The sequence below is a fragment of the Pyxidicoccus caerfyrddinensis genome (assembly GCF_010894405.1).
Lineage (GTDB): Bacteria > Myxococcota > Myxococcia > Myxococcales > Myxococcaceae > Myxococcus > Myxococcus caerfyrddinensis.
On sequence record NZ_JAAIYA010000025.1, the window covers coordinates 57672 to 115181 of the forward strand.

At 70.4% G+C, this 57510-nt stretch carries 45 protein-coding genes (2 of these 45 running past the window's edge); 20 read left to right on the forward strand and 25 right to left on the reverse strand.

The genetic code is table 11. From position 1 onward, the window contains the following. On the forward strand, positions 1-1439 hold the end of the coding sequence (locus tag G4D86_RS41130) for an Ig-like domain-containing protein (protein ID WP_163999826.1). The gene continues 1987 nt to the left of window position 1, outside the view; the window shows 1439 of its 3426 coding nt (coding positions 1988-3426); its start codon lies off the left edge, out of view; its stop codon occupies positions 1437-1439. Positions 1440-1584: 145 nt separating this feature from the next. Further along, positions 1585-3219: a CBM96 family carbohydrate-binding protein gene (locus tag G4D86_RS41135; RefSeq protein ID WP_163999828.1), complete on the forward strand. Its 1635-nt coding sequence runs from the start codon at positions 1585-1587 to the stop codon at positions 3217-3219. A 3-nt stretch (positions 3220-3222) separates the two neighbouring features. Here G4D86_RS41135 and G4D86_RS41140 read toward each other — a convergent pair whose 3' ends face one another. Then, positions 3223-4281, reverse strand: coding sequence for a family 43 glycosylhydrolase (locus G4D86_RS41140; protein WP_163999830.1), 1059 nt, complete (start codon positions 4279-4281; stop codon positions 3223-3225). A 198-nt stretch (positions 4282-4479) separates the two neighbouring features. Here G4D86_RS41140 and G4D86_RS41145 point away from each other — a divergent pair, with 198 nt between their 5' ends. Beyond that, positions 4480-6150, forward strand: a complete 1671-nt coding sequence (locus tag G4D86_RS41145) for a ChaN family lipoprotein (RefSeq protein WP_163999832.1) — start codon at positions 4480-4482, stop codon at positions 6148-6150. Between the two features lie 7 nt (positions 6151-6157). Here G4D86_RS41145 and argC read toward each other — a convergent pair whose 3' ends face one another. The 7 genes from argC to G4D86_RS41180 are packed head-to-tail and all read right to left on the reverse strand — an operon-like array spanning position 6158 to position 13892. Continuing rightward, positions 6158-7225, reverse strand: a complete 1068-nt coding sequence (argC, locus tag G4D86_RS41150; RefSeq protein ID WP_163999834.1) for an N-acetyl-gamma-glutamyl-phosphate reductase — start codon at positions 7223-7225, stop codon at positions 6158-6160. Further along, complete coding sequence (locus G4D86_RS41155) at positions 7222-8283, reverse strand: DUF1611 domain-containing protein (protein WP_163999835.1); 1062 nt, start codon at positions 8281-8283, stop codon at positions 7222-7224. Before G4D86_RS41155 ends, argC begins: the two co-directional genes overlap by 4 nt. A 1-nt stretch (position 8284) precedes the next feature. Continuing rightward, complete coding sequence (argG, locus tag G4D86_RS41160) at positions 8285-9478, reverse strand: argininosuccinate synthase (protein ID WP_163999837.1); 1194 nt, start codon at positions 9476-9478, stop codon at positions 8285-8287. A 26-nt stretch (positions 9479-9504) separates the two neighbouring features. Next, complete coding sequence (gene argH, locus G4D86_RS41165; RefSeq protein ID WP_163999839.1) at positions 9505-10854, reverse strand: argininosuccinate lyase; 1350 nt, start codon at positions 10852-10854, stop codon at positions 9505-9507. After that, complete coding sequence (locus G4D86_RS41170; RefSeq protein WP_163999841.1) at positions 10847-11908, reverse strand: M20/M25/M40 family metallo-hydrolase; 1062 nt, start codon at positions 11906-11908, stop codon at positions 10847-10849. The genes argH and G4D86_RS41170 overlap by 8 nt, the downstream gene beginning before the upstream one ends. Further along, on the reverse strand, positions 11905-12831 hold the full coding sequence (gene argB, locus G4D86_RS41175) for an acetylglutamate kinase (RefSeq protein WP_163999843.1): 927 nt from the start codon (positions 12829-12831) through the stop codon (positions 11905-11907). The genes G4D86_RS41170 and argB overlap by 4 nt, the downstream gene beginning before the upstream one ends. A 47-nt stretch (positions 12832-12878) precedes the next feature. Further along, positions 12879-13892, reverse strand: coding sequence for an N-acetylornithine carbamoyltransferase (locus G4D86_RS41180; protein WP_163999845.1), 1014 nt, complete (start codon positions 13890-13892; stop codon positions 12879-12881). 181 nt (positions 13893-14073) lie between these two features. Here G4D86_RS41180 and G4D86_RS41185 point away from each other — a divergent pair, with 181 nt between their 5' ends. From G4D86_RS41185 to G4D86_RS41210, 6 genes are all read left to right on the forward strand, one after another. Continuing rightward, a complete protein-coding gene (locus tag G4D86_RS41185) occupies positions 14074-14496 on the forward strand; it encodes an arginine repressor (RefSeq protein WP_163999847.1) in 423 nt (140 codons plus the stop codon). A 139-nt stretch (positions 14497-14635) separates the two neighbouring features. Then, entirely contained in the window at positions 14636-15190 is a 555-nt protein-coding gene (locus G4D86_RS41190; RefSeq protein WP_163999849.1) for a Uma2 family endonuclease, read from the forward strand. 101 nt (positions 15191-15291) lie between these two features. Further along, positions 15292-16536, forward strand: a complete 1245-nt coding sequence (locus tag G4D86_RS41195; RefSeq protein WP_163999851.1) for a vWA domain-containing protein — start codon at positions 15292-15294, stop codon at positions 16534-16536. Positions 16537-16545: 9 nt separating this feature from the next. Beyond that, positions 16546-17253 (forward strand): response regulator transcription factor, encoded by a 708-nt coding sequence (locus G4D86_RS41200; RefSeq protein ID WP_163999853.1) that lies wholly within the window; start codon positions 16546-16548, stop codon positions 17251-17253. After that, entirely contained in the window at positions 17250-18998 is a 1749-nt protein-coding gene (locus G4D86_RS41205) for a sensor histidine kinase (RefSeq protein ID WP_163999854.1), read from the forward strand. The genes G4D86_RS41200 and G4D86_RS41205 overlap by 4 nt, the downstream gene beginning before the upstream one ends. 243 nt (positions 18999-19241) lie before the next feature. Then, the gene (locus G4D86_RS41210; protein WP_163999856.1) at positions 19242-19778 is read left to right on the forward strand and encodes an ECF-type sigma factor; all 537 of its coding nucleotides are present in this window, start codon (positions 19242-19244) and stop codon (positions 19776-19778) included. Between the two features lie 37 nt (positions 19779-19815). Here G4D86_RS41210 and G4D86_RS41215 read toward each other — a convergent pair whose 3' ends face one another. From G4D86_RS41215 to G4D86_RS41235, 5 genes are all read right to left on the reverse strand, one after another. After that, positions 19816-21588: a DUF885 domain-containing protein gene (locus G4D86_RS41215; RefSeq protein ID WP_163999858.1), complete on the reverse strand. Its 1773-nt coding sequence runs from the start codon at positions 21586-21588 to the stop codon at positions 19816-19818. A 118-nt stretch (positions 21589-21706) separates the two neighbouring features. After that, positions 21707-23992: an Ig domain-containing protein gene (locus tag G4D86_RS41220; RefSeq protein ID WP_163999860.1), complete on the reverse strand. Its 2286-nt coding sequence runs from the start codon at positions 23990-23992 to the stop codon at positions 21707-21709. A gap of 100 nt (positions 23993-24092) precedes the next feature. Beyond that, entirely contained in the window at positions 24093-25052 is a 960-nt protein-coding gene (locus G4D86_RS41225; RefSeq protein ID WP_163999862.1) for an alpha/beta fold hydrolase, read from the reverse strand. Between the two features lie 17 nt (positions 25053-25069). Beyond that, entirely contained in the window at positions 25070-26221 is a 1152-nt protein-coding gene (locus tag G4D86_RS41230; protein WP_163999864.1) for an acyl-CoA dehydrogenase family protein, read from the reverse strand. A gap of 15 nt (positions 26222-26236) precedes the next feature. Further along, entirely contained in the window at positions 26237-27097 is an 861-nt protein-coding gene (locus tag G4D86_RS41235) for an IclR family transcriptional regulator (protein ID WP_240360774.1), read from the reverse strand. Positions 27098-27245: 148 nt separating this feature from the next. Between G4D86_RS41235 and G4D86_RS41240 the strand changes: the two genes are divergently transcribed. From G4D86_RS41240 to G4D86_RS41260, 5 genes are read left to right on the forward strand one after another with little or no spacing between them, the layout of a single operon-like run. Then, positions 27246-28769, forward strand: a complete 1524-nt coding sequence (locus tag G4D86_RS41240; RefSeq protein WP_163999866.1) for a 3-hydroxyacyl-CoA dehydrogenase — start codon at positions 27246-27248, stop codon at positions 28767-28769. Beyond that, positions 28766-29971 carry a 3-oxoadipyl-CoA thiolase gene (locus G4D86_RS41245; RefSeq protein WP_205520224.1) on the forward strand — a complete coding sequence of 402 codons (1206 nt, stop codon included), beginning with the start codon at positions 28766-28768 and terminating at the stop codon, positions 29969-29971. The genes G4D86_RS41240 and G4D86_RS41245 overlap by 4 nt, the downstream gene beginning before the upstream one ends. A 5-nt stretch (positions 29972-29976) precedes the next feature. After that, a complete protein-coding gene (locus G4D86_RS41250; protein WP_163999867.1) occupies positions 29977-31158 on the forward strand; it encodes an acyl-CoA dehydrogenase in 1182 nt (393 codons plus the stop codon). A 16-nt stretch (positions 31159-31174) separates the two neighbouring features. Then, positions 31175-32593 carry an aldehyde dehydrogenase family protein gene (locus tag G4D86_RS41255; protein ID WP_163999869.1) on the forward strand — a complete coding sequence of 473 codons (1419 nt, stop codon included), beginning with the start codon at positions 31175-31177 and terminating at the stop codon, positions 32591-32593. Positions 32594-32634: 41 nt separating this feature from the next. Further along, entirely contained in the window at positions 32635-33729 is a 1095-nt protein-coding gene (locus G4D86_RS41260) for a Zn-dependent alcohol dehydrogenase (protein WP_163999872.1), read from the forward strand. A 47-nt stretch (positions 33730-33776) separates the two neighbouring features. On the opposite strand, the gene G4D86_RS41265 is transcribed toward G4D86_RS41260, so the two are convergent. The 3 genes from G4D86_RS41265 to G4D86_RS41275 all read right to left on the reverse strand — a co-directional run bounded on the left by G4D86_RS41265 (position 33777) and on the right by G4D86_RS41275 (position 37987). Then, positions 33777-35096 carry an amidohydrolase gene (locus G4D86_RS41265; RefSeq protein ID WP_163999874.1) on the reverse strand — a complete coding sequence of 440 codons (1320 nt, stop codon included), beginning with the start codon at positions 35094-35096 and terminating at the stop codon, positions 33777-33779. A 326-nt stretch (positions 35097-35422) separates the two neighbouring features. Beyond that, complete coding sequence (locus tag G4D86_RS41270) at positions 35423-37162, reverse strand: FG-GAP-like repeat-containing protein (RefSeq protein ID WP_163999876.1); 1740 nt, start codon at positions 37160-37162, stop codon at positions 35423-35425. 51 nt (positions 37163-37213) lie between these two features. Beyond that, the gene (locus G4D86_RS41275) at positions 37214-37987 is read right to left on the reverse strand and encodes a hypothetical protein (RefSeq protein ID WP_163999878.1); all 774 of its coding nucleotides are present in this window, start codon (positions 37985-37987) and stop codon (positions 37214-37216) included. A gap of 271 nt (positions 37988-38258) precedes the next feature. Here G4D86_RS41275 and G4D86_RS54010 point away from each other — a divergent pair, with 271 nt between their 5' ends. After that, positions 38259-41528, forward strand: coding sequence for a serine/threonine-protein kinase (locus G4D86_RS54010; protein WP_163999880.1), 3270 nt, complete (start codon positions 38259-38261; stop codon positions 41526-41528). 17 nt (positions 41529-41545) lie between these two features. Here G4D86_RS54010 and G4D86_RS41285 read toward each other — a convergent pair whose 3' ends face one another. After that, positions 41546-42730 (reverse strand): ADYC domain-containing protein, encoded by a 1185-nt coding sequence (locus G4D86_RS41285; protein ID WP_163999882.1) that lies wholly within the window; start codon positions 42728-42730, stop codon positions 41546-41548. A gap of 126 nt (positions 42731-42856) precedes the next feature. Beyond that, complete coding sequence (locus tag G4D86_RS41290) at positions 42857-44671, reverse strand: sigma 54-interacting transcriptional regulator (RefSeq protein ID WP_163999884.1); 1815 nt, start codon at positions 44669-44671, stop codon at positions 42857-42859. Between the two features lie 267 nt (positions 44672-44938). Between G4D86_RS41290 and G4D86_RS41295 the strand changes: the two genes are divergently transcribed. Next, the gene (locus G4D86_RS41295) at positions 44939-46327 is read left to right on the forward strand and encodes an alpha-amylase family glycosyl hydrolase (protein ID WP_163999885.1); all 1389 of its coding nucleotides are present in this window, start codon (positions 44939-44941) and stop codon (positions 46325-46327) included. A 4-nt stretch (positions 46328-46331) separates the two neighbouring features. Here the strand turns inward: G4D86_RS41295 and G4D86_RS41300 are convergent, their stop codons facing one another. From G4D86_RS41300 to G4D86_RS41315, 4 genes are all read right to left on the reverse strand, one after another. Beyond that, positions 46332-46844 (reverse strand): YybH family protein, encoded by a 513-nt coding sequence (locus tag G4D86_RS41300; protein WP_163999887.1) that lies wholly within the window; start codon positions 46842-46844, stop codon positions 46332-46334. Positions 46845-46916: 72 nt separating this feature from the next. Continuing rightward, a complete protein-coding gene (locus G4D86_RS41305; RefSeq protein ID WP_163999889.1) occupies positions 46917-48074 on the reverse strand; it encodes a hypothetical protein in 1158 nt (385 codons plus the stop codon). A 93-nt stretch (positions 48075-48167) separates the two neighbouring features. Continuing rightward, complete coding sequence (locus G4D86_RS41310) at positions 48168-48551, reverse strand: VOC family protein (RefSeq protein ID WP_163999890.1); 384 nt, start codon at positions 48549-48551, stop codon at positions 48168-48170. Beyond that, positions 48548-50179: an alpha-amylase family protein gene (locus tag G4D86_RS41315; protein WP_163999892.1), complete on the reverse strand. Its 1632-nt coding sequence runs from the start codon at positions 50177-50179 to the stop codon at positions 48548-48550. Before G4D86_RS41315 ends, G4D86_RS41310 begins: the two co-directional genes overlap by 4 nt. 168 nt (positions 50180-50347) lie before the next feature. Here G4D86_RS41315 and G4D86_RS41320 point away from each other — a divergent pair, with 168 nt between their 5' ends. Together G4D86_RS41320 and G4D86_RS41325 are read left to right on the forward strand one after the other, a co-directional pair. Beyond that, the gene (locus tag G4D86_RS41320; RefSeq protein ID WP_163999894.1) at positions 50348-51316 is read left to right on the forward strand and encodes a TIGR03885 family FMN-dependent LLM class oxidoreductase; all 969 of its coding nucleotides are present in this window, start codon (positions 50348-50350) and stop codon (positions 51314-51316) included. 106 nt (positions 51317-51422) lie between these two features. Next, positions 51423-52748, forward strand: coding sequence for a DUF418 domain-containing protein (locus tag G4D86_RS41325; protein ID WP_163999896.1), 1326 nt, complete (start codon positions 51423-51425; stop codon positions 52746-52748). Positions 52749-52974: 226 nt separating this feature from the next. On the opposite strand, the gene G4D86_RS41330 is transcribed toward G4D86_RS41325, so the two are convergent. The 3 genes from G4D86_RS41330 to G4D86_RS41340 all read right to left on the reverse strand — a co-directional run bounded on the left by G4D86_RS41330 (position 52975) and on the right by G4D86_RS41340 (position 56250). After that, on the reverse strand, positions 52975-54366 hold the full coding sequence (locus G4D86_RS41330; protein WP_163999897.1) for a di-heme oxidoreductase family protein: 1392 nt from the start codon (positions 54364-54366) through the stop codon (positions 52975-52977). A 110-nt stretch (positions 54367-54476) separates the two neighbouring features. Beyond that, positions 54477-55310: a hypothetical protein gene (locus tag G4D86_RS41335; RefSeq protein WP_163999899.1), complete on the reverse strand. Its 834-nt coding sequence runs from the start codon at positions 55308-55310 to the stop codon at positions 54477-54479. A 265-nt stretch (positions 55311-55575) separates the two neighbouring features. Next, complete coding sequence (locus G4D86_RS41340) at positions 55576-56250, reverse strand: spermidine synthase (RefSeq protein WP_163999901.1); 675 nt, start codon at positions 56248-56250, stop codon at positions 55576-55578. A 198-nt stretch (positions 56251-56448) separates the two neighbouring features. Here G4D86_RS41340 and G4D86_RS41345 point away from each other — a divergent pair, with 198 nt between their 5' ends. Next, positions 56449-57414 carry a lipase family protein gene (locus tag G4D86_RS41345; RefSeq protein WP_163999902.1) on the forward strand — a complete coding sequence of 322 codons (966 nt, stop codon included), beginning with the start codon at positions 56449-56451 and terminating at the stop codon, positions 57412-57414. Positions 57415-57509: 95 nt separating this feature from the next. After that, a protein-coding gene (locus tag G4D86_RS41350; protein ID WP_163999904.1) for an alkaline phosphatase crosses the window boundary here: on the forward strand, position 57510 shows a 1-nt sliver of it. It continues 1139 nt past the right edge of the window; a 1-nt sliver of its 1140-nt coding sequence is all that appears in the window; only part of the start codon is in view: it crosses the right edge, with 1 base visible at position 57510; its stop codon lies off the right edge, out of view.

Consider the following 57510-nt stretch of genomic DNA (forward strand, 5'->3'; position numbering starts at 1 on the left):
TCGAGGACTGTGATGGCAACCCGGCCAATGGCTGCGAGGCCGCCCTGATGACCGACGAGGCGAACTGCGGCGCGTGCGGAACCACGTGCGGCGGGGCTCCGTCCGCCACCGCCGTGTGCGGCGCGGGCACCTGCGGCCTGGGCTGCGTGGTGGGCACCTTCGACTGCGATGGCCTGGAGGCCAATGGCTGCGAGTCCACCACCGCCTGCGGCCCGGCGGTCTGCCAGGTGGACCCGTTCGAGGAGTTGCTCATCACCGACCTGTCCGTGGTGGAGGACCCGGTGCGCACCACCGGCTCCGGCGCGTGGACGTTCGGCGCGCTGATGCGGGCGATGAACGGCGGAAGGGACCCGTCCGAGCTGGTGCGCAACTGGCTGAAGACCTGGCAGCAAGACCAGTTCATCGGCGCCACCTTCGTGCCGGCCCGTCCCGACATCGGGGCCGTGGTGCTGGACGCGTGGGACGCGCGCAGCGGCGGCGCCAGTGCTCCGCTGGACTTCAGCACCGCGCCGTTCCGGCTGCTCGCCATCGTCAACCGCATGGACCTGCGGCACGAGGGCTCGCACGCGGGCGAGGGCCGCTTCGTGTTCGGAGTGACGGACCCGGGCGGCAACCCGATGCCCTTCACCGTCATCCTCGAATACACGCTGCCCGGTGGCGGCCCCGAGGAGTTCCAGCGCTGGTCGCGCGACTGGCACGAACTGGGCCGGCTCGGGCTGACGCATCCGAACTACAACGCGAAGCTCCAGGCGCTGACGGACCGCTTCACGAAGTCCTTCGTGGCCTCGGGACGCTTCATGGGCAGCGCCATCAGCCAGGTGCGCACCAACGAGAACACGCTGGACCCGGAGTGGGAGCTGCGCGAGTTCCACTTCGGGCCCGCGGGGCTGGCCCCAGCGCACGTGGCGCTCACGCCTCTCTTCTTCATGAACGGCTCGTCGCTGGTGGCGGACTACATCAACCAGAACCAGGCTTCCATCCTCACGGAGACGCACGTAGTGCCCGAGTTCTTCCAGGGGCAGCCCTTCCTCTGGGGCTCGGCGCTCACCCCGTTCAACTTCTTCTGGAACGCTCCCGGGGTGGACCCGCAGGCGCGGCACAAGTTCTCGCTCAACACCTGCAATGGCTGCCACGCGGGAGAGACGCAGACCTTCTTCCTCCACGTCGGCTTCCGCTCCCAGGGCTCGCCCGCCTTCCTCTCGCCGTTCCTGGTCGCCAATGCGCCCACGCCGGACCCCGTCACCGGGCAACCTCGCGTGTTCAACGACCTGGGCCGGCGCGGGCAGGACCTGAACGCCCTGGTGTGTGGCGTGCCTGCGTCCCTGACGGCGTCGAAGGACCAGGTCGGCGAGTCGCTGCTCGCGCCCGCACGGTGGAACACCGCCGCCGTTCCGGGCTTCCCCGTCCGCTCCAACCTGCCGGCCGGGCGCGTCCACTGAGACAGCACTGAGCCCGGTGCGCTGCACGCCCGGAACATGGGGCGTGCAGCGTCCATCCTGGAAAGCTTCAGGTATGTCTCAATTTGCTTGAAAAGCGGCTTTGTCTTCTTGCGCCGTGAGAGCCGGTTTGTGTATGCCCCGGCGCATGAATGATTCGAATCGCTGTCTTGCTGCATCCCGTGTCGTCCTGCTGGGGCTCGCGCTCACCGTGTCGTCGGTGGCGGACGCGGCCTCGGTCATCTTCTCCCGGCCCGCGCGGGAGGGCGTGGAGCTGGACGCGTCGCTGGCCGCGCTCACCTTCACGCCGGTGAAGGACGCGATGGTCAAGGAGGCAGTGCCTGCCTCCAACTTCGGCACGCTGAACCAGCTGCAGGTCTCCAACCAGGCGGGCTACAGCAAGTGGGCCTACCTCCAGTTCGACGTCACCGGCCTTCCAGCGGGCGCGACGAACATCTCCGCGCAGCTCCAGGTGAGCTCGACGACCACCGGGACGGGCAGGGCGATTACCGCCCATGCGGTGGCGAGCACGAGCTGGAGCGAGACCGCCATCACCTGGAACACGCGGCTGCCCATGGGCACCGCGCTCTCCACCGTCTCCAGCCACACCTCCGGGCAGGTCTCGGTCTGGGACGTCAGCACGCACATCACCGGCAATGGCAGCTTCACCATCGGCCTCGACAGCGCGTACGCCGGCGACACGAACTTCGTGTCGAGCGAGGGCAGCACCCTGCCGACGCTCGTCGTGAGCTACGACACGGGCGTGACGACGTATCAGGCCTACCGGGGCAACACGCACTCGCACACCAGCTTCACCTCGTCGCACGGTGAGCAGGTCACCAGCGGAGACCCGACGCGCAATGGCCCGCCCTCGGAGCACCACGCCCTGGCGAAGGCGACGGGCTACGACTTCTACGTCACCACCGACCACTCGCAGGAGGTCGCCTTCGAGCCCACCAGCGCGACCAACGCCGCGTGGGTGGCGACGAAGCAGCAGGCCACCGACGCGACCACCTCCGGCTACGTGGGGCTCTGGGGCTACGAGCACTCGGAGAACAACGGTCCGGACGGCACGGGGCACATCAACGTCATCAACAGCCCCGCGTATCTGGACGCGCTGGAGTCGGGCGTGGGCATCCAGCAGCTCTACACGTGGCTGAAGACCCAGTCGGGCGCCCTGGCCACGTTCAACCACCCGAGCACGGGCAGCTACAACAGCTTCGCCTACCGGGACGACGCCATCACCGACGTCATCACCATGCTGGAGGTCATCAACTCCAACGACTCCATCCACTACGACGCGTGGCTCGCGGCGCTGCAGAGGGGCTGGAAGGTGTCGCCCGTGTGCGGCAATGACAACCACGGCTTCTGGGGCATCACCCGCCACACGTCGCGCACCTTCGTCGTCGCCACCGCCCGCACGAAGGCGGCCATCCTGGACGCGATGCGCAACCGCCGGACCTATGCCGCGCTGGATGACAACATCCAGATTCAATACAAGGTCAACGGCGCCATCATGGGCTCCACGCTGAGCAGCCCCTCCACGTTCAACTTCGCCATCACCGCCAGCGACTCCGACGCGGGGCAGCGCATCTCGAAGCTTGAAATCCGCAAGGACAATGGCGACCTCGTGGTGGCCCACACCCCCGCGACGCCGCAGGCGTCCGTCACCTGGAACCCGACGGTCAACGACAGCACGAGCAGGTACTTCTTCCTGCTCGTGTATCGCGAGGGCAGCACCGGGCCTGTGGCCTGGGTGGCCCCCACCTGGACGGGCCGGTAGGGCTCAGGGGCTCCACGTGGCCGTGTCGAGGTCCAGCGTCCATTGGGCCTCGCCATGGATGCGGGGCACGCCGTCCGCGTCGAAGGTCAGCGGGAACCATGCCTTCTCACCCCCGCTGGCCGTGTAGACACCGGGGTCCGCGTAGTCAGGCCAGCGGTCCCCGATGTACATGAACATGGAGCCGCTCGCCGTCCCTTGAATCCGCAGCGCCATGTCGTGCTGCGTCTGGAAGGAATTGGCAGAGGCCGGCGACGTCTCCACCACGCTCCACCCATCATTGAAGCCGGAGTTCCCGCCCGTGGTGGGGAAGTTGTAGAGGTAGCGGGAGACCTTGTACATCGTCGCGCTCGGATTCCATCCCGCCGTCTTGGATGAGAAGAGATAGAACATGTTGTTCGCGGGGTTCTTGATGACGTGGAAGGCCTCGCGCTTGTTGCCATGGATGTGATTGGCGACGTGCAGCTCCGGGACGGAGAAGCTCGTGTACGTGCTCTTCGTCAGCCGGGAGATGACCACCGTCGAGTTGTTCTCGGTGCGGTCGGAGTTGTAGACGACGTAGGCCTCGCCATCGTCGTTCTTGAAGCCGCCCAGGTCGCCCATGGTGGAGCCCGTCGGCTCGGGAATGCGGTTCACCTCGGTGAATGGCCCCTTGGGCCCCGTGGCTGTGGAGAACACCAGCTGCGGGCGCGTGCCCGCGGCCAGTCCCACGATGAGCACGTACTTCCCGCTGGTCTCGTTGAAGAACACCACGGGACGGCAGGCCGCGCCGCCGCCGAAGTCCGCGACGACGCCCTCGTTCTTCCAGTCCACCAGGTTCGTGGAAGAGTAGGCGCGGACCTTCGAACCCAACCCCTGCCGCCCGTACCACCAGTAGAGGCCGCCGAACTTCGTCACGTAGCCGGACTCGGCGGTGACTTCGACGCCGCTGGTGTCCTTCCATCTTCCGATGTCGTTCTTGATGACCACGCTCGCGGCGCGCGCGGGCAGGGCGTGCAGCGCCAGCGTCGCGACGGTGAGCAGGGTGAGCAGGCTGAACCTCGGGGCTCCTGGAATCCCGACCATGCGGCCATCCTCCATGGGGTGTGTGCGAGGAACAGGTTTTGCCAGGATGACATGTTAGTCCAGGAGTATCCGTCGCGCGGTGGACCCAGCTGTCGTCCCTTCGGGCCGCCGACGTAGGAGGACCGGCCGGGTCCGATATCTTCCGGGGGGCTGGACGTTCCAGTCGCACCCACCGAACGGAAGAGAGAGGCACCGCGGATGCGCCGAGCCCTGGTAGGTCTCGTTTTGCTCCTGGCTGGCTGTGCGAGGAGTGCCCGTCCCGCCGAGGGCGTGGCGGCGGCCGCGTCCGTCGAAGAGCCCGAGCTGGAGACGCCCCGCTACGAGCACGTCTTCATGATGCCCGTGGAGCGGGCCCTGGCCGAGGCCACGAAGCTGCTGGCCGAGAATGGCTGGGTGCTGAAGCCCATGGATGACCCGAAGTACCTCCTGACCGAGTGGAAGTCCGCGCAGCTTGGAGGGAAGTCGTGGGGCTACCAGAGCGACGGCGACCACACCCGGTACCTGGTGGTCGGCGAGCCGCTCGCCGCGCGGCAGTCCGTCGTGCGCATCTTCCGGATGAAGCGGGTGGCCTTCGCCAACGACGCGGAGATTCGCTACGACGGCAAGACGGGTGAAATCGTCCAGAAACACCTGGTGATGGAGCAGTTCGAACAGAGCTTCCGGGCCCGGGGAGCCCCCGTGGACCTCGCCCAGCGGGAGCGAGATACCGCGCCGTGGGTGGAGCTGGACGGCGCCGTGAAGGGCACCCGCGACTTGAAGCTGGAGCGGGACCTCACCCTGCGGCTGGAGTCGCGTCCCTCGCTGGAGACGCTCACGGGCACGCTGCGCCTCACGCGTGATGATTCGTTCGCGAGAGACCCGTCCTTCTATCTCAAGCGCTGGCGGCAGGAGGTGCAGGAGCCCTGTGCGCGGAAGGTCGGCGGGGTCCAGCCGATGCTGCGCCCGGGGCAGATGGTGCTCATCGGCGAGCAGCTCGGCACGCGTGAGGTGCCCGCCACCGTGGGAGACCTCGCGTGCGAGGCCGCGCAGGCGGGGCTCGGCGTCACGGTGGGGCTCGCCATTCCGACGAAGGAGCAGGAGCGCATCGACACGTACCTGAAGAGCAAGGGAGGCCCCGCGGACCAGGACGCGCTGCTGAGCGGAAACTTCTGGCGCAAGCTCCAGCAGGACGGCCGTGGCAGTCGCGCGGTGATGGACCTCATCGACCGGGCCCGGGCCCTGCGCGCCGCCGGGCGTTCCGTCTCCGTGGTGGCCTTCGACACGGACACGGACCACGGGAGCGCGCGCGATGCCCGCATGGCGCGGGCGGTGCTCAACTCACATAGCGCGCGTCCCAAGGACGTCTTCCTGGTGCTCGCAGGCAATGCGCACACGCGACTGGTGGCGGACGCGGACTGGAACGAGGACTTCGTTCCCATGTCGAAGCACCTGGTCGAGGTCGTCCGCGACTTGAAGATTCTCGAGGTGGGCTACGCCCAGGGTCGGCGGTGGGGCTGCGACCTGATGCCGGATGGCGAGATGGAGTGCAACGTCATGGGCATCACCCCGGGACCTCGCGTGGAGATTCGCCCGGAGACGCCCGTGGGCATCCGGATGCTGCCGGAAATGGACGACGAGGGGTTCCACGGCTTCCTGGACGTGGGGGCGCTGTCCGCCTCGCTGCCCTCGATTGCGCTGCGCGGGCACGAGCCACCTTCGCCCGCCACGGAGCCCGCGGCCCCGGCGCAGCCCGCCGCTTCCACGCAGCCCGCGGCACCCGGGACTTCCGTGCAGCCTCCGTCGCCGGCCGCGCCCGAGCAGCCTGCGGCGCCCGCTCAGCCCGCGGGGCCCGGGGCGCAGCCGGCTGCTCCGGCCGCGCCCCGAGAGTGAGGCGTCCCTACGGGTAGCAGGCCGCCTGGCGCAGGGCCGTGTCCTCGGGCAGACCGAGGGCCACGTTGAAGTTCTGCACGGCCTGGCCGGCCATGCCCTTCACCAGGTTGTCCAGCGCGGCCATGACTGCCACCGAGCGGCCCTTGGTGGCCACGGAGATGTCGCAGAAGTTGCTGCCCGTCACCGCGGCCACGCGCGGCGTGCCCTCGACGATGCGGACGAACTTCGAGCCTTCGTAGTAGCGGCGGAACTTGTCCGTCAGCGACTGCGTCACCACCGCGCCGCCGTGCTCCGGCCACTCGAACTGCACGGTGGCGAAGATGCCGCGCACCATGGGCGCCGAGTGCGGCACGAACGCCAGCCGGTGCCGCTGCGCGCCGTGCGCCACCAGCATGACCTCCACCTCCGCCTCGTGCTGGTGCTCCAGCGGCTTGTACGCGCGGAAGTCATGCGCACGCGTCGGGTGGTGCGTGCCCTCGCCCGGCAGCGAGCCGGAGCCGGACGAGCCCGTCACGCCCGACACCGCCAGCAGCCCCAGGCCCGGCGTGGCCGCGATCGGCAGCAGCGCGAGCTGCACCGCCGTGGCGAAGCAGCCCGGGTTGGCGATGCGCTTCGCCGTCTTGATTTCGTCGCGCTTCCACTCGGTGAGGCCGTAGGTGAAGGTGCCCAGCAAATCCGGAGACGGGTGGGGCCGGCCGTAGGCGCCCGCGTAGCGGCCCGGGTGGTCCAGCCGGAAGTCGGAGGACAGGTCCACCAGCAGCACGCGCTCGGCGATGCCCGCCTCGGCCCACTGCTTCTCGATGTTGGCGAACTGCTTCGCCAGCTCGCCGTGCCCCAGCGCGCTGAACACCACCGGCTGCTGCGAGTCCGACAGCCAGCGCCAGTCCGGCTCCGCCTCGAAGCGGCCGTCCACCAGCCCGCGCAGGTGCGGGTGCACCTTGTGGATGGGCTCGCCCGCATGGTGCCGCGACACCACGCGGATGCCCGCCACCGCCGGGTGTGCGGAGAGGATTCGCAGCAGCTCGCCCCCGCCGAAACCGGAGGCCCCCAGGATGTAGATGTTCGCCCGCGTCATGACTTCCTCCCCGCGCCCAGCTTGGGCGCGAGCTTCTCCAGGATGAGCCCACCCAGCGCCGCCGCATTCGCTCGGGCGTTGCGGGCGGGAATCCCCACCACCTGCTCCACGAAGCGCACGCCCACCGCGTTGTCCGTGGCGGGCCCGGCCACCATGTCCACGTCGATGCCGTACGTCTCGCGCAGGTGCCGCACGCCGCCGGCCGCTCCCACCGGGTCGTTCGCGCACAGCACCCACGCGCCCGCCAGGCTGCGCAGCTCCGCGTCCGCGAGGATGCCCTGCACGCCGTACTCACCCATGATGCCGTCGCCCGTCTCCGCGACGATGACGTCCACGTTCTCCGCCGCCAGCTCGGAGAAGAGCACCCGCGCCACGCGCGCCCCCGTGCGAGGGCCCGTGCACACGACGCCCGCGTCGGTGAAGTCCATGACCACGTCCGCGCCGGAGTCCTGCATGCTCAGCGTGTCGCGCATCAGCGACACACCCGTCAGCTTCGCCCCGCCCACGCGGAAGCCCGCCTGCGCGAGCGTGCGCACCATGGCGCTGGCCGCGTACGTCTTGCCCGCGTTCATGCAGGTGCCGACGACGAAGACCACCGGGCACTTCACCGGGGTGGACGTGCCCTTGAGCGCGCCCGAGGTGACGTGCGCCGGCTGCCCGGTGCGCGACATCAGCTCCGGGAACTCCAGCACCTGGCCCAGCACTTCCGCCTCGAAGGGCGTGCCCACGCCGGGGTTGTGCGAGGTGCACTTGCCGATGACGCCGCCCATGTTGAGCACGTGCAGGCGCTGGCCCACGGTGACGGACTCGGGCACCACGCCCTCGTAGCCGTGCAGCGCGTTGCGGTGCCCCAGGGCGCCCACGACGATGTCACCCGCGTGCAGGGTGACCAGGCGGCCGTGCGGGTCCTCGAGCTGGTTGTAGACGCTCTTCTCGCCGTGGATGCGCACGGCGACCACCGCGCCCTCCTCGGCCTTCACTTCCGGAGCCAGATGCACCGTGCGGCCCAGGCCCAGGTTCCGGGTGACGCTGCCCACCTTGTCGACGAAGACCTTCATTTCAACCTCCCTTGGCCCGGTGAGAGAGCATCTGCGCGACGCCGTACAGCTTGGCGAATCCAGCGGCTTCAGAACCCGTCCACAGCACGTTTGCTTCCCCGTACGTCGCCACCTTCGCGTCCATCAGCGAGTGCGGCGACTTCACGCCTTCCACCACCAGCGTCCTGGGGTGCAGCACCAGCCGCACCTCGCCCGTCACGCGGTCCTGCGAGGAGGTGAGGAACGCCTCCAGGTCCTTCACCAGCGGGTCGAAGAAGTGGCCCTCGTGCAGCAGCGAGCCGTAGAGGTTGCCCATCGACTCCTTCCAGAAGAGCTGCTTGCCGGAGAGCACCAGCTTCTCCAGCTCGCGGTGCGCGGTGATGAGCATGTGCGCCGCCGGGGCCTCGAAGCCCACGCGGCCCTTGATGCCCAGAATCGTGTCACCCAGGTGCACGCCGCGGCCGATGCCGTAGGTGCGCCCCAGCGCGTTGAGCGCCTCCACCAGCTTCACGGGCGACAGCTTCTCGCCGTCGAGCGCGGAAGGAACGCCCTGCTCGAAGGAGATGTTGAGCGTGCGGGGCTTCAAGTCCGTGGGAATCTGCCCGCCGGGGAAGGCCGCCTCGGGCAGCGCGCTCCACGAGTCCAGCGTCTCGCGGCCGCCCACGGACGTGCCCCACATGCCCTCGTTGACGGAGTAGGAGCCCAGCTTCGGCGGCATGTGGACGCCGCGCTCGGCGAGGAAGGACAGCTCCTGCTGCCGGCTCAGGCCCAGCGTGCGGATGGGCGTGAGCAGCTCCAGCTCCGGCGCCAGCGAGCGGAAGGCCACGTCGAAGCGCACCTGGTCGTTGCCGGCGCCGGTGCTGCCGTGGGCAATCGACTGTGCGCCCAGCTCGCGCGCCATGCGGACGGCTTCCACCGCCTGGCAGGCACGCTCCGCGGAGACGCTCAGCGGGTAGACCTGGCCGCGCAGCACGTTGCCGGCGATGAGGTAGCGCAGGTAGCCCTGGAAGAGGGTGTCGCGCGCGTCCACCGTGTGGTGTGCCACCGCGCCCAGCTTCGCGGACAGCGCGGCGATGCTGGCGAGCTGCTCGGGCGGGAAGCCGCCGGTGTCCACGGTGACGGTGGTCACGCTGTAACCCTGCTCGCGCAGGTAGACGGTGCAGAAAGCGGTATCGAGTCCGCCGGAGAAGGCCAGCACCACGTTCTTCTTGCTCATGTCGTCACTCCTCACGGGGAAGGGGTTCACAGCGCCCACACGCGCGCGGTGGCGGAGGCCACGGCGCGGTGGGTGTCATCGAGCCAGGCGCGCGCGGCGGCCAGCTCTTCACGGGCCTGCGGCAGGCCCAGGTTTCCGGCGCCGCCCAGGTGCGTGGCAGTCAGCGCCCCGCGGTCCGGATGGAACGTTCCGTCCGCGATTTCTCGTCCCACCTGGCGGTAGGCGTCGCGGAAGGGCAGGCCCCGGGCCACCAGCGCGTAGGCGTGGTGCGCCGCGTACAGCGAGTCGTCACTGGCGCGAGCGGCCGCTTCGGCCTTCACCTGGAGCACGGGCACCAGGCGGGCGAGCACGTCCAGCAGGTCCTTCATGGACGTCAGCGCCGCCAGGGTGGGCGACTTCAGCAACTGGAAGTCGCGGTGGTAGCTGGACGGCAGGCCGCCGGCCACCGCCTCCACCTGGTGCGTGATTCCGCGCAGCTCGCGGCAACGCGCGCGCGCCAGCTCCACCACGTCCGGGTTCTTCTTCTGCGGCATGATGGACGAGCCGGTGGTGAACGCGTCCGGCAGCGCGAGGAAGCCGAACTCGTCCATGCTGTAGAGCTGCACGTCCCACAGCCACTTCTCCAGCGTCCCCGCCACCGAGCAGGCCCAGCCCAGCACCGCCGACTCGTGCCGGCCCCGGCTGTTCTGCACGTCGATGGGGCTGCGCTGTACCCGGCTGAAGCCGAGCAGCTGGGCGACGTACTCCCGGTCGATGGGCAGCGGCACGCCGAAGCCCGCCGCCGCGCCGAGCGGGCAGCGGTCCAGCCGCGCCCACACGCCGCGCAGCGCCTCCAGCTCCTCCAGCAGTCCCTCCGCGAAGGCCATGCCCCACAGGCCGAAGGTGGACGGCATCGCTCGGCGCAGGTGCGTGTAGCCGGGCAGGGCCACGGCCGCGTGCGCCTGGGCGAAGTCCAGGAACGTCCCGGCCAGCTCCACGGCGCGCGCGCCCATGGCGAGCACCTCCTCGCGAAGGAGCAGGCGCATGGCGAGCTGTACCTGGTCGTTGCGCGAGCGCCCCAGGTGGATGCGCTTGCCGGGCTCGCCCGCGCGCTCCACGAGCGCCGCCTCCAGCGCGGTGTGGCCGTCTTCCTGTTCCGGGCGGATGGCGAACGCACCGGCACGCGCCTCGTCGTGCAGCACCTTGAGGGCCGCCACCAGCGTCTTCGCCTCGTCGTCGCGCAAGAGGCCCACGTGCGCCAGCATCCGCGCGTGCGCGGCGCTGCCGAGCGCGTCGTGAGGCGCCAGCGCGAGGTCCGTCACCGGGTCATTGCCCACGGTGAAGCGGTGGATGGCCGCGTCCAGCGGCGTGCCCTTTCCCCACAGCGTGTCAGCCACGGGCCACCTCCTCGAAGTAGCCGCGCACCAGGCGCGTGTAGAAGGCGGCGCCCGCTTCGAGCTCCGCCCGGGTGAGGTACTCGTCCGCCTGGTGGCTGCGCAGGGTGTCGCCCGGGCCCACCTTCACCGCCGGAAGGTCGCCCAGGAAGGCCCAGTCGGACGTGGTGCTGGAGCCCACCGGCTCCGCGCCCGACGCCGCCACCGCGGCTCGGACGATGGGCTGCTGCGCCCCCGTCGCCTTCGGCAGGTAGCGCGCCGAGTGCACCTGCACCTCGCTCTTCAGCGCGCCGGCCACCTGCTTCGCCACCGTCGCATGGTCCATGGCCGGCGTGGTGCGCAGGTCCACGAAGAACTCGCACTTGTCCGGCACCTGGTTGCGCGCCAGCCCGCCACTGATCTGCGTCACCTGTGCGCGGGCCTCGCCCAGCAGCGGGTGCGCAGGGAAGCGCAGCTCCGACAGGACGGAGATGTCCACCGCCGCCAGGTGGATGGCGTTGAGGGCCGGAGTGCTGTGCGCGTGCGCCACGTGGCCGCTCTTGCCGTGCGCGGTGCAGCGCAAGAGGAGCATCCCGCGTTGCGCGGTGCAGGGCTTGAGCCCCGTGGGCTCGCCGACAATCGCCGCGTCCAGCGGCCCCAGCTCGGACAGCATCGTTCCCAGTCCCTGGCCTCCAGTCTCTTCCTCGGCGGTGAAGGCGAAGACGACTTCGCCTCCGGTGGGTGCTCCCTCCTGCAGCAGGGCGCGGGCGGTGAGGAGCATCCCCGCCACGCAGCCCTTGGCGTCATTGCTGCCCAGGCCGTACAGCCGGTCCTCGCGCCACTCGGGCGCGTGCGGCGCGTACGTCCACCCGGCGCACGGCTTCACCGTGTCCAGGTGCGAGTTGACGAGCAACCGGCGCGGCCCGCTCCCGACGGAGAACCACACGTTGTGGCCCTTCCGCTGGACGCGCGCGCCCCAGCCCTCGGCCCACGCGGACACGGTGTCCGCGATGCGGCCCTCGTCACCCGACACGCTGGGGATGGCCACCAGCGCCTGGAGCAGCTCCGCCGCCTTCATCCCGCGGCCCCGGCAGACTTCGGCGCGGACTCGCGCACCACCATGGTGCCGCTGCCCTCGTTGGTGAAGACCTCCTCCAGGAGCGCGTTGGGCAGCACTCCGCTGACGAGGTGCACGCTGCCCACGCCGCCGACGAGCGCGTGCCGGATGGCGTGCGCCTTGGGCCGCATGCCGCCGGAGATGGCGCCCGTGTTCTCCATGGTGGCCAGGTCCGTGAGGTTGGCCAGCGTGACGAGCGACGTCGGGTCGTTCAGGTCCTTGAGCAGACCCGGCACCTGGACGAGGAAGAAGAGCTTCTCCGCCGACAGCGCCACCGAGAGCGCCGCGGCCACCGTGTCCGCGTTGGTGTTGTACACGGCGCCGTCCGCCCCGCCCGACAGGGGCGCCACCACCGGGACGTAGTCCGCCGAGCGCAGGTGCTCCACCACGCGCGTGTCCACCGACTCGATGTCACCGACGAGGCCGTAGTCGACGAGCCTCCCCTCGGTGGCGCCGGGCTCGGTCACCATGACGGGAGGACGCTTGCGCGCCTTGATGAGGCCGGCGTCCACGCCGCTCAGGCCCACCGCGGGCACGCCCGCCGCCTGCAGGTCCGCCAAGAGGTCCGTGTGCAGCTTGCCCGCGAGCACCATCTTCGCCGCGTCCAGCACGGGCGCGGAGGTGACGCGGCGGCCCGCCACCTTCTCGATGGGCAGGTGGAGGGCGTCACACAGCATGTCCAGCTCCGGACCGCCGCCGTGCACCACGACGGGGCGGATGGAGAAGGTCCACAGCAGGGCAATCTGCTCGCACGCGGAGCGGCGCAGCTTCGGGTCGCTCAGCATGGCGCCGCCGAGCTTCACGACGAACGTCTTGCGGCGGAACTGCTGCACGTAGCGCGCGGCGTGGCGGAGCGCGGAGTACGGATCGGGAGACAGGGGCACGGGGCACCTCGAAAAAATGGAAGGAAGGAGAGGGTGGCGGGGGCGCGCTAGCGCGACTGCGTGCGCATCCAGTGAAGGAGGGCGCGCTGGACGTGGTAGCGGTTGCCCGCCTCGTCCACCACGCGGCTGCTCGGGTGGTCCAGCACCTCGTCGGCCACCTCCACGTTGCGGCGCACCGGCAGGCAGTGGAGGAAGGACGCGTCCTTCGCGGCGCGGGACATGGTGCGCAGCGTGGGCATCCACCCGGAGTAGGACGCGAGCAGCGCGTTGACGTCGTTGGGCGAGTACGCCGCCGCGGCAGACGGGCCCCACGACTTGGCGTACACCGCGCGGCTGCCGGCGAGCGCCTCGTCCTGGTCATGGGTGTAGGTGATGCTGCCGCCGGTGGCCTTGGCGTATGCCTCCGCCTCCGCGCGCACGGCGGGGTGCAATTCGAAGCCGGGAGGATGCGCCACGCGCACCTCGCAGCCGGCGGCCGCGGCGCTCAGGAGGAAGGAGTTGGGGACGGCCTTGGGCAGCGGCTTGATGTGCGGCGCCCAGGTGAGCGTCACCGGCAGCTTCTTGGTGCTGCCGAACGTCTCGCGCAGGGTGAGCACGTCCGCCAGGCCCTGGCAGGGGTGCTCGCGCGCGGACTCCATGCTCACCACCGGCACGGTGGCCCACTTGCGGAAGGCGCCGATAATGGGGTCGACCTCGTCCTCCTCGTCGCCGCCGCCCTGCGAGAAGGTCCGCACACCGAGCATGTCCACGAAGCGCGACAGGACGGGAGCGGCCTCCTTGAGGTGCTCGGCCCGGTCCGCGTTCATCACCGCGCCCTCGCGGTGCTCGAGCTTCCACACGCCCGAGCCCACGTCGAGGATGATGGCGTTGCCACCCCCGCGCAGCATGACGGCCTCGAACGAGGTGCGCGTGCGCAGCGACGGGTTGAAGAACACCATGCCGAGGATGGAGCCCGGGAACAGGGGCTGCCCCGGTCCCTTCAGCTTCCACGCGGCCGCCTGTGCGAGCACCGCCTCGACGCCCTCGGGCCCGAGGTCCTGGATGTGGGTGACGTGCTTCATGGGCCTGTGCTCCAACCGGCTGCTGGCCGGATGCATGGGTGGGTGGATATGCACGAAAATGCGTGCATCCTCTTTGGGAGGCGCGGATATTATGCAAGAAGACGCAGCGCGCAAGCCTCTTGTTCCCAAAATCTTCATGCAGACCCTTGCATGAATATGCATGCAAATGCATGGTGGGTGAATGAACCTGGACGAGACCATCCTGAGGCTCATCTCCGAGCGGGAGATCAGCGATCAGGCGGTACTGCAGGAGCTGCTGGAGTCGGAGGGCGAGGCGCCCAGCCAGTCCACGCTGTCGCGGCGGCTGAAGAAGCTGGGCGTGCAGAAGGTGGCGGGGCGCTACCAGCGCGTGGAGGCCCCGCCAGTGCCGGCGCCGGTGCGGCCGTGGCTGAGGATCATCGAGGCGCCGCCGAGCTTGCTGGTGCTGAAGACGGCGCCCGGCTACGCGCAGGTGTTCGCGCTGGCGCTGGACCGGGAGCCTGACGTGCCGGGGCTCGCCGGCACGGTGGCGGGGGACGACACCATCTTCGTCGCGGTGACGGAGCCCTCGCGGCTCCGTGAAGTGCGCGAGGTGGTGGAGGAGTTGATGACGCGGGGGACGTGAGGGCCGGGCCTTGCGTTCGGTGACTTTCGGGGACAACCTGTGGGGGAGGGCACAGAGGTGACGCCCTCACACGTCAGACCCCGGTGCTATCTCCGCACGCATGGAACTGGAGACGGGCGGCGGGGAACATGGGCGGGGCATGGAACGGAAACGGGCGACCTACGCAGACCTGGAGGCGCTTCCCGACAATGTCGTCGGGGAGATCATCGGCGGGGTGTTGTACGCCAGCCCCCGGCCGGCGGGGCCTCATGGGGTAGCCGCCTTCCAACTGGGCTTCGAACTGGAAGGACCGTTCGGACGAGGAAGAAACGGGCCGGGCGGCTGGGTGCTGCTCGGCGAGCCCGAGCTCCACCTGGGCGAAGACGTCCTCGTTCCCGACCTGTCCGGCTGGCATCGCGAGCGGCTGCCCAGGCCCACGAGCCATGTGGCCTACTCGGTGGTGCCGGACTGGGTCTGCGAGGTGCTCTCGCCCTCCACGAGGAGCCTGGACCGGAAGGAGAAGCTTCCCGTGTACGCGCGAGAGGGCGTCCGGCACGTGTGGCTGGTGGACCCCAAGCCGCGCACGCTGGAGGTGTACCGCTTGGAGGGCGCCAGCTACGTGCTGCTCGCCACGTATGAAGGCAAGGGCCCGGTCAGGGCGGAGCCCTTCGAGGCCATCGAACTGGAGCTGGCCTTCCTCTGGGACGACCGGTAGCCACAGGCCCCTGGTTACAAGCCGGTTACACCCCTTTGGGTCGTCCATTCGTACTGTCCTCAGCGTGCCCAGACAGGCACCGCCGTACGAAAGGACGCACGATGAAACCGGCCCTCAAGCTCCCCATCATCCTTGGCTCCGCCGCGGTGCTCGCGGTCTCCGCCCTCCTGCTGGGCACGCCGGCCCCCGGCACGCCTCCCCCGCGCCCGGTGCCGCCGTCCATCGCGCCGGTGCCGCCGTCCACCGTGCACGCGCCGCTCCCGAAGCCGGACGTGGCTCCCATCACGTCGGCGCCGCAGAACCAGCCCGTCATCCAGATTGCCGTGCTCCTCGACACCAGCGGCAGCATGGACGGCCTGCTCGACCAGGCCCGCACGCAGCTGTGGAACATCGTCAACCGCTTCTCCCACGCGAAGCGCAACGGCGTGGCGCCCCAGCTCCAACTGGCCCTGTACGCCTACGGCAACACGGACCCGGGGGCCAACCGGGACGAAATCCGCCAGGTGGTGCCCTTCACCACCGACCTGGACCTCATCTCCGAGCACCTCTTCTCGCTGCGCACCTCCGGCGGCTCCGAGCACTGCGGCGAGGTCATCCGTGACGCCACCACGCAGCTCGCCTGGAGCAAGGACCCGAACGCGATGCGCCTCATCTTCGTCGCCGGCAACGAGCCCTTCACCCAGGGCCCGGTGGACTTCCATGATGCCGTGAAGTCGGCCAAGGAGCGGGGCATCACCGTGAATACCCTCCACTGCGGCGGCTACGAGGAGGGCATCTCCGGCGGCTGGAAGGACGCGGCGGTGCTCGCGGACGGCAGCTACCTCAACATCGACCAGAACCAGAGGGTGGTGGAGATCGCCGCGCCGCAGGACTCGGAGATTGCCCGGCTGGGCGGGGAGCTGAACAAGACCTACGTGGCCTACGGCGCGGGCGGTGAGCAGGCCCAGGCGCGTCAGTCGGCGCAGGACAGCAACTCGCTCGGCGTGTCCATCTCCAACATGGTGTCGCGCTCCGTCGCCAAGTCCTCGCGCAACTACTCCAACGAGAGCTGGGACCTGGTGGACGCGGTGAAGAAGAACCAGGTGGACGTGGCCAGCGTCCGGGCCGAGGACCTGCCGGAGCCCATGCGCGGGCTCGACGCCGCCGGCCGCAAGGCGTGGCTCGCGGCCCGCGAGCAGGAGCGCACGGACATCCAGCAGCGCATCCAGACGCTCAACGCCGAGCGCCAGAAGTTCCTCGCCGAGGCCCGCAAGCAGCAGGCGACCAAGGGCGACGACACGCTCGAGGGCGCCATCGGCCAGGTCGTCCAGCGCGAGGCGCAGAAGCGCCAGCTCACCCTGGAGTAGAGTGCCGCCATGGCCGCGCGCCGAGTGCTCGTCGTGGAGGATGACCCCGCCATCCGGCGCGGAATCGTGGATGCCCTGCGCTTCGAGGGCTACGAAGTCCTCGAAGCCGGGGCGCGCGAGGAGGGCCAGCGGCTGGCCGAGCGCATCCCGGTAGACCTCGTGCTGCTGGACCTGGTCCTCCCCGACGGTGACGGGCTGGACCTCCTCCGGGCAGTGCGCGGGAGCCGGCCCACGCTGCCCGTCATCATCCTCACCGCCCGGGGCCAGGAGGAGGACCGCGTCAACGGCCTGAAGCTCGGCGCGGATGATTACGTGGTGAAGCCCTTCTCCGTGCGGGAATTGCTGGCCCGCGCGGGGGCGGTGCTGCGGCGCTCGGCGGAGCGGCCCGCGGGCGTGGTGCGCATCGACTTCCCGGGCGGCCACTTCGAGGTGGAGCGGCGCGAGCTGAGCTTCACGGACGGCTCGCGGGTGGACCTCTCCGAGCGTGAGGCGGAGGCGCTGCGCTACCTCGGCGACAACGCCGGGCGCGCCATCTCCCGCGAGGAGTTGCTCGAGCGGGTGTGGCACCTGCCCGCGCGCTCCGTGCAGACGCGCACGGTGGACATGACGATGGCGCGCCTGCGGGAGAAGCTGCGCGACGACTCCGAGGAGCCGCGCGTCATCCTCACGGTGCGCGGCAAGGGCTACATGTTCGCCGCGCGAGAGGCCACGCCGTGATTCGCTCCTGGCGCATCTGGATTGCGGTGAGCGCGTGCCTGTGTCTGGCGCTGGCGGGCGTGGTGTGGCTCTCCGCCTTCGCGCTCCGCCTGGACCGCGCGGACCGGCAGGCCCGGGAGAGCGCGGCGCGCGAGGAGAACGCGCGGCTGGCGCTGTGGCGGCTGGACTCGGACCTGCTGCCGCTGGTGGCGCGGGAGAGCGCGGTGGCGGCGGAGGCGTACGGCCCCGTCTCTCCCGCACGAGGCGTGCTCGACGAGCAACGGCGCCCCATGCCCATGGGCACGGCCTTCCTCTCGTCTCCGCTGTTGTCCCCGTTGCCGGAGCACGTGCTGCTCCACTTCCAGCTCGCCCCGGATGGCACGGTGTCCTCGCCCCAGGTGGTGGAGCCCGGGCTGCGCGAAGCGCTGGGCGCGGCGCTGCCCGCCTCCGAGGTCGCGGTGCTGGAGGGCCGCCTGCGGGACTTGAAGGCGCTATTGCACGGGACGGACCTGCGGCGGGCCCTGGCGGAGCCGCCCCTCCAGGCCCGGCGCGCGCAGGTCCGGGCCGAGCCCACCAGCACCCTGGCCGACATCTCCCAGGTGTCGAAGAACGCGATCGAGTACAGCGCGCGCTCCCGGAGCGCGAGCCAGGCCGTGCGCCAGAGCCAGAACATCTCCAATGCCTTGCTGGACGAGCCGCCCCCGGCCGAGTCGGACGTGGCGATGCGCGCCGTCTGGGTGGGGGACACGCTGCTGCTGGGGCGGCGCGTGCGCCTGGAGGGCCGCGACTACGTGCAGGGCTGTTGGTTGGACTGGCCCGGGCTGCGCACGTGGTTGCTCGGGCAGGTGAAAGACCTGCTGCCCTCCGCGGTGCTGGAGCCGGTGCGCAGCCGCGAGGCGCAGGGGGATGGCCGGATGCTGGCGGCGCTGCCGGTGCGGCTGGTGCCGGGGCAGGCGGCGGTGGACGGGTATGCGTCGGGGACGCTCTCCACGCTGCCCGTGGTGCTGATGGTGGCGTGGAGCGGCGTGCTGCTGGCGGGCGTGGCGGTGGTGGCGCTCTTGGTGGGCGTGGTGGCGCTCAGCGAGCGGCGGGGCGCCTTCGTGTCCGCGGTGACGCACGAGCTGCGCACGCCGCTCACCACCTTCCGCATGTACACGGAGATGCTGGCCGCGGGCATGGTGCCGGACGAGGGCCGGCGGCGGGAGTACTTCGACATCCTCCACCGCGAGGCGGAGCGGCTGAGCCACCTGGTGGAGAACGTGCTGGCCTACGCGCGGATTGAACGGGGCCGCGCTCCGGCGCGCCTGGAGCGGGTGTCGGTGGACGCCATGCTGGAGCGCATGACGGAGCGGCTGGCGCAGCGGGCGGCGCAGGCGGGCATGGAGTTGTGCGTGGACGTGCCCGGGGGCGTGGCCGTGCTGACGGACCCGTCCGCCGTGGAGCAGGTGCTCTTCAACCTGGTGGACAACGCGTCCAAGTACGCGGCCCCGGCGGTGGACCGGCGCATCCACGTGGAATGCGAGACACGCCGGGGAAGGGTGGGGCTCTCGGTGAGGGACCACGGGCCCGGGGTGGATGCCGCGACGGCGAGGCGGCTCTTCGAGCCCTTCTCCAAGTCCGTGCAGACGGCGGCGAAGACGGCCCCCGGCGTCGGGCTGGGCCTGGCGCTGTGCCGGCGGCTCGCGCGGAGCATGCGCGCGGACCTGCGCCACGAGCGCGTGCCCGGAGGCGGGGCGCGCTTCGTGCTCTGGCTGCCGTCCGCCTGAAGCCTCCGGGCCGCGACGCCTCCCGGGGGCGTTGCCAGTCCGACACCCACACCCCCCTTGGGGGCCTCCGCCCAACCGACTGGGATGTGCGCCGTTGTGGGAACCCAGACCGTGGGGTGAGGAGATGTTTTCCCGGTGAGAGGGAATTGCTCCCCTTTCTCAAGAAATTCCGGCGAAGCCGTAGGTCATGGGAGGGCGCTGGATTTTCCGGGTCGGCGGCGCCCGCATGCCCTGGAGGGCACCATGAGTACGTCGGAGCTGACGGTGCTGCTGGACGGCGCGCGCAAGGGAGACACGGACGCGCGCGATGCGCTGATGGCGGTGGCCTACCAGGAGCTTCGACAGTTGGTGCACGCGGCCCCGCGCGTCTCGCCCACGGCGCTGGTGAACGAGGCGTGGACGCGCCTGTCCAGCGGCGGCGTGGCCTTCGAGCACCGGCGTCACTTCTTCGGCGCGGCGGCCCGGGCGATGCGGCGGGTGATGGTGGACCGCGCGCGCGTGTGCAGGGCGCAGATGCGCGACGCGGCCCAGGAGCGGCTGTGCCTCCACGACGCGGAGGTGGAGGGCCCCGCCGGCATGGACATCGAGGTGCTGGAGCTGGAGCGGGCGCTGTCGGAGCTGGAGACCTTCCAGCCGCGCCTGGCCCGCATGCTGGAGCTGCGCTTCTTCGCGGGGCTGGGCCTGATGGAGACGGCGGCGGCGCTGAGCGTGTCGCCCGCCACCGTCCGGCGCGACTGGTCCTACGCGAGCGTCTGGCTGGTGGAGCGCCTGAGCCACTGAGGCGTGCGCGCCGGACGGCGTCGCGGAGCGCGGAGGGTCAGCGCATCAGCAGCCGACGCACGAGCGGCAGGGGCAGGCTGCCCTGGGCCACGAAGGCGTCGTGGAACTGCTTGAGGCTCGCGCCCTTCGCCGCCATGTACTCGCGCGCGAGCTGCTGAATCTCCAGCTTGCCGTACGTGTAATAGAGGTACGTGGGGTTGTACGCGCCGCGGCGGGCCTCCTCGTAGGCGTTGGCCGGCTGCTGGAAGCAGCGCTCACGGAACAGGCGCGCGCCGTCCTCCACCGTCCAGCCCGCGGTGTGGAGCTTGATGCCGGTGACGTAGCGGCAGTCGCGCAGCAGGGCCTCGGAGAGCTGGGCCAGGCGCAGCTTCGGGTCTCCATTCCGGTAGCCCTGGTCGAGCATCATCTGCTCCGCGTAGTGGGCCCACCCTTCCGCGTTGCTGCCCACGCTCACCAGCTTGCGCACCTTCGTGGGGAAGCGCGGCGCGTAGAGGAACTGGAGGTAGTGGCCGGGCCAGACCTCGTGGATGTTGATGAGGTCCACCACGGGCTTGTTGTAGAGGCGCAGGTGCTCCTCCTTGTGCTGCGCCGTCCACTCCGGCTCCACCGGGGTGACGTAGTAGAAGGCCTCGGTGGCCTTCGTCTCGTACGGCCCCGGCGTGTCCATGGACGCGAAGCTGCCCGAGCGCGCATAGGGCGGCGTCTCCTCCACGTGCGGGCGCACCTCGGAAGGAATGGTGACCAGGTCCTTCTCCACCAGGTACTTCCGCACGCCCTCCACCGAGCGGCGCACGGAGGGAATCAGGTCCTCCGCCGTGGGGTGGTCCTTCTCCAGCGTGGCCATCACCTGCGCGGGCGTGAGCTTCGGGTCGATGCGCTTCGCGGTGGCAACGAAGTCGGCGTAGTCCTTCTCCAGATTGGCCTCGCCGCGCGCGAGCAGCTGCGGCAGCGGAACATCAATCATTTCTTCATTCCGCAGCTTGGTGAGGAAGCGCTCCTCGCCCAGCGCGTAGCTGCCGGTGGAGCGGGGCAGCAGGTCGGTCTCCAGCCACCGCGCGAAGTCCTTCACCGCCGCCACGGCCTGGGCGTTGGCCTGCTGGAACTCGGCCAGCAACGCGGCGTCGCCACCGGCGGCGTCCGTCGCCCACTGCGTCACCGAGCCCTCGAAGAAACCCACCGAGCCCTTCGTCATGCGAATGGCCAGGTCGGTGAACTCGCGCGGCGGAGACTGCACGTTGGCCTTGCCCGCGGCGAACACGGCGGGCACCTGCTTCAGGCGGGCAATCACCGAGCGCAGCCGCTCCGCCTTCGGCGCGAAGTCGCGCTTCATCAGCCCGTCCACCGCGCCGCCCGGCAGCCCGGCGTAGGCCATGGGGTTCTTCTCCCAGCCGCGCACCACGCTCAGCTCGTAGTGGTCGGCGAGCAGCTGCTGCTGGAGCGCCTCCGCGTCGATGGCCTCGTCGAAGGAGAGCGTGTCTCGCTTCAGCGCACGCATGCGGGCGAGCAGCGCCTCCAGCTCGCGGATGCGGGCTTCGATTCGCGGGCGGCTCAGGTCCTCCAGGCGGGCGTCATACTCGTGCAGCCCGTACCCCGTGGCGTTGGAGGGCGCATAGGCGAAGGAGGCCGCGAAGACGGCGTCCACCAGCTCCGGGAAGGTCTCCGCCTTCGCGGCGACAGTGGCGGCCTGGGGCGCCTCGCCGGGCGGAGCGGCGGTGGGGCCCGGCCCCTGCCGGGCGCAGGCAAGCAGGCCACAGCAGGCGACGAGCAGCAGACGGCGGAGGGCGGGAAGGGCGGGGGAGGCTCCGGGCATGCCGCCGTTCTAGCAACGATGGGAAGCGAAGGCCCGGGGCCGACGTGAGGCGCGTAGAAAAGAAGGCGCCCCGTCACCCTCGGGAGGGTGGCGGGGCGCCGACGTCACGACGTGTGGGCTACTTCTTCCGGCGAACCCGGCGCATCAGCGCGAGGGCGGCGAGCCCCAGCGCATTGAAGCCCGCGGCGCCCGAGCCGCTGCAGCCGCAGCTCTCCGACTCGTCGTCGGGCATCGGCGCGGGGGTGGCCGCCGCATCGACGTGCACCGACGCGGCCCGTTCCGCGCTCTGGCCGGCGGAGTCCGTCACCTTCATCGCCACGGCGAAGTCGCCCGTGGCGGTGGGCGTGCCGGAGAAGACGTAGGCGTCTCCCCGCTGCGCGCCCGTCACGCCCGCGGGCAGCGAGCCGGTGTGGCTCCACACGAAGGGCGCGCGGCCACCCTGGGTGACGAAGGCCGCCTCGTAGGCGCTGCCCTGCGTCGCCTTCGGCGGCTCGGCGGCCGCGATGCCCAGCACCGGGACGACCTCCAGGCTGTAGGCGTGCGACGTCTGCGTGCCACGCACGTCCCGGGCCTTCACGGTGAGGGCCGAGGTGCCGACCGCCGTGGGCGTGCCGGAGATGGCGCCGGCCGTGAAGCCCAGCCCCGCCGGCAGCGTGCCCTCCAGCGAGAGCGCCGTGCCTCCGCCGCCGCCGCTCGTCTCCACGGACGCGCTGTAGGCCTTGCCCACCACGGCGTACGGCAGCGCCTCGGTGACGAACGCGGGGCCCGCCCAGGCCCGGCGGTTGGCCATCATCGAGAGGCTCTTGCTCACCGCCACCACCGTGCGCTCACCGGTGGCGAAGGAGCCGGACGCGAAGTCGCTCGCGGCACCCGTGACGTACGACGTCCAGGTCCGGCCATCCGCCGACGCGCGCAGCTCCAATTGCGGCAGCATGGTCAGCGTCGCCAGCTCGAGCCGCGACGTGGTGACCACGAAGGTGTCGTCCACGAAAGCGACGACGGGGTCCTGCGGCAGCTCGGTGCCCGCCGGCAGCACGCCCTGCACCTGCTGCCACGTCGTCCCGCGGTCCTCGGACATGAAGAGGATGCCGGACGGCTCCGTCGGAGGTGGCACGCCGCCGTCCGAGGTCTCCGTGGGGTCCGTCTCGGGCGGGTTCTTCCACGTGTAGGCGATGAGGCGGCCGTTGCCGGAGACGAGCTCGCGCACCTCACGGCCCGCGAACGCCTCCACCTGCAGCGTGTCCCAGCCGGAGCCGTCCGTGCGGGAGCGCAGCACGAGGCTGCCGGCGGAGAGGTCCCCATTCTCGGGCTGCCCCATGGCGAAGAAGGTGTCCTGCCCGGCGACCACCTTCACCAGGACGTTCTCCGTGGTGGCGCTCTGGTCCGTCCACGTGGTGCCGTCGCTGGAGACGGCGATGAGGCCCTTCGCGCCCGTGGCCACCAGGCGGGTGCCATTGGAAGCCAGGGCCACGAAGTTGCGGCCAGCCTCCGCGCCCTCGGGCACGGGGTCGCGGTACGCCACGGCCCAGGTGTGCGCGTTATCGGAGGACGCAACGACGGCCCCGCCCGACATCGCGAACCACCGACCCTGGACGAAGACCGGCTGCGCCACGCTGATGGCCGTCTCCACGTCATCCTGCATCGTCGGCGAGAAGGCCGCCCACTCGGCGCCGTCAGCGGAGCCGAACAGCCTTCCCTCGGGGGCAACGGCCAGGAAGTGGCCGTTGCCGTACGTCGCGCTCGCCGCCTGGGCCGCGGGGCCCGTGGGGCCGAAGGACGTGGCCTTCCAGTGGTCGAACGTGGTGACCGGCGACACATTCACGTGGAGCAGCCGCTCCAGCCGTCCCGAGAACTCGGTGGCCTGGTAGGTGGTGGGCGTCTCGCCCGCGTCCGCTTCTTCGGCGAGCTCGGGCGTGGGCTCACCGCCATCGGTCTCCGGCGGCTTCACCCGGCGGAAGCCCGTGAGGTACGTCACGCGGTAGGCGCCCTGGGCCACCTGGGGGACCGACAGCTGGAGGTGCGCGAAGCCGCGCGTCTCCACCTGCCCGTCGACGGTGACGCGCTCGGAGGTGAGGCAGTGCCAGGCGGCGCCCGCCGTGGCGAAGGCCGTCTGGGCTTCGGCCGTCACTTCCGTGTCCGCCACGCCGCGGACTCCGTCCTGCTCCTTGTACGTATAGGTGCCTTCGGGCGCGGCCCAGCCCTCGGGCAGGCCGACGCAGGCCACCAGCTTCCCGTCGCTCGTCGTGCCCGAGCCCGCGGCGAAGGCCACCTGCAGGTCCAGCGGGACGGTCGTCCCAGGGGTGACCTTCTCGTCATGGCCGACAAAGGAAGCCGACTGACAACCACTCACCAGCCACAGCGTGGCCCCCACCAGGGCGCGCCGGGCACCGATACGCTTGAACACTTGAAGAACGTCCTCTCGGAGAACTGCCGCGAGAACTGTCTAGAGTTTGACGAGCCCAGTCAAATCCAGTGAAATTGGAATAGCTTCCCTGCTTGCCGCGTCACGCCTGAGCGGCGGGGCGTGCCTCGGAGAAGGCCAGGGGCGGGAGCGCGTCCGGCCGGTCCCACAGGGGAAAGTGGCTGCAGCCCTCCAGCGGAACCACCCGCAGCCGCGGCCCGGCGCGCTGGGCGCTCTCCATCATGGAGTGGGTGTCGAGGACGCGGTCCTTCCCGGGGACGAGCACCGTGCCGCGCTGGACGTACTGGTAGAGCGAGGCGTCGCGCTCATGCATCCAGTCATCAATCCCTTGCAGGTTGGAGACCATGGTGGCGACGCGCCTGGGATTGAAGGGGAAGGCCATGATGAGCTCGCGCTTGCGAGCATTTTCCAGCGGGCCCCACGCGCCGCGGTTGCGCTGGGAGATGGGCTCGCGGCGCCACAGCGGTACGAGGAAGGACAGGAGCCAGAGCTGCACGGCCGTGCTGCTCGTGTAGGGACGGGCCTGGGGAAGGACGGGGGCCTCCAGCACCACCTCCACGTGCTGGAACAACTCCGGCCGCATCCGGGCGGCCTCCAGAACGACGGCACCGCCGCGCGAGTGGCCATGGACGCGGATGCTGTCCGTGCGGGGCAGGTGCTCCAGGGCCTGGATGAGGACGGCGGCGTCGTAGGGGATGGAGCCCTCTGGCTCCGTGGGCACCTTCACCCAGGGGGCGGACCGGAAGCGCGGGCCGGTAATGGGCACGTGGTAATCGCAGCTCGTCAGCAGGATGAGCTGGAGGCGCGAGTCACGGTAGTAGTCCGTGAAGTAGCGCATGTCGGCGACGAAGCCGTGCATGCAGATGACGGTGGCGCGCGGGTCGTCGCTCCGGCGCTCGGCGATGGCCGCCTTGCCCACCCGGTAGACGTCGCCGTCGAAGGGCTCGCTCTTGCACGGGGCGCACTCGCGGTGCAGCAGCCACTGCCTCAGCACGAGCACGAGCGCGACGAAGGCGACGAGGAGTCCAAGGGCCAGGTACATGGTTTCTCCGGGGAGGCTCAGGCGTACTCGCGCATCATGTTGCGCGCGATGACGAGTTGCTGAATCTGACTGGTGCCCTCGTAGAGGCGGAACAGGCGCACGTCGCGGTAGAAGCGCTCGATGCCGTAGTCGGCGATGTAGCCGGCCCCGCCGAAAATCTGCACCGCGCGGTCCGCGACGCGGCCCACCATCTCACTGGCGAACAGCTTGCAGCAGGAGGCCTCGGTGCTGACGTTCTGCCCGTCGTCGCGCCTGCGGGCCGCGTCCAGCACCATGCAGCGGGCGGCATAGGCCTCGGTGCGGCTGTCGGCCAGCATGGCCTGGATGAGCTGGAACTCGGCAATCGGCTTGCCGAACTGCTGCCGCTCCATGGCGTAGCGCAGGCTCTCGCGGATGAGGCGCTCGGCGACGCCGACACAGACGGCGGCGATGTGGAGCCGGCCGCGGTCCAACACCTTCATCGCCGTCTTGAATCCCTGGCCCTCGCGGCCGCCTAGCAGCTGGGAGGCGGGCACGCGGCAGTCCTCGAACAGGACGTCCGCGGTGTGCGTGCCCTTCTGGCCCATCTTCCTGTCGTGCGGGCCGATGTGCAGGCCCGGCGTGCCCGCCTCCACGAGGAAGGCGGAGATGCCGCCCGCGCCCTTGTCCTCGGAGTTGGTGCGCGCCATCACCGTGAAGAGCCCGGCCTCGGGCGCGTTGGTGATGAAGCGCTTGGTGCCGTTGAGCACGTAGACGTCGCCGTCGAGGCGCGCGCTGGTGCTCAGCGCGGAGGCATCCGAGCCGGCGTTGGGCTCGGTGAGCGCGAAGGCGCCGACGATGTCTCCCGAGGCCAGCCGGGGCAGGTACTTCTTCTTCTGCTCCTCGGTGCCGTCCAGGACGATGCCCTGCGAGCCGATGCCGTTGTTGGTGCCGATGAGCGAGCGGAACGCGGGCGACGTCTGCCCGAGCACGAAGGCCACCTGCACCTCCTGGCTCATGTTCAGCCCGATGCCGCCGTACTCCACCGGCGTGGAGAGGCCGAACAGGCCCAGCCCGCGCATCTCCGCCACCAGCTCTGGAGGAATTGCGTCCTCGTCCGCGACGCGGTGCTCGTTGGGCACCAGCCGCTCCTTGACGAAGCGGTCCAGCGTGGAGAGGAGCTGGGCCAGGGTGTCATCATCACAGGCCATGAAGGGTGTACCTCTTCAGCGGCGCAGCATGGCCGCTTCGACGTTGCGAACCAGGTTGACGAGGCGGGGGCCCAAGTCCAGCAGCAGCCGTTGGCGCGGCATCAGGAAGGACGGGCCGCCACAGTTGAAGGCGAGGATGCCGCCGCCGTCCGGGACGATGAAGGGCACGCCCACCGCATTGACGTCGCGGTCCCAGTCTCCGGTGGAGAGGGTGAAGCCGTGCGTCTGGTAGTCCGAGAGGGCCTGCTCGATTCCCTCGCGCATGCGGGGCCACCTGTCGCCCTCGCGCTTTGCCATGTGGTCCATGAAGTAGTTGCGCTCCGGCGCGGGCAGCGCGGCGAGCAGCGCCCGCCCCATGGCCGTGGTGGCCAGCGGCAGCCGTGAGCCGATGTCCAGCCGCAGCGTCACCGCGGCGGTGGAGCGGCAGTGCTCGACATAGACGACGTTGAGCCTGTCGCGGCTGCCCAGCGACACCGGGACGTTGGCGTAGTCCGCCAGCTCCTGCATCAGCGGCCGCGCCACGTCGCGCACGCCCATGTTGGAGAGCGCCGCGAAGCCGAGCGCCAGCACCCGCGTGCCGAGCTGGTACTTCCCCATCCGCTCCGAATACGTGAGGTAGCCCAGCCGCGTCAGCGTGTGCGTCAGTCGGGAGATGGTCGGCTTGGGCAGGCCCGTGCTCGCCGCCAGCTCCTGGTTGCCCAACATCGGCCGCTGCGGCGTGAAGGCCCGCAGGATTTCCAGCCCGCGCGCCAGCGCAGTCACGAACTGCCGGTCCTTGGCCTCCTCCTCGCCGCTGTCGCCGAGCAACTCCAGCGACTCCATGGAGGTGATGCCGGTGTCATTCGTGGGCGCGGAGTGGCCAGGGGAACGAGACATGGCGGTCCTGGAAAGAGTGGGATTGCAAGGACCATAAACAGTCGGTAGATAGGGGTCAAGGTTTTGCGAAACTCAATTTCGCTGTGCGAAATTAGGGAAAACGCGACAGGACCACGGTCGCGAAAGCCCACTGGGAGGGACGCTGACGATGCTGGACGCCAATCAGCCCGGGCTCGTGCTCGGAGTCGTGGGCACGGGCACCATGGGCCGGGGCATTGCGCAGCTCGCGGCGCAGGCGGGAGTCACCGTGCGCCTGTTCGACGCCCGTCCCCAGGCCGCGGAAGAGGCGCGCGCCAATGTCGGGGCGATGCTGGACTCGCTGGCGGCGAAGGGACGCATCTCCGTGGAGGAGGCCCGCGCCGCGACGCTGGGCCTTCATCCCCTTCGCACGGAGGCGGAGCTCGCCGGCTGCCACGTGGTGGTGGAGGCCATCGTCGAGGAGCTCCAGGCGAAGCGCGCTCTCTTCACGCGGCTGGAGGAAATCGTCGGGCCGGACTGCCTGCTGGCCACCAACACCTCGTCGTTGTCGGTGACGGCCATTGCCGCCGCGTGTGAGCGCCCAGGCCGCGTCGGTGGGTTCCACTTCTTCAACCCGGTGCCGCTGATGAAAGTGGTGGAGGTCATCGACGGCGCGCGCACGGAGCCGTGGGTGTCTGCCGCGCTCGTCGCGCTCGCGAAGCGCATGGGCCACCGCCCGGTGCGCGCGGCGGACACTCCGGGCTTCATCGTCAACCACGCGGGCCGGGGCTTCGGCACGGAGGCGCTGCGCATCCTCCAGGAGGGCATCGCCTCCTTCGACGAGGTGGACCGAATCCTCCGCGAGGCCGCGGGCTTCCGCATGGGCCCCTTCGAGCTGCTCGACCTCACCGGGCTGGACGTCTCGCATCCGGTGATGGAGTCCGTCTACGAGCAGTTCTACCAGGAGCCCCGCTTCCGCCCGTCGTACCTCTTGCGGCAGCGTCTGGCCGCGGGACTGCTCGGGCGCAAGTCGGGGCAGGGCTTCTACTCGCACGAGGGCGGCAAGCAGCAGTCCGTGCCGGTCCCGGCCGTTCCCCAGGGAGCGCGCCGCCCGGTGTGGCTTGACGCCGACGAGCCGGCCTGGCGAGACGCGCTGCGGAACGTGGTGACGGCCGCGAGCTGGACGTGGGACGAGGGGCCGCGGCCGAGCCCGGAGTCGCTGTGCCTGGTGGCACCGCTGGGCCGCGATGCCACCACCACGGCGCTGGCGCTGGGCGTGAACCCGGAGCGCACGGTGGCGGTGGACCTGCTCTTCGGCCCGGAGCGCCGCCGCACGGCGATGACGACGCCGGTGACTCGGCCCGCGTTCCTGGAGTCGGCACTGGCGCTGCTCGCGGCGGACGGCACGGCGGTGTCTCGCATCCACGACAGCCCGGGCTTCGTCGCCCAGCGCGTGCTGGCCACCATCGTCAACATCGCCTGTGACATCGCACAGCAGCGCATCGCCAGCCCGGAGGACATCGACGCCGCTGTCACGCTCGGCCTCGGCTACCCGCGAGGCCCGCTGGCCTGGGGTGACGCGCTGGGCCCGGGCCGCGTGCTGAAGGCGCTGGAGGCCCTGCACACCGCCACGGGAGACCCGCGCTACCGCGCCAGTCCGTGGCTCTCCCGCCGGGCGCGCCTCGGCGTGTCGCTGCTCACTCCGGAGGGATGAATCGCATGATCGCCTATCTCTACGACGGACTGCGCACCCCGTTCGGCCGCCACGCCGGCGCGCTGGCCCCGGTGCGTCCCGATGACCTGCTCGCCGGCGTCATCCGGGCGCTGCTGGCCCGTGGTCCCTTCGAGACGCACGAGGTGGAGGACGTCGTCGTCGGCTGCACCAATCAGGCGGGCGAGGACAGCCGCAACGTGGCCCGGCACGCGGCGCTGCTCGCGGGACTGCCGATTGAAGTCGCGGGCCTCACTGTCAACCGGCTGTGCGGCAGCGGCCTGGCCGCGGTGCTCGACGCGGCGCGCGCCGCCACGGCGGGGCAGGGCGAGCTGTTCGTCGCGGGCGGCGTGGAGAGCATGAGCCGCGCGCCCTTCGCCCTGGCCAAGGCCGAGTCCGCCTTCAGCCGCGACGCGCGCCTCTACGACACGACGATGGGCGCGCGCTTCCCCAACCCGCGCCTCGTTGCGGGCTTCGGCGACGACACCATGCCGGAGACGGCGGACAACATCGCGAGCGAGCTGGGCCTCGGCCGCGAGTCGAGCGACCGCTTCGCGCTGGCCTCGCAGCAGAAGTACGCCGCCGCGCTGAAGGCGGGCTTCTTCTCCGGGGAGCTGATGCCCGTGGAGCTTCCGGGCCGCAAGGGCGCCGTCACCACGGTGGTGGTGGACGAGCACCCGCGTCCGGACACCACGCTCGACAAGCTGGCCGCGCTGAAGCCGCTCGCGCCGGACGGCGTCGTCACCGCGGGCAACGCCTCGGGCATCAACGATGGGGCCGCGGCGCTGCTGGTGGGCACGTCAGGCGTGGGTGAGCGGGCCGGGTGCAAGCCGTTGGCGCGCATCGTCTCGGCGGCCGTGGCCGGGGTTCCGCCGCGCACCATGGGGCTGGGGCCGGTGCCCGCCTCGCGCAAGGCGCTGGAGCGGGCCGGGCTGTCGCTCGCGGACCTGGATGTCATCGAAATCAACGAGGCCTTCGCCGTGCAGGTGCTGGGCTGCCTCAAGCTGCTGGAACTGGCCGAGGACGACAGCCGCGTGAATCCGAACGGCGGCGCCATCGCCATCGGTCATCCGCTGGGCGCGTCGGGTGCGCGCCTGGCGCTGACAGCCGCGCGGCAGCTCCAGCTCGGCGGAGGGCGCTACGCGCTCGTCAGCATGTGCATCGGCGTGGGGCAGGGCATCGCCGCCATCCTGGAGAGGGTCTAACACTCATGAGTCAGCGCACGCCGTTCCGGTGGGAAGACCCGTTCCTCCTCGAAGAGGAGCTGAAGGAGGAGGAGCGGCTGCTCCGCGACACCGCGCATACCTACTGCCAGCGGCAGCTCATGCCGCGCGTCCTCGAGGCCAACCGCCACGAGGTGTTCCACCGCGAAATCATGAACGAGCTGGGCAGCCTCGGCCTGCTGGGCTCCACGCTCCCGCACGAGTATGGCGGGGCCGGAGTCTCCTACGTGGCCTATGGCCTGCTCGCGCGCGAGGTGGAGCGCGTGGACTCCGGTTACCGCTCCGCGATGAGCGTGCAGTCCTCGCTGGTGATGTATCCGATTCATGCCTACGGCTCGGAGGACCAGCGCCGGAAGTACCTGCCGGGGCTGGCGAAGGGCGAGCTCGTCGGCTGCTTCGGGTTGACGGAGCCGGACGCGGGCTCGGACCCGGGCGCCATGCGCAGCCGGGCCCGTAGGGCACCGGGGGGCTACCTCCTCTCCGGCACCAAACAGTGGATTACCAACTCGCCCATCGCGGACGTCTTCGTCGTCTGGGCGAAGGACGAGCAGGACGAGATTCGCGGCTTCGTGCTGGAGAAGGGCATGAAGGGGCTCACCGCGCCGAAGATCGAGGGCAAGTTCTCGCTGCGCGCCTCGGTGACGGGCGGCATCGCCATGGACGACGTCTTCGTCCCCGAGGAGAACCTGCTGGCCGGCGTGAAGGGACTGAAGGGCCCGTTCGGCTGCCTCAACAATGCGCGCTATGGCATCTCCTGGGGCGCCATGGGCGCGGCGGAGTTCTGCTGGCACACGGCGCGCGCGTACACGCTGGAGCGGCAGATGTTCGGCCGGCCCCTGGCCGCCACGCAGCTCATCCAGAAGAAGCTGGCGGACATGCAGACGGAAATCACGCTGGGGCTGACGGCGGCGCTCCGGCTGGGGCGGCTGAAGGACGCGGAGAAGGCCGCGCCGGAGGCCATCTCGCTGCTCAAGCGCAACAACTGCGGCAAGGCGCTGGATATCGCGCGCGTCGCCCGCGACATGCTCGGCGGCAACGGAATCTCGGACGAGTACCACGTCATCCGGCACGTGATGAACCTGGAAGCGGTGAACACCTACGAGGGCACGCACGATGTCCACGCGCTCATCCTCGGGCGCGCGCAGACGGGCATCCAGGCCTTCAGCTGACCTGTGGGAGACAGCCATGCACGGCTTCGAAAAGCTGTACATCAACGGTGAGTGGACGCCCTCGCGGGGCAGGGGCCACATCGACGTGCTCAACGCCTCCACCGAGGAGGTGATGGGCCGCATCCCCGAGAGCACCGCCGAGGACGTGGACCTCGCGGTGCGCGCCGCACGCGCCGCCTTCGAGGCGTGGTCCACCCGGCCCGCCGCCGAGCGGGCGCAGGTGCTCCAGCGCATCCACGATGGCCTGACGGCGCGGCAGGACGACCTGGCGAAGACGATTACCGGCGAGGTGGGCATGCCCCTGGGGCTGGCGAAGCCCATCCAGGTGGGCACGCCCATCACCGTGACGGGCAGCTACGTGAAGCTGCTCCAGGAGTTCGCCTTCGAGGAGCAGGTGGGCAACTCGCTGGTGGTGCGCGAGGCGGTGGGCGTGGTGGCCTGCATCACGCCCTGGAACTACCCGCTCCATCAAATCATCGCCAAGGTTGCCCCGGCGCTGGCCGCGGGCTGCACGGTGGTGCTCAAGCCCAGCGAGGTGGCACCCCTCAACGCCTTCCTCCTCGCGGAAGTCATCCACGAGGCGGGAGTCCCGGCCGGCGTCTTCAACCTCGTGTCGGGCACGGGCCCGGTGGTGGGCGAGGCGCTCGTGCGGCATCCCGACGTGGACATGGTGTCCTTCACGGGCTCCACGCGCGCCGGGCGCCGCATCTCCGAGGTGGCTGCCGCCACCATCAAGCGCGTGGCCCTGGAGCTGGGCGGCAAGTCGGCGGCCATCGTCCTCGACGACGCCAACCTCAAGAGCGTGGTGAAGCGGGTGGTGGGCAGCTGCTTCCTCAACTCGGGGCAGACGTGCTCGGCGCACACGCGCCTGCTCGTGCCGCGCGCCATGCACGACGAAGCAGCGCGGCTCGCGGCCGAGGTGGCCGCGAGCTTCACCGTGGGAGACCCCTTCAAGGGCGAGGCGAAGCTGGGCCCGCTCATCTCCGACACGCAGCGCACGCGCGTCCGCGAGTACATCCAGCAGGGCGTCCGTGAGGGGGCCACGCTCGTCGCCGGTGGCGCCGAAGCGCCCGAAGGGCTGTCGAAGGGCTACTACGTGAAGCCCACAGTCTTCGCGGGCGTCACGCCGGAGATGACCATTGCCCAGGAGGAAATCTTCGGGCCCGTGCTCGTCATCATGCCGTACGAGGACGAGGACGATGCCCTGCGCATCGCCAACGGCACCATCTACGGCCTGTCGGGCGCCGTCTGGTCCAACGACGTCGAGCGGGCCAAGCGCGTCGCCCGGCGGATGCGCACCGGACAGGTGGACATCAACGGCGGGCGCTTCAACCCGCTGGCGCCGTTCGGCGGCTACAAGCAGTCCGGGCACGGCCGTGAGTTCGGCCGGTACGGCCTGGAGGAGTTCCTGGAGCACAAGGCCGTGCAGCTCTGAGCCCCACCCGCTGTTCCTCCCTACACTTGGAGCAAGCCACCATGAAGGCTGCTGTGTGTTTCGAGAAGGACAAGCTGACCATCGACGACGTCCGCTTCGACCCGCCACGGGCCCAGGAAGTCCTCGTCCGCATGGTGGCGTGTGGCGTCTGTCACACGGACCTGTCGGTGCTGAACGGCACCGTGAAGATGAAGCTCCCGTGCGTGCTGGGCCACGAGGGCGCGGGCATCGTCGAGGAGGTGGGCGAGGGCGTCACCCACGTGAAGAAGGGCGACAAGGTCGTCCTCTCGTGGGTGGCCCAGTGCGGTGAGTGCTACTACTGCGGCATCCAGCGCCCGAACCTGTGCGTGCTCGGGGAGAAGATCAACGCCAGCAACCGGATGCCGGACGGCAGCACCCGGCTGCACCGGGACGCGCAGGAGCTGAATGTCTTCTCGGCGCTGGGGGCCCTGTCCGAGTACGCCGTCGTCCACGCTCGCGCGGCGGTGCGGCTGCCTGCCGACGCTCCGCTGGACAAGGCGGCGCTGATTGGCTGCGCGGTGGCGACGGGTGTGGGGGCGGTGTTCAACACCGCCGAGATGCCGCCGGGCCAGACGGTGGCGGTGTTCGGCGCCGGCGGCGTGGGGCTGAACATCATCCAGGGCGCGGTGATTGCCGGGGCGGAGCGCATCATCGCGGTGGATGTCCACCCGAAGAAGCTCGAGCTGGCGAAGGTCTTCGGCGCGACGGACGTGGTCGACGCAAGAGCCGGGGACCCGGTCGCCGCCATCCGCGAGCTGACGCACGGCCGCGGAGCGGACTACGCCTACGAGGCCGTCGGCCGCAAGGAGACCATCGAGCAGGCGTACATGTGCACGCGCAAGGCGGGCACCTGTGTCGTCGTCGGCGTGGGCAGCGTGAAGGAGCAGATCAGCCTCAACGTCTTCGTGCTGCCCCTGTTCGAGAAGCGGCTGCTCGGCTCCTGGTTCGGCACGGCGGACGTGCACCGCGACATGCCCCGGCTGCTGGACCTCTACACGCAGGGCAAGCTCAAGCTCGATGAGCTGGTGACGACCACGTACACGCTCGACCAGCTCGACACGGCCTTCACCGACATGAAGAACGGCGTGAATGCCCGCGGCGTCGTCCTCTTCTGAGCGGCGCGCCACGGGCGTCCTGAATCCCGTGGCGTCCGGCTCTCGCTTCAGGGCTTGCCGAGCAGCTCCAGCGCGGCGGTGGTCAGCGTGGTGACGCCGGTGCGCAGCGAGCGCTCGCGGTCCGGCGCATAGAGGGGCGAGTGCGCGGAGGGCAGCGCCTCCCCTGCGGCCTGGGCCTGGGCGAGGCGCTTGGGCTCGGTGATGCCGAGCCAGAGCATGACGGCGGGGACGCCCGCGCGGCCGTACTCGGAGAAGTCCTCGCCACCCATGACGGGCTGCGTTTCGCTCAGATTCTGCGGGCCGAGCACGCGGCCCACCGCGCCCACCAGCCGCTTCGTCAACTCCGGGTCGTTGAAGGTGGCGGGCGTGCCCTCGGTGACGGCGACGTCGGGCGGGCGGGGCGCGTTGGAGGCCATCGCCTCGGCCTTCGCCACGCGCTCGATGCCGGCAATCAGGGCCTTGCGCACCTCGGGCTTGTACGTGCGCAGCGTGAGCTGGAGCTTCACGTCATCCGGGATGATGTTGTGCTTGGTGCCGCCGTGGATGGAGCCCACCGTCAGCACCGCGGGCTCCAGCGGGTGCTTCTCGCGGCTGATGAGCGTCTGCAGCGAGAGGATGGTGCGCGCCGCCATCACCACCGGGTCCACCGTGGTGTGCGGGTACGCACCGTGCCCGCCCTTGCCGTAGAGCGTGATGTCGATGGAGTCCACGCTGGCCATCGAGTAGCCCGGGGTGAACTGCACCGTCCCCGACGCGGCGGTGCCCACGGTGTGCATGGCGACGGCGAAGTCCGGCTTGGGGAAGCGCTTGAAGAGGCCGTCCGCGAGCATTGCCCGAGCGCCCGCGCCCACCTCCTCGGCGGGCTGGCCCACCAGCATCACCGTGCCGCGCCACTTGTCCTTCGACTTCGCCAGCAGCGTGGCCGTTCCCAGCCACGACGTCATGTGCACGTCGTGTCCGCACGCGTGCATCACCGACACCGTGCTGCCCGACGCGTCCTTCACCTTCACCTGGCTGGCGTAGGGCAGCCCCGTCTTCTCCTCCACCGGCAGCCCGTCCAGGTCCGTGCGCAGCATCACGGTGGGGCCCTTGCCGTTGCGGAGCAGCGCGACGATGCCGTGGCCGCCCACCTTCGGCGTCACCTCGTAGCCCAGCTTGCGCAGGCGCTCCGCGAGCTTCGCCGCCGTCTTCTCCTCCTGGAGCGACAGCTCGGGCGACTGGTGCAAGTCACGGTAGAGCGCATCCAGGTCGGGATAGATGGCGTCGATGCCGCCGAGGACGGGGGAGGGCGGCTCCGCCGCGAGGGCACCACCGCCGGGCACGGCGGCGCAGGCGAAGAGGGCGGCAAGCAGGGGGAGCGATTTCACCGGGCGGTCTCCTGTCCGAGGGGCTGTAGGGCAGGCAATAGAGCACACCTTTCCGCGGAGCGTTGAGGCGGGCCACCCGGGGCCGCCGCTCTACGAGTGGCGCAAGGGACGCATCGCGGGAGGCCCCCGTCCGAAGCCCACCGAGAAGAGCGCGTCTCGGGTGCCGGTGCGCGTCCGCGAGCGTCCCGCCGGAGTCGAGATGACTCGAGTGCTGCGGGCCTGGGCCCCTGCAGGAGCGCGCCCCCTCCCCGGAGGAGCGGGGAGGGGGCGCGCACGGGGCAGGGCCGAAGCCGGACTGAGGGCGCCGGCCTGCCTGCAGAGCCGGGTCAGAGTGAGAGGAATCGCTGCCACGGCTGCGAGGCGTTGTGGGTCGCGTCGCGCAGCCGCGGGCGAACGCTGCGGGACCAGCCGTAGCGCTCGGTGAAGCCGTTCGGAGCCGGGTCGAAGGTGATGAAGGGAACCGCGCCTGCCGCCGATGACCGAACCGAGCCGCCCCAGCTGGAGCCAGTCGTACCTTTCACACAGTACAAGTCGCTTCGCCCGTCCGCGTCGGCGTCCATGATGAAGAGTCTGTCGCCGGCTTTGCACGCATCGGAGGGAATGCCCGGGCTCTCGCCGACATAGATGTGAGAGTCGATATTGGTGAACGGGAACCCACTCGCGGCCGCGAAATCAACCTGGAGATCTCCGTTGCTTCGAGTCACACAGAGGAGGTCGGTGCGACGGTCACCATTGAAGTCGCCGAGGTAGAGCTTCGCGCCGACATGTGTGCAGTACACCGTGTCCAGATACTCGTTCGAGTACGTGACGAAGTCGAACGTTCCATCTGCCGCTGCGTAGTCGATCCAGATCCGGCTCGGATCCTTGCAGAGCAGGTCGGTGCGCCCATCACCGTTGAAATCACCGGTGTAGAGCTGGGAGTTCGCGTGCGTGCAGAAACCTACGTCGCTTCGGAGCCAACCGCCGGAGTACGTCCCGTCCGTCTGGCCGAACAGCACCTGGAAGCCCAGCACCGAAGGACGCCGGCACGCGATGTCGGAGCGATCGTCGTTGTTGAAGTCCCCGACGTAGACCTCGCTGTCCGGGGAAGCGCAGTGCGTACTCGCGACGGTGCCGCTCGCGACGACTCGCCGATTCGTGTTTCGCGCGAAGCGCACCACACCGGCAGCAGGGTCGGCGCAGATGGCGTCGAGATCGCCGTCGCCGTCGGGGTCCGCCCAGTACAGCTGGGCCGCGCTCGGGCACCACGTGCTCGAGAACGAGATGTCACTCGTCGTCGTGCCCCACGTCGCCATGATGTTCAGGATTTGCGTGCGGACCTGCACGACGTTGCCGAAGATGTCACCCACGCCGCTGTTGACACCCCATATCGCTCCGCCTGAGCTCGGGGTGCCGAGCCGCGCAGGTCCGCCCGAGTCGCCCCTGCAGAGCGCCCCCGTGCTGCCGAACGCACCCTGGAAGAAGCGCATCGTCCCGCTACCGACACCGGTGTTCCAGTCGGTGCAGCCCTTGCCCCAGAGCGTCACGGTCGCGCCCGTCGCCGGCATCGCGGTCGCGAGCGTCGGGAACGTGCTGATGAAGGTCGACGGGACCGAGGTCGCCAGTCGCGCCAGCACGACGTCCGGAGCTCCGAGGAGCGTATCCGAGCTGAAGTCGAAGATGCGGTCGACGACGAAGACGGCGCCGCCCATCGTGCCCCAGTTGACGCCGTCGGTCGAAGTCCTGACGACGAACCCGTTGTCACGGTTCAACGGGTCGTTGACGGCTTCTTGATGATTCCAACAGTGCGCAGCGGTGAGAACCCAGTTGGGTCCGATGAGAGTGCCAGTGCAGCCGCCCAGAAAATCCACCAACTCAGGCCGGTGGCCCGCCGTCCCTCCAATCAGCGGTTCGCTCGCGCTCCCGACGGATTCGTCGCCGTCGACCGCGTCGTCAGCGAACTCGGCCTCCGGGCCCGCGCCGAGCATGCAGCCCGAGGTCAATGCGGCTGCGAGCGCGAGGCCATGCGTCCACGACAGTCGTGGCCGTGAGTATGTTTGTCCCTCGTAACTTCCGTGCTTGAACATGAGGTCTCCTGAAAAGGCCACTTCGTGCACCGGGATCGAAGCGCGAGTGGATCAGTTGCAGGTCTTGCCGCAGACGCTGGAGACCGCGTTCTTGCAGGTGCTGTCCCAGGCGTTGTTGCAGCAGTACGGGTCGGCCGCGCAGATGCGCGACACGCAGCTCGGTGAGAGCGTCGGGGCGTCGCAGTTGGAGGTCAGCGGGCCGCCGGTCGTGCACAGCGTATGCGAGCAGCTGTTCTTCACGCACGCCATGCTGTTGCCCACCGAGAAGACCTTGTTCACGCAGATGGCGTCCCACGAGTTGTTGCAGCAGAACGCGTCGGCGGCGCAGACCGCCGACACGGCGCTGCCGCAGAGCGGATGCAGCTTCGTGCCCGTGGTGCACTTGTCGTGCGCGCCGCAGATCTCACTGAGGGGCGACGCGTCGACCTGGACGTGGCACGTGCCATTGGCGTAGCCGCCGGAGCGATTGATGCGCACGCGGACACGGCAATCCCTGGCGTCGGGCGAGGCCCAGTCGATGGCAGCGCAGCTGCCATTCCCGACGTTCCACACGTTGAAGAAGTTCCGCACGTAGTCCCCCCCACAGGCCGCGCCCATGAGGATCTCGTACTCCCCGGGGAAGAGGTCGCCACCATGGTTGTGGGTGCCGTAGAAGACCGTGAGGGCTTGCTCCGTCGTGGTCACCTCTTCTGGAACGTCGGTCCCCCGGTCAGACTCCGCCAGGTCCGGAGTCGTGGCGTCGTCGACGCCGCCGCACCCCATGGCGAGCGCAATGGTCAGGGCGAGCATGCTTCCAAGGCCGGAACGATAGCTGCGTGTCTTCATGTGTTCTCCTCGTGGGTGGACGGCCCCCGCTCAGGGCGGCCGTCAAGTCGATCCGCGGTGGATCTCCCTCGGGAAGAGCAACCCTCGTGCCGTGGTTGTGAGGGCGCGAGCCGCGGTCCATGGGCCGCTCCGCAGCCGGTGCCTGTGCCAGCCTTGCATTGCTTTGCAACACTTGCCGTCCCGCTCCGGCGGGCCTGTGCAACAGTTGCACAGGCTCGTCGGCACGAGCGGGGCATGTCGTCGCCGGTCCGGCGTGGGGTAACGTGGGGCCATGCCGGCTTCTGGCAAGGGTGAACGGCCTCGGGGCCCGACCACGGCGGATGGCTCGCGCCGCGAGATCCTGGCGACCGTCTCCGTTGCCGCGGAGAAGGGCTCCCAGGAGGCGGAGAAGACTCCGGCAACCCCACCCGCCCCGGACGCGGCCGAGGCGCTCCCCCTCTCCCACTGGGAGCGGTATGAGCTCCTCGAGCGGCTCGGCCGCGGGGGCATGGGAGACGTCTACAAGGCCCGTGACAGGCGCCTGGGCCGGCTCGTCGCGCTCAAGTTCATCCGTGGGGATGACCCTCGCAGGGCCAGGCGCTTGCTCCAGGAAGCCCGCGCGCTGGCGCGCATCGACCACCCCAACGTGTGCAGGGTCCTGGAGACCGGCGAGGTGGGCGAGAAGGCCTATATCGCCATGCAGCTCGTCGACGGGCAGCGGCTTGACCATGCCGCCGCCGGGATGTCCCCGCACGAGAAGGTGCAGGTGATGCGGGAGGTGGCCGCGGCGGTCCACGAGGCGCACCGGCTGGGCCTCATCCACCGGGACCTGAAGCCCGCCAACATCATGGTCACCCGGGAGGACGACGGGCGCTGCGTCCCCATGGTGATGGACTTCGGCCTGGCGCACGAGCTCAGCCAGGAGCACGGCCTCACCGAAAGTGGCGCGCTGCTCGGCACGCCCGCGTACATGGCGCCGGAGCAGGCCCGGGGCGACGTGCCGGCCATCGACCGCCGCTCGGATGTCTACAGCCTGGGCGCCACGCTCTACGAGCTGCTCGGGGGCATGCCGCCCTTCGTCGGCGCCACGGTGGCCGGCACGCTGGCGAAGGTGCTCCACGAGGAGCCGCCACCCCTGCGCGCGCGCGTGCCCTCGCTCGCGGTGGAGCTGGAGACCATCACCCTCAAGTGCCTGAGCAAGGACCCGGGCCAGCGCTACCCGTCCGCCCGGGCGCTCGCGGAGGACCTGGGGCGGTACATCGACGGCGAGCCCATCCTGGGGCAGCGGCCGGGCCTGCTCTACCGACTGCGGCAGCGCGCCCGGAAGCACCGGTCGCTCGTGGTCGTCTCGGCGGTGTCGCTGGCGAGCATCCTGGTGCTGGCCATCGTCGGCGTGCGCTCGTGGTTCAGGGCCCGGCACGCCGAGCAGCAGTCCACCAGCCGCGCGCTGCTGGCCGGCCAGCTGGGGCAGCAGATGAAGGAGATCGAGTGGTTCCTGCGCGCGGCCTACATGATGCCGCTGCATGACTCCCAGCGCGAGCAGCAGCTCGTCCGCGAGCGCATGGCGCAGATCTCCGCGCTTCCGCACGAGCTGGGCGCCCAGGGCGAGGGCGCGGTGCACTACGCGCTGGGACGCGGCCACCTGGCGATGCACGAGCTGGAGCAGGCCCTCCAGGAGCTGACGCGGGCGCAGGAGCAGGGCATGGACTCGCGCGAGCTGCACTACGCGCGAGGCCGTGTGCTCGGCGAGCTGTACCACCAGGCCCTGGAGGATGCGCGGCGCAAGGGGGGCGGGGAGTGGGTGGCCGAGCGGCAGCGGGTGCTCGAGCGGCAGTTCCTCGTGCCGGCGCTGGAGTCGCTCGAGCGCAGCCGGGGGCTCCAAATGGAGTCGCCTCGCTACCTCGAGGGGCTCATCGCCCTCTACCGCCGGCAATATGACGCGGCGGCGCGGGCGGCGGCCCTGGCCTCGGAGGAGGCGCCGTGGATGTACGAGGCCCGGAAGCTCGCCGGGGATGTGGCCCATGCCCAGGCGATGGAGCAACTGGAGCGGGGCGAGTACGACGCGGCGCGCGCCACCTTCCAGCTCGCCATGGGCCTGTACGAGAAGGCGCTCGCCCAGGGGCGGAGCGACGTGCGCAACTACGAAGCGCTCGCGGAGGTGTGGCTGCAGCTGGCGGAGCTGGACAAGCGGCAGGGGCGCTCGCGGAAGGAGGCGCTGGAGAAGGCCCTGGCGCTGGGGGACCAGGTCCTCCAGGCGGCTCCCCGGCGCGCGCGGGGGTACACCAAGAAGGCCTGGCTGCTGATGCACTGGTACCGGCTGATGAACTTCCAGGAAGGCGGCCAGGACCCGAAGCCCATCCTCGCCGACTGGATTGCGACCGCCGCCCAGGCCGCGAAGCTGGACCCCGGCGATGTCCAGGCCTATGACACCCTGGGCTATGGCCACTTCATGCGCGGGCTCCAGGACGCGCGCGAGGGCAGAGAGCCGAATCCCGCCTGGGACGAGGCCATCACCTGGCTGACGCGCGCGCTCGAGCTCCAGCCCGACTATCCGTGGGGGCTCAATGACCTCGCGCTCGTCTTCCGCTGGAGGGGCAACCATCAGCGGGAGCACGGCCAGGACCCGCGTGAGGCCTACGCGCAGGCCGCGCGCCATCTCGAGCAGGCGGTGCGCAGCGACCCGAAGTACCTCTTCGCGCACTCGAACCTCGCTGACCTGTCCACCGCGGCCGCCGCGTACCTCCTCTCACGCGGGCTCGACCCGGGGGCGGAGCTCCAGAAGGCGCGCGAGGCCGGCGCGCGGGCGCTCGCCCTGGACGGCAACTTCTACTCGGCGCTGAACCATGTCGCGCTCGCGGAGCTCCTCCACGCGCGGTATCTCGTCGCCGTGGGCTCCGACCCGCGCGAGGTGCTGGAGCGGGCGTCGCAGCACCTCGCTCGCTCGAAGAGCATCAACCCGGCCTTTGGACGGACGTACCTCTACCTCGCCATGGGGCACGAGCTGGAGGCGGTCCATGCGCTGATGGAGCGCGGAGAGCCCGGCTCCGGGCTCGCGGCGGGGCGGCAGGCCTTGCAGGAGGCCTACCGGTACGACCCGCGCTGCGCCGACTGCCACATCGCCGGCGCCCGGCTGGGACTGGTCGAGGCCACCTGGGCGGCGCGGCGGGGAAGGAGTCCCGTGCCAATCCTCCGGCAGGCGCTCACCGAGGCCCGCCGGGCCGTGGCGCTGTACCCCTACTTCGAGGCGCACCAGGAGCTGGCGCGGGTCTGCTGGCGGCTGTCCGAGGCGCAGCCGGCGGCCCAGGCGCTCCCGGCCATCACCGAGGGGCTGTCGCAGGTGGACCTCGCGCTCCGGCTCGCTCCGGACCTGGCAGAGGCCCACGCCGTTCGCGGGGGGCTGCTGCTGGGCCGCGCACGGACGCTGCCTGGCGCGGCGGAGCGCCTCGAGCTCATCCGCCAGGCCCGCGCGGCGCTCGCGCGGGCCTTCGAGCTCAACCCGCTCCTCCGGCGGGAGTACGAGGCGCTGGTGCTCGACACGGAGGCGCTGGCCTCCGGGCCATGAGGCCAGCGGCGGGCGCGCTAGGGCGTTGCCGGGCCCGTGGCGAGCTTTCCCCGCCGGCTCCACTCCAGGGGCGTGCAGGGCCTCAGGCCGTGGGTATTGGCGGCGGCGTGGAGCTCCGGCCTGCGGAGGTTCTCCGGGTTGAGACACACCGCGCCCTGGGGGCTCCAGATGGCCTCGGGACGCGCGAGCCGATCCCGGTTGATTCCGAGCTGGTCCCGCTTGTCGATGAGGGTGCCGCTCCGGGTGTAGCTCCGGGGATCGCCCTGCCCGACGAAGTAGGCGGCGCGCTTGGCCTGCATGCAGGAGCGGAAGAGGTAGTCGCGAGTCGGGTCGTCCCGGCCCGTGGAGGGATTCCAGGGGAGATAGCCCCATGCCAGGCAGGTGGCGACGGCGCCCGACTCGCAGCTCAGGGTCGTCAGGCTCAGGTTTGCAGAGTTGAGGACGACCGACGCCCGCAGGCCGTCGACCTGCCTTCCTCCCAGGAAGGTGACCGGCTCACCGTCACAGTGGGGCTGCCACGCGGTGGTGGTGGCATAGAAGAGCTTGTAGCGGGAGGGGCCCGTCGCGGCCGTGCCTTCGCGCGGGACGGCCTCCACTCGCAGGTGGTAGGGCTGCGGAATGTCTCCGATGTCGGGGTCATCAATGGAGAACGTGAGCTCCAGGCCGGCCAGGTCGGCGCCCCTCGCGGCGACCTCCTGCCTGTCGCGCGTGCGGTAGCGGATGACGAGCTCGGTGCCCTCGCTGCTGACGCTGAGCAGCTCCAGCGCATCGGCACTGCTGCCCGGGGTCCCGGAGCGCCGGCGGATGCCGACCCGGGTGTCGACGAGCCGGGTGGGGTTGCTCCGGTACCGGACCTTGAGCACGACCCCTTCGGGGCTATTGGCAAAGGCCTCGGGACAGTAGGCCAGGCTCCCCATGTAGCGGAGGCAGTAGCCCCAGCCCCCCGCGATGAAGATGCCTTGGCCGTTGGCGTCCGGGTCGCATTGGCCGGTAGGGCAGTGGACGGGGAGGGCGAGCGCGCTCCGGTCCACCTCACAGTCATCGCCACGGCAGGTTCCCACTGGCAGGGGCTCGGAGGAGTCCTGCGGTGGCGGCTGCGAAGGGCCGGAGTCCTGCCTGCGCGCTTCGGACGAGAAGCACCCGCTGCTCCCAGCGGCCATCAGCACCGTCATCACCCAGCCGAGCCATTTCCTCTTCTCCATTGCCGAACCTTCCTGAACGATGGCGAGGACTCGAGCAGCCCCGCCGTGTCGGGGTGCCGCCGCCTTCACCGGTGGTGGCTCATCAGCCAGAACCATGCCAGCGGTGGAGCAGGTGCCGGCCACCCGTCACGGGGCCGTGCCCCCACCGCGGGAGGAAATCCTGTACCGCTTGAGCTTGAAGGCGAAGGTCCTCAGCGGCATGCCGATGAGCTGTGCGGCGCGCGTCTGCACTCCGCCCGTGGTCTCCAGCGCCTCCAGGATGCGCTGGCGCTCGAGCTCGTGGACCTCCTCGGCGAGGGGACGGAAGGTGCGGCGGGGTGGCCCTGGGGGCGTGTCCGCGGCAGCGTCCTGTCGTGGCTGGGGAGGCTCGGGCTCCGGCGCCGGGGACGCGGCCGGGGCACGGTAGAGGGGCTCGGGAAGGTGCGAGGGCTCGACGATGGGGCCAGGGCAGGTGGCGGCCACGTTCTCCATGACGTTCTTCAGCTCGCGCACGTTGCCGGGCCAGCCGAAGGCGCCGAGCGCTCCCATGGCGGAGGCGGAGAGCTGCGGCGGAGGGCGGCCCGCGCGCTGGCAGGCCTGCGCCAGGAAGGCGTTGGCCAGCAGCGGCAGCTCGCGGGGCCGGTCCCGGAGAGGAGGCAGCATCACCCGCGCCGCCGAGAGGCGGTAGTACAGGTCCTGGCGGAAGCGGCCGGCCTGCACCTCCTCGGTCAGCACCCGGTGGGTGGCCGCCACCACGCGGACGTCGACCTCACGCTCTCGCGAGCCTCCCAGGCGGGTGATGCGCTGCTGCTCCAGTGCCCGTAGCAGCTTGGCCTGGATCTCCAGGGACAGCTCCGCCACCTCGTCCAGGAAGAGGGTGCCGCCGCTGGCCTGCTCGAACACTCCCTCACGGGCCCGGTCCGCGCCGGTGAAGGCGCCCCGCTCATGGCCGAACAGCTCGCTCTCCGCGAGCTCCCTGGACAGCGTGGCGCAGTTGCGCACCACGAAGGGGCCACCCGCCCGGGGAGACCAGTGATGGACGGCCCAGGCCGCGTTCTCCTTTCCGGCCCCCGTCTCCCCGTGGATGAGGATGTTGATGTGACTGGCCGCGAGACGGCGGAGCTGGTTGAAGAGCTCCACCATGATGGAGTCCGCCACCAGCACGGAGTGGGTGCCCAGCCGGAGCCAGTGGAGGCCCGGTCCGCTGACGCACAGGTGGCCCGGCTGCGCCTTCAGTGCCGCGGCCTGGGCGGCGGCCAGGAGCGCCTCGGGGTTCAAGCCGTCCTGAGGAGCGGTGACCAGCCCCGCGCGGACCTGGGACACCCGCGGCGAGAGCACCTCGAGGAGTCCCCGGGCCACCTCCTCGGCCTCCTCTCCCTCGAGCTCGGGGAGGACGACCATCAGCGAGGTCCCCACCTGGGCGACGAGGTCCATGGGCCGCAGCGCATCGCTGGCCGCGCGCACCAGCTCCGCGGGAGGAACGCTGGAGACTCCGAGCTCCAGCGCGCAGACGCTCACCGTGCGCTCGTAGCTGCGTACGCGGTCCAGCTCCTCGGCCAGCCGGACGCGCAGGGCCGCGGCATCCAGCGCGGGCCGGGCGTGCTGCTCCTCCTTTCTGTAGGGAAAGACGAGGATGACGTTGCCAAGCGCCACCACGGCTCCACTCTGGAGGAGCTGCGGGCCCCGCACGCTCCGGCCGTTGACCTGGATGCCATTGTGGCTGTCGAGGTCGGCGATCCAGGTCTCCCCCTCCTTCACCGTGATGCGTGCATGCTCGCGGCTGACGGAGAGGTCCTCGACGCGGATGTCCGCGCTCGAAGAGCGGCCGATGAGGAGCGTGCCGCTGCGTGGCAGCAGGCGGAACTCCGAGGAGTCACCCTCCAGGACGAGCAGGGACCCGCGCTCGTCAGGAGCTGCCCTTGACCGGGCATCCTGCGTCTCGATGGAGTCGGAAGACGCCATGGGCGGGCACATTGCCCGCGGACTGCGCAGCTGGCAAGGCGTGGGCTCGCTCGCCGCGAAGGAACCGCTGCATGAGCCCGCCGGACGGAGTCTCGCCCGTCAAGAGCGCGCGCTGGGGATCGTCGTCGTTTGCAGCGTCGGCTCGGACACTCCCAGCGCCTTGGCTGCTCCTGCAAACGTCCCGCCCGAGAGGCTGTAGTGCAGGCAGCAGAGCACACCTTGCCGAGGAGCGTTGAGGCTGGCCACCCGGGTGCGCACCCATGGGGGATGCCTCCCGAAAACCTGCTCCCCGAGCCCGCCTGGGTACACGACGCCGACTTCATGCACGTGTACCCGCTGGGGGCCTGCGGAGCTCCCGCCACGAATGACTTCCAGAGCGTGCCCGCCGCGAGGCTGGACCGGCTGCTGCCGTGGCTGGACGCGTGGGCCGCGCTGGGTGTCAACGCCGTCTACCTGGGCCCCGTCTTCGAGTCGTCCACGCACGGCTACGACACGGCGGACTACTTCCACGTGGACCGGCGCCTGGGCGACGACGCTGCGCTCGCCCGACTGGTGGAGGGGCTGCATGAGCGGGGGATGAAGGTGGTGGTGGATGCCGTCTTCCACCACGTGGGGCGGGCCTTCTGGGCGTTCCGCGACGTGCGCGAAAAGGGCGAGGCGTCGCAATACCGGAACTGGTTCGCGGGCCTGCGCTTCGGCGCGCGCAACCGCTTCGGCGACCCGTTCGTGTACCAGGGATGGAATGGCGTGGAGGAGCTGGTGAAGCTGGACCTGCGCCAGGACGCGGTCCGCCGGCACCTCTTCGACGCCGTGGCCCACTGGGTGCAGCGCTTCGGCATCGACGGCCTGCGGCTGGACGCCGCGGACTCCATCGACCTGGACTTCTTCGACGGGCTGCATGCCTTCTGTGCCGGGCTGGAGCGGAAGCTCTGGCTGATGGGCGAGGTCATCCACGGCGACTACCGCAATTGGGTCCGGCCCGGGCGGCTGCACTCCACGACGGACTACGCGCTGTGGAAGGCGCTCTGGTCCAGCCACAACGACAGGAACTACTTCGAGCTGGCCCACACGCTGAAGCGCCAGTACGCCGCGGGCGAGGGGATGTACGAGGCGCTCACGCTCTACACCTTCGCGGACAACCACGACGTGAATCGGGCCGCGAGCCTCCTCAAGGAGTCCCGCCATCTCCCGCTGCTCTACCTGCTCCTCTTCACGCTGCCGGGCATCCCGTCGCTCTATTACGGCAGTGAGTGGGGCCAGCAGGGACGCAAGGAGGGTGGTGATGACCGGCCGCTGCGTCCGCCACTCCCCGAGCCGCCAGGGCCTCCGGACCAGCCGCCTGGGCTGCGTGCGGCGATTGCTCGCTACGCCGCGCTCCGGCACCAGCACGAGGTGCTCCGGCGCGGACGCTACCGGGAGTTGCTCGTGCGCTCCGAGCAACTCGCCTATGCGCGGGAGCTGGGGACCGAGAGCGTCGTCGTGGTGATGAACGCCTCGGACAAGCCTTCCGACCTGGTGGACCTGGCGATGCCGGGAGGCGTGGAAGGGGAGTGGGTCGACCTGCTGGAGCCGACGCGGCGGTTCTCGCTGCGGGGAGGCCGGCTCTCGTTGGGCGTGTTGCCGCCCACGACGGGCCGGGTGCTGCGGCGGGCGTGAACGGCTAGCGAGCCGGCGCCTGGGGGCCGGCGGGCGGTTCCACCGGGGCGATGCTCACGGACTGGACCCGCAGGGCGTCGCCGCTCCGGGTGATGACGAAGGTGGCGCGGGACTTCCGCACGTGCTCGTCCCGGTGCTGGATGACGACGAATACGCCGGGTGCGATGGCGCGGACGGCCTCGAGGTCCGTCCGCATGGCGAACATCTCCGGGCGCCCCTTCTCCACGAGCCACTGGAGCTGCTGCTGGAGGGCGGCCCTGCCCCGGAACCAGGTGCCGGCGCGGTTCACGAAGTCGGCGTCCTCGGCGAAGTGCGCGAGGTACGCCGGTACGTCGCGCTGCTGCCAGCGCAGGTCGAGGTCGGTCATCAGGGCCCGGAGGACCTTTTCATCCTGAGGTGACAGCGCAGGCGAGGGCTGGGTCATGGCGGGCGTCCGGGGTGCCGCGTGCGTCGGGGAAGGGCTGGCTCCCAGGAGCAGCGGGCCGAGAAGGAGGAAGGGCTTCGCGTTCAGGTTCATGCGCAGCCTACGCGGCCCTTCCGGGGCTCATTGCTGTTGCGGGTGTGAAGAAAGGTGAAGGCTCCAGCGCTGCTACTGCGAGGTCCAGCGCACCTCGGCGGCCGTGAGCGGCCCCACCGCGAGCTCGTCCAGGCTGTTGGGCAGCCGGCCCACTCCGGCCTCCAGCGGCACCTCGCCCACCATCACCTCCGCCTGCTGTTGCGGCAGCACAGGCGCGAGCTCGGGGGCTACCAGTCCCTGGGGCAGCATCGCGTGGCCCTGGGCATCGTACTTGTCCGTGGCCCCCAGACAGTGCAGCAGCTCGTGCGCGAGCGCGGTCAGGGCCAGCGTCGTGTCCACCCCCTGCACCAGCGCCCGAACGAGACCCAGCTCGCCACCGGTGGCCCCCACGCCTTCCGCGAAGGTGCCGGACGTGCCGGACTCCACGACCACGTACATCCGCGCGTCATAAGCACGCGGCTCCAGGTCCACCGTGGCGTCCAACAGCTCGAGTGCCCCTTGCAGCGTGCGCGCGTAGCGCAGCCGCGCAAGCCACCCGGAAGAGGAGGCCTCGGGCCAGGGCAGCGGCACCTCCGGGTGGACGGGGCCGAACACCTGGAACTGTACCGGCTGCTTCAGGCCCTCGGGGCGGTAGCGCAGGTGCTCGCGCGCGAACCAGGCCTCCAGGCGGGGCATGCCGTCACGCAGGACCTGGGCCGCTTCGTCATCCTCCCCGAGCATCACCACCGCCACTCGCAGTGGCCGCGTCCACGTGGTGCGCGCATCGCGCTGCCGCTGCACGGAGAAGCCCCAGACGAGCGCCACGCACAAGCCCGTCAGCAGCACCGCCACCCGCATGCGCTGGAAGCGGCGCGCGCGCGCCAGGCGTCCCTCACAGGCGCCGCAGCGGCGCGCCCCTCGCGCAAGCACACATACCGCACAGATGCGCGCCCCGCACACCTCGCAGGGGCCCTCGTCCTCGAGCGCCGGATGCTCCGCGCACCGGCTTCCGGAGGCCGGAGCCTCGAGCACGCTCCCGTCCGCCCCTGTCGCGCGCAGCGTTTCCAGAAGGCGCTGCGCCGCGTCCAGAGGCAGGCCCCGCGGGAGCACACGAGGCGCGGCGGAGAGCAGCAGGGCCGCATCCGCGCGGGGGATGCCGAGCGCACGGGCCAGAGCGAGTGCCGCGGTTCCCGAACGAGGCCCGGCTTCCGGAGCGCGCAGCAGCTGCACGCGGTGCGTGGAGGGGGACATGCGCCGCCCATTCTGCCCCGGAGTCCAGGGCGCCGCACGCTCCCCTGTCGGAGCAACCTGCTCGTGCTCTACCTGCCTACTCCTGAGCCCCGCTCATCTCCAGCCGCCGTACGGGACGGTGATGGCTTCCATGTAGTGACCGGAAGGGTCCTGGAAGTAGACCCCGCGGCCCCCGTCGTGGGTGTTGATCTCCCCGGGATGGTGGCCTCGCGGGTCGGCCCAGTGCTGGATTCCCCGGGCTCGAATCTTGGCGATCAGCGCGTCGAACACGTCCTCCGAAACGAGGAAGGCGTAGTGCTGGCCGGGGAAGTCATCCGGGGTCTGGATGTAGTCGAGCGTTGCTCCATCCGACAGCTTGACGGCCAGGAAGTGTCCGAGGGGTTGCGGCTCGGGGAGTCCGAGAAGCTCGGCGAGAAAGTGCGCGGAGCGCACCTTGTCCTTCGCGGCGACGATGGTGTGATTGAAACGAACGGTCATGTCACAGGCTCCATGCGGAACCACCGGTATCCGTAGCCCTCCAGCGTCACACGGTGCCGGCCACCCTTGACGGGCTGCGAGTGCGCGTCCGACAGCGCATGGACGAGCCGCGCCGGAGGCCCACCGGGATTGAAGCTCACCTCGCACGCCTTGCCGGACAGGTTGTGCAGCGTCACCAGCGTCTCGTCCTTCCAGTCATAGCGCAGCGCGAGCACGTTCTCCGGCTTCACGCGCAACAGCTTCCACGCGCCCCAGCCCAGCTCGGGACACTCCTTGCGCATGCGCATCATACGCTCCATCCAGTTGAGCATCGACGCCGGGTCCCTGCGCTGCGTCTCCACATTCACGCGCGGGTAGCCGAAGGCGCCCTCCGTCACCACGGTCCGGAAGGGCTCGGCCGCGCGGGTGAAGCCCGCGTGTGGCTCGTTGGCCCACTGCATCGGCATGCGCACGCTCGCGCGCTCGTGCTGTGACAAGTCTTCGCCCATGCCCAGCTCGTCGCCGTACCAGAGCACCGGCGTGCCCGGCAGGGACAGCATCAGGCTGAAGGCCAGCTCCAGGCGGCGACGGTCTCCGGACAGCATGGGCGCCAGCCGCCGTCGCAGTCCGCGGCCGTAGAGCTGCATCTTCGGCTCCGGGCCCAGCTCCGCGAACACGCGCTTGCGCCCGGCGGCAGGCAGCCGGCCCAAATCCAGCTCGTCATGGTTGCGCAGGAAGTTGGCCCACTGCGCGGTCTGCGGCAGGCGCGGCGCGGAAGCCAGCGCCTCCGCCAGCGGCTTGGCGTCCTCCGTCACCAAGGAGAGGAAGAGGTTCTGGTTGGCGGCGAAGTTGAAGACCATCTGCATGCGGTCCCCATCCGCGCCGAAGAAGTTCATCACCTCGTCCATGGTGACGTTCGCCTCGGCCAGGAGGATGGCGTCACCGGTGCGCCACGAGAGGAACTCGCGCATCTCGCTGAGCAACTGGTACGGGTCCTTGATGCCGTGGTTCTTGAGCCCCTTGAGCTCGATGAGGAAGGGCACCGCGTCCACCCGGAAGCCGGACACGCCCAGCTCCAGCCAGTAGCCCATCACCTTGAGCAACTCCTCGCGCACGGTGGGGTTGGACACGTTCAGCTCAGGCTGGAAGGGGAAGAAGCGGTGGAAGTACCAGGCCTTCGCGTCCCGGTCGTACGTCCACGTGCTCTCCTGCGAGCCCGGGAACACCATGCCCTTGTTCGCGTCCTTCGGCTTCTTGGCGGACCAGACGTAGAAGTCGCGGAAGCGGCTGTTCGGGTCCTTGCGCGCGGCCTGGAACCAGGGGTGCTTGTCGCTGGTGTGGTTGACGACCAGGTCGATGATGACGCGCATGCCGCGCTGCTTCGCGTGGTGGGTGAACTCCACGAAGTCCCCCAACGAGCCCAGCCGCGGGTCCACCCCATAGTGGTCCGTGATGTCGTAGCCGTTGTCGCGGTTGGGCGACGGGTGGAAGGGCATCAGCCACAGGCAGGTGACGCCCAGGCCCGCCAGGTAGTCCAGCCGCCGCTGGAGCCCGATGAAGTCGCCCACGCCGTCGCCGTTGCCGTCCATGAACGTCTCGACGTCCAGGCAATAGACGACGGCGTTCTTGTACCAGAGGTCCTGAATCATCCTGTCTCCCGGGACGGGAGGGTGGGGTCTCCGCGCGGAAGGCGGCACCTCGACGTGCGCGGTACGTGTGCCAGCGCACAGCCTGGAGGCCCGGGCTTCCATCAGCGGACACTCGCGAGCACGGCACGCTCGCGGCGGCGCTGGCGCGGCTCCAACTTGCGCCGCCACATGCTCACCGTCGGTTATCACGCCTCACACGAGCAGTTCCCCCCGAGCGAGCTGCTGCGCCTCGTGCGCCAGGCGGACGCGGCGGGCTTCATGGCGGCGCTCAACTCCGACCACTTCCACCCGTGGAGTGAGGCGCAGGGGCAGAGCGGCTTCGCCTGGAGCTGGATGGGCGCCGCGCTGGCCACCACGAAGCTGGCGAGCGTGGGCGTGGTGAACGCGCCGGGCCAGCGCTACCACCCGGCCATCATCGCGCAGGCGCTGGGCACGCTCGCGGAGATGTTCCCCGGCCGCGCCTGGGCGGCGCTGGGCAGCGGGCAGCTCGTCAACGAGGGCATCACCGGCGAGCCCTGGCCCGCGAAGGACCAGCGCAACGCGCGGCTGAAGGAGTGCGTGGAGGTGATGCGCGCGCTCTTCCGGGGCGAGCGGGTGACGCACCGGGGGCTCGTCACGGTGGAGGAGGCGAAGCTCTACTCGCGCCCCGTGAAGCCGCCGCTGCTGGTGGGCGCGGCGATTACCCCCGAGACGGCGGAGTGGGTGGGAAGCTGGGCGGACGGCCTCATCACGGTGAGCAAGCCCCCCGCGGAGCTCCGCAAGATGGTGGACGCTTTCCGGCGCGGCGGCGGCGACGGCAAGCCGATGTTCCTCAAGGTCCAGCTGTCATGGGCCCGCGAAGAGGCGGCGGCGCTCCAGGGCGCGATGGAGCAGTGGGCGCCGAACATCTTCGCCAGCTCCGTGCTCACGGACCTGCGGCGGCCCGAGCAGTTCGAGGAGCTCGCCAAGACGGTCCAGCCCAGGGACATGGAGGCGCACGTGCGGATCTCCTCTAGCCTCCAGCGCCACGTGGACTGGCTGGCGGAGGACGTGCGGCTGGGCTTCAGCCACCTGTACCTGCACAACGTCAACCGGGGGCAGGACGCGTTCATCCAGGCTTTCGCGGAAAAGGTGCTGCCGGCGCTGCGCTCGGTGTGAGTGCCGCGACGCCGTGCGGCACGTGTATCCCGCACACGGAGTGGCGGACGCGGCGCTCGAAGTGTGTCGGTTGACGCTTTCGGTCCGCGGGCGTCTGCTGGGAGCCATGTCCGAGCTCACTTCTCCCGCGGCGCCTGCCGGGAGCACCATCGAGGCCCGCCCGGTGGCTGCGTCCGAGCGGGTCACCCTGCTGGACGCGCTGCGCGGCTTCGCGCTGTTCGGGGTCTTCCTCTCCAATGCCATCACCTGGTTCAGCGGCCGGACGCTGCTGCCCCGCGAGCAGGCCCAGGCGCAGGCAGCGCCGCTGCTCGAGGTCATCGTCAACTCCGTCTACCAGACGCTGGTGAACCAGAAGTTCATCACCATCTTCTCGTTCCTCTTCGGGCTGGGGTTCTCCATCCAGATGTCCCGGGCCTCGGCGCGGGGCGGCTCCATCGTCCCGCTCTACTCGCGGCGGCTGTTCATCCTGCTGTGCATGGGCGTGGTGCACCTGTTCGGCATCTGGATTGGCGACATCCTCCACACGTACGCGATGGTGGGCTTCCTGCTGCTGCTCTTCCGCGCCCGCTCGAACAAGACGGTGCTGGTGTGGGCGGTGGCGTTGATGGTGGGGATGTCGCTGCTGCTGCCGGTGCTCCAGCGCTACGGGCCGGTGCTGCTGCACGGCGCGGACGCGGCGGCGGAGCTGGCGAAGGCGTCCCAGGCCGAGGAAGCCGCCCACCGGGCACAATTGCTCACGGCGCTCTCCAGTGACTCGCCGTTGACAGGGATGGCGGGGCGCGTGACGTACTACGTGGACACGTTCTTCCGCATCAACCGCATCAAGTGGTGGGGCCTCATCCTCGCGCGCTTCCTGTTCGGTCTGCTGGCGGGACGGCTGCTGTTGCTCCAGGACGTGGAGAAGAACCGCCCACTGCTCCGCCGGATGCTCGGCTGGGGATTCGGCGTGGGCGGGGCCATCAGCATCGCCGGGCTGGTGATGACCCGCATGCGCGCCATGGGCCTGCTGACGTCCCAGGACAGCGTGTGGCAGTTCATCATCAACAACCTCCAGGAGATTGGCTTCCTGGCGCTGGGCGCGGGGTACGTGGCTGCCTTCGCCCTGCTGTTCCAGCGCGAGCGCTGGCAGCGGATGCAGGGAGGGCTCGCGCCGGTGGGGCGCATGGCGCTCAGCCAGTACCTGCTTCAGTCGGTCGTGAGCGTGTGCATCTACGACGGCTGGGGACTGGGGCTCATCGGCAAGCTGCCGCCGTCGCGCGTCGTCGCCATCTGCTTCGTCGTGTTCGCCGCGCAGGTGGCGCTCAGCCACTGGTGGCTGGCGCGCTTCCGCTTCGGCCCGGCCGAGTGGCTCTGGCGCTCACTCACCTACGGCCGCGCGCAGCCCATGCGCCTGGCGGCGGGAGAGAAGGCGGCGGACGCCGCGGCGTCATGAGCCGGTGGTTCGTCAGGAAGAGAAGGAGTGAGCGCGCCCGAGTGAACAAGCCATTTGGGGTTCTGAATTGGAGTCAGATGCCGAACCCTCGGCAGCGCCCCCATGGAAGTGGAGGCGGACGGAGTTGAACCGTCTTCAAAGCGTGTAGGACCTCTTCGGCCGGGCGCGCTCAATCCAGAGTGACGGGGCGGCGAAATAATCCCTGACACGCGCTCGTGACGGGGCCTCAGAGCGACTTCAGGAACGCGAGCAGCGCCTCCCGGTCCTCCCGACGCAGGCGCACGTAGCGCTCCTGGGCGGAGGCTGCCTCGCCCCCGTGCCACAGCACGGCCTCCTCGGCGTTGCGCGCCCGGCCGTCGTGTAGCAGGCGGGTGTGGCCGTTGACGGCCTCCTGGAGCCCGAGGCCCCACAGGGGCGGGGTGCGCCACTCCTGGCCGGTGGCGAGCCCATCCTTGCGGCCGTCCGCGAGCCCCTCGCCCATGTCGTGCAGCAGCAGGTCGGAGTAGGGGTAGATCTTCTGTCCGGACAGCTCGGGGAAGCCGGGCACGGTGCCCGTCTCGAAGGCGGTGGACACGTGGCAACCGGAGCAGCCGATGGCGCGGAACACGGCCTTGCCACGCAGCACGGGCGCTGTGTCCCAGTCCCGCCGCTTCGGCGCCGCGACGAGCCGCATGTAGAAGACGAGGCGCTCCAGTTCCTCCGGCGTCACCTCCGGCCCACCGGGCACGGCGGCGGCGTCATGTCCCTGCTCCTTCGGGAAGAGCGTCGTGGTGAGCCCCATGTCCGCGACGAGGGCGTGGGCCACCTGCTGCTGGAGCGAAGGCTGGTTGGCCTTCCAGCCGAAGCGGCCCGTCTTCGTCCGCTGCTCGGCGACGTCCAGCACCTGGTTCGGCCGTCCGGAGATGCCGTCGTGGTCCGCGTCGTCGGGGTCCGCGAGGGCGAGCAGCGTGTTCTCGGGAATCGCCTCGAGCAGCCCCAGTCCGAAGTTGGCCGGCGACACCCGGGGTGAGAAGGGCGTCCCTTCACCCAGCGGACCCTGGGAAAGGTCCTTGAACCGGTAGCGCGGGCGCAGCAGCGTGTAGTCCTCGCCCGTGGCGAACTCGTCGTGGACCTCGTCGTAGTCCACCTCGACGCTGCCCTCCACGGGCCGCGCGTCGATGGCGTGGGAGTCGAGCTGCTCGCCATAGAGCGGGTGCGGCCCGCGTCCCTCCGGGGCGCCGAGCTGGAAGACCAGCGACTCAGGCGCCTGCGCCGGTGATTCAGGGGGCCGACCGCGCCCGTCCTTCACGTGGCACGTCATGCAGGACGCGGCGCTGAAGAGCGGGCCCACGATGACGGGCCCGGTGCGCGAGTCGTTCCAGTCTCGGCCGAACACCTTCTTGCCCGCGTGGAACTCCGGCCAGCGCGCGCGGTCCATGTTCTGGAGCGAGCGGCCGAAGGAGTTCCGCTTCGTGTCCGTCACGGTGGTGGTGCCACCGGAGAGCTCCTCGCCCGGCTCCGCCACGGACGTCAGGTCCCCCAGCTCGAGCACGGGCGGACGCCGTCCCGGAGCCGCCCAGACGGCGGTGAGCAGGAGGGCGCCCACGGGAATGGCAAGAAGGTACAGCCGGCCGCGCATGGGGAACTCCTGGAGGCCCGAAAGGGGAGCGGGCCGCCAATGGTGGACGCCGGGCAGGATACACGCACCTGCCCGGCGCGGCGCCTGTGCTCGAGCACAGGCGGATGCGACTACTTCGCCGGAACGAAGGTCTCGTTCAGGACGGTGAACTGGTTCGCGGCGGCCTTCACGTCAATGGCCGTGAAGTCGGTGTACGGGTAGTGCCCGTCCTCGATCTGCTCGACGAACTCGACCTGGTTGCCGGTGAGCACCGTGCCGTCAGGCAGCTGCACGGAGAAGGTGCCGCGCTCGTTGCGCACGCGCCACACGCAGGCGCCCGGGATGGTCTCCGTGGAGGCCGCCGTCGCGCCCGGCTTCCAGATGATGATGTCGTAGCCGTTGTCGAAGGAGTAGACCGCGATGATCCAGCGGAGCAGGTCGTACCAGTCGCGAATGATCATCATGCTCCCGGCCGGCTGCGTCGTGCCGCCCTGGAGGACGCCGTTGTTGTACACGTTCATCCGGTACGCGGAACCGCCCGGAGCGCCGCTGCCGCTGAAGGTCGGCTGCACCGCCATCGACGTGCCATCAGCGCCGGGCGTCATCTTCAGCGTGCCCACCACCTGGTCGCCCGCGCGCGCGGCCAGCGAGACGCCCGCCTGCGCGGCGCCGAACTTCACGTCCACCTTCTGCGTCCAGCGCGTGGCCTTCGCGAAGGTGCCGGAGACGCCGTCCTTGTTCGCGTCCACGAGGTTGGAGACCGCCACGCCCGCCTGGGTGTTGGACACCCGCGCGCCGCCGATCGCACAGTTCGTGATGCCGTCGAAGCGATTCACACACTGCGTCCCGGCCGCGGCCTCCTGGGCACCCAGGTTGTCCTCGGTCGTCTGCGACTCATCACCCTGGCAACCCGCTACGCTCAGGAGCGCGGCAGCCATCAGGCTGCCCATCATCTTCATCTGCATGTGAAACCTCGTCGTTTGGGGGAGGTGCTGCCGTCTTCGCCACACGCGGGCGACCACCTGCGTCATCCAGGCGGGTGCTCCGCGTGGGCCGGCCCCGGAGGGCAATGCACCGTCTACGCCACGACGAATGCGTGCGAGTCCTTCGTCGGCTCAGAGGGGAGGACGCGGGCGGCGCCGGAGGGGCTGTGGCGCCCGCTGTTACAACGCCGGAGGGGCTGTAGCGTGCCCCGTCACAGGCCCGGCGGGGATGACGACTCGCGGCGAATCAGGGGCGTCCGCGCCGACCCATGAAGAGGGTGTGCCGCGTGCCCTTCGTGCCATGGGCGGCCGGGTGCAGCACCTGGACGGTGAAGCCGGCCTGCTCCATGCGGCGCTCGAAGCCGGGCGCGGGGCCCGCGCTCCAGACGCCGAGCATTCCCCCGGGACGCAGCGCGTGGAAGGCCCGCGCGAGCCCCGCCAGCCCATACAGGCCCTGGTTGTCGGGGTGGGTGAGGGCGGTGGGGCCGTTGTCCACATCGAGGAGGATGGCGTCGAAGGTGGCGGACTGGCGGGCCATGAGCGCGCCCACGTCTCCCTCCACCACGGTGACGCGCGGGTCCTCCAGCGGCGCGCCCGCGAGCGCGGCGAGCGGACCCCGGTTCCACGCCACCACCGCGGGGAGCAATTCGGCCACCGTCACCCGGGCGCCGGGCGCGACGCGGTCCAGCACGGCCCGCAGCGTGTAGCCGAAGCCCAGGCCGCCCACGAGCACCCGGGCCCCGCTCTTCCCCGCGACGTCCGCGCACCCGGCCTCCGCGAGCGCCTCCTCCGAGCCGTGCCGCCGGCTGGACATCAGCGTCTGGCCACGCACGCGCAGGACGTACTCGTCCCCTCGCCGCGCCAGCGTGACTTCCCCCACGTCGGGGACCTGCGCGGTGTCGAGCGTCTCCCAAGGCTTCATGCGTCCGGCTCTTCGCGCGGAAGCCGCGCCCGGGTCAAGGCGCGCAGTGCTTCGACATGTCGGGCCGACACGTCGAGCGCGGCTTCCAGGGGAGGGCAGGGGCCCGCTCCAGAGGAGGACCCTGCCCGGCATGGCCGGTGCAGAATGGGCGGGGGTACCTGGACCGGGGCTTCGCGCCCTCACCGAAAGGAATCACCCATGGCCTCCACGCCCTCCACCGCGCAGCTCGCCATCACCCTGTCGGCCATCTCGTACCTGGGGCAGCTCAACACGAACCCGGAGCGCTTCACCCTGATGAACCAGGCCATGGCGGCCACGGTGCAGAACGGCTGGGGGATTGTCTGGGGCCCGGCGACACAGGGCGAGGACCTGGTCTACGTGGCCTCCAACAACGCGGGCCAGTACGCGGTGGTGGTGCGCGGCACGCTGTTCGACCGCATCGAGGACGTCATCCAGGACAAGAACGTCGCCACGCAGGAGGCCCTGCCCTTCACCGCGTCCTCGTTCTCCGGCGCGCAGGTCTCCAAGGGCGTGGTGCAGGTGTGGACCAACATCGACAACATGGTCTCCTCCGTGCCGGGCTCGGGCACGGGCTCGCTGCTGTCCTTTCTCCAGGGGCTGTCCGGCTCACCGTCGCTCCTGGTGACGGGGCACAGCCTGGGAGGGCAGATGGCCACGGTGCTCGCCGCGTGGTTCCAGAGCGCGCTCTCGAATGTCTCCGGGGTGCTGCCCATCACCTTCGCCGCGCCCACCGCGGGCAACACAGCCTTCGCGTCGGCCTTCGACACCGTCTTCGCGTCGGCGATGCGCTACTTCAACGCGCTGGACGTGGTCCCCCGCCTGTGGACGACGGACGGGCTGGAGTCCATCAAGTCCCTGTATCCGGGCGGCCCGCAGTGCGGCCTCGTGTGCAGGACGGCCGTCGACCGGACCCTCAACGCGCTCCAGAAGGCGGGCCTGACGTACACGCAGCCGAGCGCCAACACGAGCCTGCCGGGACAGCTCTACTCCACCGGCTGGGTGGGCGCGTTCGAGTCCGAGGTGAATGACCAGCACCGGGCGCTCTATTACATGTACCTGCTCGGCATCCCGCTGACGACCATCCAGCAGCTCAACGCGAAGTGGGCCCCGCCGTCCCAGTCCGGTGCACTGTCGGTGGGTTGAGCGCGGGCCATCGAAGGATTCTTGCCCGTCGACGAAAAGGTTCGATTGGCTTTTGGGAACACGGCCGGGCAGCCTGCACGGGCAAAGGACACCCCA

Coding starts and splice junctions, on each gene's coding strand:
- G4D86_RS41285 (WP_163999882.1), bottom strand. CDS start 42,730: ATGGAGAAGAGGAAATGGCTCGGCTGGGTGATGACGGTGCTGATGGCC.
- G4D86_RS41135 (WP_163999828.1), top strand. CDS start 1,585: ATGAATGATTCGAATCGCTGTCTTGCTGCATCCCGTGTCGTCCTGCTG.
- G4D86_RS41300 (WP_163999887.1), bottom strand. CDS start 46,844: ATGAACCTGAACGCGAAGCCCTTCCTCCTTCTCGGCCCGCTGCTCCTG.
- G4D86_RS41340 (WP_163999901.1), bottom strand. CDS start 56,250: ATGAAGCCTTGGGAGACGCTCGACACCGCGCAGGTCCCCGACGTGGGG.
- G4D86_RS41245 (WP_205520224.1), top strand. CDS start 28,766: ATGAATCGCATGATCGCCTATCTCTACGACGGACTGCGCACCCCGTTC.
- G4D86_RS41185 (WP_163999847.1), top strand. CDS start 14,074: ATGAACCTGGACGAGACCATCCTGAGGCTCATCTCCGAGCGGGAGATC.
- G4D86_RS41235 (WP_240360774.1), bottom strand. CDS start 27,097: ATGTCTCGTTCCCCTGGCCACTCCGCGCCCACGAATGACACCGGCATC.
- G4D86_RS41335 (WP_163999899.1), bottom strand. CDS start 55,310: ATGCAGATGAAGATGATGGGCAGCCTGATGGCTGCCGCGCTCCTGAGC.
- G4D86_RS41260 (WP_163999872.1), top strand. CDS start 32,635: ATGAAGGCTGCTGTGTGTTTCGAGAAGGACAAGCTGACCATCGACGAC.
- G4D86_RS41325 (WP_163999896.1), top strand. CDS start 51,423: ATGTCCGAGCTCACTTCTCCCGCGGCGCCTGCCGGGAGCACCATCGAG.
- G4D86_RS41145 (WP_163999832.1), top strand. CDS start 4,480: ATGCGCCGAGCCCTGGTAGGTCTCGTTTTGCTCCTGGCTGGCTGTGCG.
- G4D86_RS41315 (WP_163999892.1), bottom strand. CDS start 50,179: ATGATTCAGGACCTCTGGTACAAGAACGCCGTCGTCTATTGCCTGGAC.
- G4D86_RS41295 (WP_163999885.1), top strand. CDS start 44,939: ATGCCTCCCGAAAACCTGCTCCCCGAGCCCGCCTGGGTACACGACGCC.
- G4D86_RS41140 (WP_163999830.1), bottom strand. CDS start 4,281: ATGGTCGGGATTCCAGGAGCCCCGAGGTTCAGCCTGCTCACCCTGCTC.
- G4D86_RS41195 (WP_163999851.1), top strand. CDS start 15,292: ATGAAACCGGCCCTCAAGCTCCCCATCATCCTTGGCTCCGCCGCGGTG.
- G4D86_RS41155 (WP_163999835.1), bottom strand. CDS start 8,283: ATGAAGGTCTTCGTCGACAAGGTGGGCAGCGTCACCCGGAACCTGGGC.
- G4D86_RS41230 (WP_163999864.1), bottom strand. CDS start 26,221: ATGGCCTGTGATGATGACACCCTGGCCCAGCTCCTCTCCACGCTGGAC.
- G4D86_RS41215 (WP_163999858.1), bottom strand. CDS start 21,588: ATGCCCGGAGCCTCCCCCGCCCTTCCCGCCCTCCGCCGTCTGCTGCTC.
- G4D86_RS41270 (WP_163999876.1), bottom strand. CDS start 37,162: ATGTTCAAGCACGGAAGTTACGAGGGACAAACATACTCACGGCCACGA.
- G4D86_RS41255 (WP_163999869.1), top strand. CDS start 31,175: ATGCACGGCTTCGAAAAGCTGTACATCAACGGTGAGTGGACGCCCTCG.
- G4D86_RS41320 (WP_163999894.1), top strand. CDS start 50,348: ATGCTCACCGTCGGTTATCACGCCTCACACGAGCAGTTCCCCCCGAGC.
- argG (WP_163999837.1), bottom strand. CDS start 9,478: ATGAGCAAGAAGAACGTGGTGCTGGCCTTCTCCGGCGGACTCGATACC.
- G4D86_RS41180 (WP_163999845.1), bottom strand. CDS start 13,892: ATGAAGCACGTCACCCACATCCAGGACCTCGGGCCCGAGGGCGTCGAG.
- G4D86_RS41330 (WP_163999897.1), bottom strand. CDS start 54,366: ATGCGCGGCCGGCTGTACCTTCTTGCCATTCCCGTGGGCGCCCTCCTG.
- G4D86_RS41190 (WP_163999849.1), top strand. CDS start 14,636: ATGGAACGGAAACGGGCGACCTACGCAGACCTGGAGGCGCTTCCCGAC.
- G4D86_RS41225 (WP_163999862.1), bottom strand. CDS start 25,052: ATGTACCTGGCCCTTGGACTCCTCGTCGCCTTCGTCGCGCTCGTGCTC.
- G4D86_RS41210 (WP_163999856.1), top strand. CDS start 19,242: ATGAGTACGTCGGAGCTGACGGTGCTGCTGGACGGCGCGCGCAAGGGA.
- G4D86_RS41240 (WP_163999866.1), top strand. CDS start 27,246: ATGCTGGACGCCAATCAGCCCGGGCTCGTGCTCGGAGTCGTGGGCACG.
- argC (WP_163999834.1), bottom strand. CDS start 7,225: ATGACGCGGGCGAACATCTACATCCTGGGGGCCTCCGGTTTCGGCGGG.
- G4D86_RS41310 (WP_163999890.1), bottom strand. CDS start 48,551: ATGACCGTTCGTTTCAATCACACCATCGTCGCCGCGAAGGACAAGGTG.
- G4D86_RS41200 (WP_163999853.1), top strand. CDS start 16,546: ATGGCCGCGCGCCGAGTGCTCGTCGTGGAGGATGACCCCGCCATCCGG.
- G4D86_RS41345 (WP_163999902.1), top strand. CDS start 56,449: ATGGCCTCCACGCCCTCCACCGCGCAGCTCGCCATCACCCTGTCGGCC.
- G4D86_RS41305 (WP_163999889.1), bottom strand. CDS start 48,074: ATGTCCCCCTCCACGCACCGCGTGCAGCTGCTGCGCGCTCCGGAAGCC.
- G4D86_RS41250 (WP_163999867.1), top strand. CDS start 29,977: ATGAGTCAGCGCACGCCGTTCCGGTGGGAAGACCCGTTCCTCCTCGAA.
- G4D86_RS54010 (WP_163999880.1), top strand. CDS start 38,259: ATGCCGGCTTCTGGCAAGGGTGAACGGCCTCGGGGCCCGACCACGGCG.
- G4D86_RS41170 (WP_163999841.1), bottom strand. CDS start 11,908: ATGAAGGCGGCGGAGCTGCTCCAGGCGCTGGTGGCCATCCCCAGCGTG.
- G4D86_RS41275 (WP_163999878.1), bottom strand. CDS start 37,987: ATGAAGACACGCAGCTATCGTTCCGGCCTTGGAAGCATGCTCGCCCTG.
- G4D86_RS41290 (WP_163999884.1), bottom strand. CDS start 44,671: ATGGCGTCTTCCGACTCCATCGAGACGCAGGATGCCCGGTCAAGGGCA.